The following is a 57,671-nucleotide window of genomic DNA, read 5'->3' as shown; positions in this document are numbered from 1 at the left end:
CTATGATGCCTTTAACGATGTTGAAACAGCCATCAGTCAAGAGCAAGCCTTGAAAGTGCGTTATGAGAAAACCTTAGAAGCACAAGAAAATGCAATTGCCGCAGAGCGTTTGTCTTTTGAGCAATATCAAAGTGGTTTAGTAACATACACGACAGTGCTTGATGCGCAAGATCGCTCTTTTAACGCGCAAAGCTCTGTTATCGAACTCAAAAACCAACTTATTAAAAATAGAATCAACTTACACATTGCCCTTGGCGGTGACTTTAGTGAAGCAAATAGCGAAGTAGCAGAGCAATAATCATGAATACTAAGACACGTAAAATATTAATTCCAGTTATTGTCATTGTAGTGACGGTATTACTCGTCATGTTTATTAAAGGTAACCCGCCGCAAGCAAATCGTTTTTCTTCACCACCGAAAGCGAAAGTAAATGTGGCTGTTAAAACTCTAACACCAGAAACTTATCAAGTAATGATTGATAGTTTTGGCACCGTAAAGCCACGTACGCAAAGTATGCTAGTCGCGCAGGCTTCAGGGCAAATTATCGAAATTAGTGAGCAATTTCGTGAAGGTGGCTTTTTCGAAAAAGGCGATGTGTTGTTGCAACTAGATGATAGAGATCACCGCGCCGAAGTAAAATCAGCACAAGCGACGTTATTAACCGCTGAGCAAAGCTTACTTGAAGAGCAAGCTCGTGGTCGTCAAGCAATTACTGATTGGGAGCGCTTAGGCAAGGGGGAACAAGCAAGTAGCCTGGTACTTCGTAAACCACAATTAGCAGCAGCCGAAGCCAGTGTGTTGTCTGCGCAAGCGACACTTGAAAAAGCGAAGCTTGATTTAGAGCGTACAAAGATCACTGCTCCATACGCGGGGCGAGTTTTAAGTCGCAGCGTAGACTTAGGGCAAGTGGTGAGTAATAACATGGAACTTGCTAGCATTTATGCGATTGATCGCGTTGAAATTCGCTTACCAATCAAAAATAAAGATTTGCCGTTCATTAACTTACCAGAGCAGTTTCGTGATGGCGCTAAAAATAGCGCCGGTTCACTCGTTAAATTCAGCTCAGATCTCGTTGGCAAACAGTATTGGCAAGGTCAAGTTATACGCACCGAAGGGGCTATAGATGAAAGTGCACAGCAGCTTTACGTGGTTGCACAAATTAACGATCCTTACCAAGCAACGTCAGCGAATCAATACCCAATCAAAATTGGTCAGTATATCAAAGCGCAAATTACCGGTAAGGCGATAGAGAGTGCCATTGTTATCCCAAACAGCGCAATTTACCAAGGCACGTACGTTTATGTTGAAGAGCAAGGTGTACTGCGTCGTAAAAATATCTCACTGGCTTGGCAAAACGCTAACCAAGCCGTTGTCGCTGATGGTTTGACTGCAGGCGATAACTTGGTGATTACACCGCTTGGTCAAGTGAGTTCTGGTACACAAGTTACCGTTATGGGTAGCGAAGAGTATCAAGCGACTAGAGCAAAAGCACAGCGCCCAAACAATCAACAGCCGCCTAAAGAGCAAGGAGCGCAATAATGATTGCTTGGTTTACAAAGAATCATGTTGCAGCAAACTTATTGCTGATCAGCATATTATTAGCGGGTTTATTTAGCGTTTCGACGCAAATACCACTTGAAGTATTTCCATCGTTTGAGTCTGACCGAATTAGTGTCAGTGTATCACTTCGAGGATCAACTCCTGAAGATGTTGAAAAAGCGGTATCAATTCGCATAGAAGAAGCGGTGCAAGATCTTGAGGGAGTTAAGCGTATCACTAGCCGCTCTTCTGAAGGCTCTTCTTCGGTAAGTATTGAAGTTGAGACTGGGTATGATCCAAGAGAGCTGTTAGCTGATATTAAAAGTCGGGTTGATGCAATTAACACCTTTCCGGTCGATGCTGAAAAACCGATTGTTTCGCTTGCTGAGTGGAAGCGCGAAGTAATCGCCGTGACTGTTTCAAGTATCTATGGTGAAAAAGAAACGCTTGAATACGCCGAGACTGTACGCGATGAGCTTCTACGTTTGCCTAGTGTAACTCAAGTTGAGTTAAGCGGAGTGCGTGATTACGAAATTGCCATTGAAGTAAGTCAAGATACTTTACGCCAATACGATTTACGCTTATCGGACATTTCTTCAGCAATTAGCAATTCAAGTACAGATGTTTCAGCTGGTAACTTAAAAACCGAAGGGGGAGATGTACTCATTCGTTCAAAAGGTCAAGCTTATCGCAAAGACGAATTTGCTAACATAGTGGTAAAAAACCAAGCTGATGGCACTATTATTCGTTTAGGTGACATAGCCCGTATTAGCGATGATTTTGAAGAAACCCCAGTGCGTACTCGATTTAATGGTAAACAAGCGGCGTTTATTGATGTGTATCGTATTGGCCCGCAAAGTGCGATTGAAGTTGCTGATGAGGTAAAAAACTATATTACTGAGCATCAAAGCCAACTACCGGAAGGGTTTGAGTTAAGTTATTGGGATGATGACTCAGAAGTTGTAAAAAGCCGAATAGCAACGCTAACTAGTAACGCAATTCAGGGCGGGATTTTAGTCCTTGCGCTACTCACCTTATTCTTGCGTCCTGCCATAGCATTTTGGGTATTTATTGGCATTCCTGTGTCGTTCATGGGCGCGTTTTTAATGATGCCAATATTTGGTATCACACTTAATGTAATCAGCTTATTTGGTTTTATTTTGGTGCTAGGTATTGTTGTTGACGATGCCATTGTGACCGGTGAAAACGTCTACACCCACCTAAAAACTGCAGAGAGTGGTGAGCAAGCCGCTATTCGTGGAACGCAAGAGGTGGCAACTCCGGTAACATTTGGTGTTCTCACGACTGTTGCGGCATTTTTACCTCTCGCTTTTATTGAAGGTGCTCGAGGCGCTATATTTGCACAAATTCCAGTAGTAGTTATTCCTGTTTTACTGTTCTCTTTGATTGAGTCTAAGTTTGTATTACCAGCACACTTAAAATACTTAAAGTTACGCCATGAAAAGGGCGAACCATCGAAACTAGAGCGCCTTCAACAGCGTTTTGCCGATGGCTTTGAACACGCAATAATGAAGTATTACCAACCATTATTGAATCTAGCTTTAAAGAATAAAATGGCTACGGTTAGCTTATTTGTTGGGATTTTTGTAATTATTGTTACCTTGATCACAAGTGGTTGGACTAAATTTACCTTTTTCCCACGTATTCCAAGTGAAACTGTACGTGCATCCGTAACTTTCCCTGCCGGAACACCGTTTGAAGTGACCAATAAATACGTCATTAAAATGTCAGACAAGGCAAAAGAATTACAAGATAAATACCGCGATGAAGAAGGTCAAAGTGTAATTCTAAATATTTTGGCAACCACAGGTGGCCGTGGTGGTTCGTCAAATACCGGTAGTGTTAGATTTGAGATTATGCCAGCAGAAAAGCGTGAATCAGATATAGGCTCACGGGAGCTTGCCAGCGAATGGCGTGATCTTATCGGTATTATACCGGGTGCAGAGAGTGTAACTTTCCGTGCTGAGTTTGGCCGAACATCTAGCCCGATTGATGTACAGCTAAGCGGTAGCTCAATCGACACTCTCGAAGCTGTTGCTGAAAAAGTTAAAGTACGTTTATCGACCTATCCAACAGTGTACGAAATTGCAGATAGCATGTCAGATGGTAAAGAAGAGTTGCAAATTGAGCTGACAGAGCAGGGGTTAGCGCTTGGATTAAATCGTGTTGATGTATCGCAACAAGTTCGCAATTCGTTCTTTGGAGCGCAAGTACAGCGCATTCAACGTGGGCGCGACGATGTGCGCGTAATGGTACGCTTACCGATTGAAGAGCGTCGCTCGGTTGCAGACTTAAAAGATATACTTATTAAAACACCTGCTGGTGGTACTGTGCCGCTTTCGCATGTGGCGACTTTAGTACCGGGGCAAAGCCCATCGTCTATTTATCGTATTGACCGCTATCGCACATTGAACGTAACAGCCGATGTTGAAAAATCAAATACCAATATGACGGTACTGCAAGCAGACTTAAAAACCTACTTAGATGAGCTAATGGTGCAATACCCAGGTGTTGATTACACACTAGAAGGTGAAGCCAAAGAGCAGCGAGAGTCATTTGGTTCATTGGCTTGGGGCCTCGTGTTTGTATTCTTTATTATTTATGCGTTATTAGCGATACCGTTTAAATCATATATGCAGCCATTAATTGTGATGAGTGTTATTCCGTTTGGCATGATAGGTGCGGTAATGGGTCACTGGGTAATGGGTATGGAGTTAACCATTATGAGCTTACTTGGCATGTTAGCCTTGATAGGCGTGGTAGTGAATGACTCTCTAGTACTGGTTGATTTTATCAATAAGAAGCGTGAAGAAGGCGGTGATTTACTGGAAACCGTTAAGCTTGCAGGGGCAGCACGTTTTCGCCCTGTTATGCTAACCAGTTTAACCACCTTTATTGGTTTAATGCCGCTGTTATTTGAAAAAGCAACGCAAGCACAATTCCTTATTCCAATGGCTGTAAGCCTTGGCTTTGGGATTATCTTCGCAACGCTTATCACCTTGCTATTAGTGCCAGTTAATTATCTATTAATGGAGCGCTTTCAGGGATGGTTTAAGTAGGGGGCGATAGGTTGAAAGCATGTGTGTTGGGTAGAGTGAAGTGAAACCCAACACACAGGAGCTATCAGCTTTCAGCCGTCAGCTATCAGAAAAACAAACAAGTTAGCGAGTTAGCAGGGGGAAAGAGTAAAGTTAACGAGTTTCGAGATGTAGGAGGCGTTTCAACGCCGAAAAAATGGAGATATTAGATATCAGTGGTTAGACGTTAGATTAGATTGTGCCCGCACATTGCTATGGCTAACCCCGATACTGTAGGCGTGAAATTTATTTCGCGCGATATTTCTTAAATAACGGGTTAGTCGAGGTCGAGCTTTAGCCCGTAGGTTGGGTAGAGCGAAGCGAAACCCAACACATAGGAAATATTAGATATTAGTCGTCAGAAGTCAGATAAAAATGAGTTAGCGAGTTAGCAAGGGGAAAGAGTAAAGTTAGTACCGTAGGCGTGAAATTTATTTCGCGCGAATAAGAGTAATAAGTTCTTGTATAAGAGAAAAACTAAGGGAAGTTATTGAAAACTTGAAACTTGAAACTTGAAACTTGAAACTTGAAACTTGAAACTTGAAACTTGAAACTTGAAACTTGAAACTTGAAACTTGTAACTAGATAGAAATGGTGTTCCCCAAGTATGCGGTGCCCGGTGTCAGTCCTGAAACCTTGAGGTTTCAGGGCGGGGATCTGCGGTTTACCGTAGGCTTCTCGGTACATGCCGAGCTTGCACAATAGTAGACGAACAGAAACCCTAACATAAAATTTATCGGCTCAGGGACTTAACCAAGCTCCTGCACCCTAGGGAACACCTTCAGTATATAAGACAAGTTTCAATCCTTAAACCATAGAAGTAAAAAAAGCGGATCGTTCGGGTAGTTTTTCCCCACCTTTAACTGCTTATTTACTTTTCAGATTGCTTTTTGACCTCAATCATACAATTAATTGGAGTTGCGATTTATCGAGTGGTAGCATGGCGTTACTTAGCCGAACAAAGAAAAAGTTATGAGCACGTTACCTGATTACCAACAAGCCCAATTGTTATTAGAAAAGAATGAAATTTTTGTCGCACCAGCTGAAGCCCATGGTGTGATCAGTGGTTTATTAGCCTGTGGCATCAATATCGAAGCCGACGAATACTTAGGTTTATTAAGCGATGTATTCAATGATGGCTTAGCCTTTAATAAAGATTTAAAAGCATTTTTTGCTGACGTGTATTCTCAGGTTGTTGCCAGCTTTAGCGATGAAGAATTTCAGTTTGACCTATTTTTACCAAGCGACGACGAAACGCTGATCGATTTAGCCAATGGCTTAGTATCTTGGGTATCGGGTTTTATGCTTGGTTTTGGTTTAAAACAAAAAGATTACGGCAAGTTATCTGCTGATGTGAAAGAAGTGATCAGCGATTTTAGTGAAATTACCCGCCTAGACACCATGTTTGAAGAGACCGAAGAAGACAGCCAAGCACTGCACGAAGTGATTGAGTATGTGCGTGTTTCTGCTCTGTTATGTTTTGCTGAGCTAGGTAAAGAACCAGCCGATAAAAACCCTAAGAAGACCCTTCACTAATCAAATTACAGAGGTTTAGCATGTCGTCTATTGCAATCGATAAAGCTGAATTTAAAGCCCGCCGCGAGCGCTTGCTTGCGATGATGGATAAAAATAGCGTGGCTATTATTCCTGCGGCAGGAGAAGTAACACGTAGCCGTGATACTGAATATGCATTTCGTCAAGACAGTGATTTTTTCTACCTAACAGGGTTTAACGAACCAGATGCAGTTTTAGTGCTTTGCCCGTCAAGCGATACACCAAGTACGCTTATTTGCCGTAACAAAGACAAACTAGCTGAAATTTGGCATGGCCGAAGAATTGGTTTCGAAAAAGCTAAATCTGAGTACTTATTCGACGCAACTTGCCCACTTAGTGAACTAGATGAACAATTATTAGATTTGGTGAACGGCCAGCAGATTTTATTTTATGCTCAAGGCACTTACGCAAATTTCGATGCAAAGGTTTGGGACTTATTAAACACACTTCGCGGCGCACCTAAAAAGGGCTATAAAGCCCCACATACTATTAAAGATATTCGTGGTTTAGTGCATGAAATGCGTTTGTTTAAATCTGACGCAGAATTAAACATTATGCGTACAGCTTGCGAAATTAGTGCGCAAGGCCATATTCGCGCTATGCAGTTTGCCAAACCTGGCGCAACTGAATACCAATTAGAAGCAGAGCTTCATCACCATTATGCAATGAATGGTGCTCGTCATCCTGCTTATGGCACGATTGTCGGCAGTGGCGACAACGCCAACATTTTGCACTACACACAAAATGACGCTGAGCTAAAAGATGGCGATTTAGTGTTAATTGACTCTGGCTGTGAGCTTGAAGGTTATGCGGCAGATATCACACGTACTTTCCCAATCAATGGCAAGTTTAGCGAACCACAAGCGGCGCTTTACAACATTGTATTAGCAGCTCAAGAAGCAGCATTCAGCCAAGTAAAGCCGGGCGGTAGTTTATCGAAAGCGAATGAACTGGCCTCAACGGTATTAACGCAAGGGCTTATTGATTTAGGCATTTTAACTGGTGAGCTTGATGAACTAATGGCAAACCAAGCCTGCAAAGCATTTTACATGCATGGCCTTGGTCACTGGCTAGGGTTAGACGTACACGATGTTGGCGAATATAAGCTTGATGAAAAAGAGCGCGTATTTGAGCCGGGCATGGTGCTCACTATCGAGCCGGGTTTATATATTAGCAAAGATGCAAAAGCGCCAGAGCAATATAAAGGCATCGGTATTCGTATCGAAGATAACTTACTTGTCACTCAAGATGGCCATGAAAACCTGACCATTTCGGTTCCTAAAACCGTTAGTGACATTGAAGCAGTGATGCAAGCAAACAAAGGCTAGGAGCAAGCGTGGCAAAGCAGTTTGATGTTGTCATTATCGGCGGTGGAATGGCGGGTGCAAGTTGTGCCCTAGGCCTAAAACAGAGCAATAAGCAGTTATCAATCGCTGTAATTGAAGCAAATGAAGTAAGCGCAGACTATCACCCAAGCTTTGATGATAGAAGCATTGCGCTGGCTCAGCAGTCTGTTCAGTACTTAAAATCAATCAATGCGTTTGATTGCCAAGCGCCATTTGCAGCAGCGATTAAAAAAGTAACTGTATCTGACCGTGGCCATTTTGGTAAAACACATATTGATTGCCAAGAATATGGTCATGATGCCCTTGGTTATGTGGTCGAAGTGAACCCATTTGGGCGCAGCCTTCATCAGCAACTTACGCGTACTGATGTTAGTTTGTTTTGCCCTGATACGGTTGCCAAGCTTGAATACCAAAGCGATTTTGCCAATATCACGCTAAGCTCGGGCGAGCAGTTAAGCGCAAAGCTTGTGGTGATTGCCGATGGTGCTCATTCGCAAAGCCGTAAACTAGCTAATATAGAGTTTAATACTCGCGCTTATCAGCAAGCGGCGATTATTGCTAACATCGAAGTGGCTGATGGTCATCATAATCATGCTTTTGAGCGTTTTACTGAGCACGGCCCAATGGCACTGTTGCCAATGAGTAATAACCGATACTCACTGGTGTGGTGTATGGAGCCTGAGCAAATTGAGCACACTATGACGCTTGAAGACGATGCCTTTTTAGCTGCGTTACAAAAAGCATTTGGTTACTGCGGCGGTTCATTTAGTAAAGTGGGTATGCGTGCAAGTTATCCGCTTGTCTATGGTAAAGCAGAATCACTGAGCAGCCACCGTACGGTATTAATTGGTAATGCAGGGCATGCTATTCACCCAATTGCAGGGCAGGGCTTTAATTTAGGCCTGCGTGATGTGCAACTACTGTGTGATATGGCAAATAGAGACGACCTTGGTGATTACGCCTTTACCCGTTATTACAGCCAAACTCGCAGTAAAGATATTACGACCGTGATGACACTCACAGACAGCCTAGTGCGTTTGTTCTCTAACTCAACACGGTTGCTCGCGCTTGGTCGCAGCATAGGCCTTTTCTCAATGGATTTATTCTCCTCGTTAAAAACCCCGCTGGCAAAACAGCTTATGGGTCAGGTTAAGCAAGGTAAACGGATATGAAACAAGCACAAGTTTGTATTGTCGGTGGTGGCTGTGTTGGTCTTACGCTAGCACTAGGTTTAGCAAAAGCAGATATCAGCGTTGTGGTGATTGACGCGAGTAAAAATCAAACCTTACCGGGTGATGATTACGCACTTCGCGTGAGCGCATTAAGCTTAGCTAGTCAGGGCTTATTCGAGTCTTTAAATGTATGGCCAGAGATCATTAAACAACGTGCTACACCGTATACCTCGATGGATGTACGTGATCAAGACAGCTTTGGCAAAATTCATTTTGATCATAACGATCTCGACTTACCGCAACTAGGTCATATCGTCGAAAACGACATTATTCGCTACGCTTTAATTGGCGAACTTGAAAAGCAAAGTAATGCTACCTTACTATTCGAAACTCGCTATCAGCAAATTCATCAAACTGACTCTGATGTGTTTATTACTCTTGAAAGCGGCGAGCCTGTGATTGCTAAACTATTAGTGGCGGCTGATGGGGCTAACTCGGCTATTCGCAAGCAGTTCAATATGCCAATTACCTTCAAAGATTATGACCATCACGCTATTGTTGCCACGGTTAAAACCGCTGATGAGCATAACAACACAGCGCGCCAAGTGTTTTTGCCAACCGGGCCGCTGGCGTTTTTACCCTTGCCAGATAAACATACGCACTCAATTGTTTGGTCAACAAGCCCTGAGCATTGCGACACACTTTTAGCGCTTGATGATAACAACTTTAATAAAGCGGTTATGGCAGCCATTGATGGCCAATGTGGTTTATGTGAAGTGCAAAGTGAGCGCATGGCGTTTCCACTTAAGATGCGTTATGCCCAGCAGTGGGTGTCGGGCAAAGTAGTATTAATGGGCGATGCAGCGCATACCATTCATCCATTAGCTGGTTTAGGTATGAACCTTGGCCTAAAAGACGCCGCTTATTTAATTGAGCTATTAAGTAATGAGCAAGGCGAGTTTGCAAGTGCACGCACGCTGCGTGATTATGAACGTACTCGTAAGCTTGATGCACAAAAACATATTGCCATGATGCAAGGCTTAAAAGAGCTATTTGCGGGCGCTAATCCACTGAAAAAGCTTGTACGTGGTGTTGGTTTAAGCCTTGTAGACAACCTAGGTCCAATTAAACATTTGTTTGCAAAAGAAGCAATTGGTAAATAACGCCTAACTAGTTGTTACTATTTAGTTTAAGCCGCAGCTAAGCAATTAGCTGCGGCTTTTTAGCACTTATATGAATGCAAAATGATAGCGCTGTCATTTTTGTTAGTGTATGATTAAATTTTTGTGATTGGTATGGAAATTAAACAGCTCTGTTGAGTTGTATACTAAATTCCAACCAAATAAAAATAATTAAACTAAGAGAACAATTATGGAAGCAACGGTTGAGTGTGACAACAACACAAAACAAAGCATCTGGCTGCCAATGGTATTGGCCGGCTCAATGTTTTTTATCTTAGGGTGTATAACGTGGCTTAATGGTGCAATTACACCATTTTTGCAGCAAATGCTTGAGCTTTCGCCGTTACAAGCTTCGTTTATCATCTCTTCTTTTTATATTGCGGTAACAGTCGCCGGTATCCCATCGGCTATGCTGATAAAGCGCGTTGGTTATAAGAATGGTATGGCAATTGGCTGTGCGATTATGGCTTTATCGGCGCTGATGTATATTCCTGCTGCGAAACTGCAAATGATCGAAATCTTTTTGTTCGCACAGTTAATGATAGGTGTTGGACAAACCGTGCTACAAACCGCTGTTAACCCATACGTGGTGAAAATGGGCTCTGAAAAATCAGCCGCTGTGCGCGTGTGTATCATGGGCTTATTAAACAAATTTGCGGGTGTTATCGTGCCTGTGATTTTTGCAGCTGTAGTAGTAAGCGGTGTTGTTGATGGTGCAGGTAAATTATCACAAGAGCAAAAAGACATTATGGCAAATAGCCTTATCATGCCTTATGTGTTGATTGCCGCTTTAATTATGTTATTTGCAGCATTTGCGAAATTCGCACCATTACCTGATTTAGTATTTGATGAAGATGAAACATCAAACGGCAAAGGTGAAATTAAAGAAACCCTAGCACACCCTCACTTAGTTTTAGGTGTAGTGGGGATTGCGCTATATGTTGCTGTTGAAGTTATTGCAGCAGATACCATTGGCTCGTACGCTTTACAAATTGGCGTTGCTGATTACTCAGTTATGACCTCTTACACCATGGCGTGTATGTTGATTGGTTACGCGATTGGTATTTTGACTATTCCACGCTTTATGAGCCAACAAACAGCGTTATTAATGTCGGGTATTGCCGGTATTATTACCGTGTTGTTAGTGGTGCTTGGCAGTAATGACTCGTTCATTATTTCAAACCTATTATTAGTGCCATTTGGTGGCCCACAATTACCAGACCCATTGTTATGCATTGCGTTATTAGGTTTTGCTAATGCCATGGTTTGGCCTGCAATTTGGCCACTGGCTTTAGCTGGCTTAGGTCGCTTAACAGGCACTGCATCAGGCTTATTGATCATGGGTATTGCTGGTGGTGCACTCGGCCCATTATTAATCGGTTTAGGAAACGTAGCAGGCCTAGGCGCACAAGGCGCTTACATTGTTATGATCCCTAGTTATGTATTCATTTTATTTTACGCCTTAAAAGGCCATAAGATGAGAAGCTGGAAGTAATCCAGTAGATTATTTTCAAGTTAGGCAAAGCCGCGGTACGCCCATCACCGCGGCTTTTTTGTGTGTAAAAGTTAGCGAGTTTTGAGTTAGCAAGGGGAAAGGGACGAGATACGAGGTGGAGGAGGCGTTTTAACGTCGAAAAAAGAGATATTAGATATCAGTGGTTAGAAATTAGATTGGATTGTGCCAGCACATAGTTAAATTGAAATGCTCATCCGTAGGCGTGAAATTTATTTCGCGCGATGCTTATTTAACCACAAAAGCAACACGTAGGTCGGGCTTTAGCCCGTCAATTTTAACTATTATGTGTCGCTATAAATGACGACTTACAGTGCTTGATTCATTAACTCGTAGGTTGGGAAGAGCGGAGCGAAACCCAACGTTTCACTTTTTTTTGCACAAAGAGAAAACAATGAGAAGTGAATGAGTAACCCAATAAAACTAATAATTACTTTCCTCTAAAGCGTAGTGTCTCTTTTCCTCTTTGTGAGTATTACTTTTTCTATGAAGCGCAGCGTCTCTATAGCTCTTTGTGAGTATTCATTGAATTACGCGATATAAAATCGCGGTTACAATCTTGCTAACTCACACCCACAAAAAAGCCGTGGGATTTTCATCACACGGCTTTTGATATTTCGCTAAGCGTTTTATTAGAACGAGTAGCTGTAACCTAGTTGTAGGGTACGTGGTTTACCTGGTTGAATACCGCCGTTTGCACGGTTTGCAACGTAGGTTTTGTCAAACAGGTTGTCTACTGTTAGATATACTTTTTGTTTGTCGTCGATGAGGTATTTAGCCGCTAAATCCCATACAACGCGGCTGTCGATTGCATTGCGACCTGAGTCTGTTAAATCTGCGTGTGCATCAGATACATAACGCATTTGCGTATCGAATACGAAGCTTGAGAACTCAGCACCCACTGAAAGCGCTAATTGGTTTTCAGGCACGTATGGCATTGCATCGCCTTTTTCTACGCTACCCCAAAGATCCGATTCAAACGCGTTGTCGAACTCAGAATCAGTGTAAGTGTAAGTTAAGCGAATTGGGAACGAAGCTGCATTAGTAGCAAATACTTTACCTGCACTTAGCTCAAAGCCAGACACAGATACTTCACCGTAGTTGTATTGGTCGCCAATGTTGTCATCGCTACAACCTACAGCCGCAGTACAGTTACCGTGCATGTTTGTGTAGTCAGAGTTAAAGTAAATTACTTCACCTTGAATGCCCGCGTAATCGTAACGACCACCTAGCTCAATGTTAACACTCTCTTCTTCTTCTTGATCCGCATTACCTGGGGCTGCTGGTGCGTAACCTTTTTGAATACCAGCAAGAAGCGTTAGGTTATCGCTTACAGTGTAAGTAGCACCTAGTGATGGTACTAAGATCTCAGTGTCGTTGCTGATATCTTTTGTTAAGCCATTTTCACGGTTTGGATCAGACTTAGCCCATTCAACACGTTTGATTGTGATGTCTTCGTAGCGAAGACCTGCGCTAATGACCAATGCATCAAGTGACCACTCATCTTGAATGAATAGGGTCGTTGCTTCTGCGCTATCTAAACGGTTGCTGTTTGAACCTGGAACGCCTTTTTCTGTAAGCGTCATTGATAGGTCTTGGTTAAGCGTGTACTTGTCTTCCCATTGGAAACGATCCATTTCATCTTCATGGTAACGTGCACCCACAGTGATGTAGTGGTTGCCCGCAGGGATATGGAATTCAGTTTGTAAGCCTTTCGCTTGGTAATCACGGTTATTCGCTTTTACGCCAACACCTTCAATACCTTCGCTCGTTGGGTTTGCTTCAAACTCGCTGTATTGCTCAAGGTAGCTGCTGCTTACTTTGCTTGCTTTATACCAGTTACGGTGGAAATCGTTTAGGTAAGCTGTAGCAAGTAGCTCATAACCTTTACCAAAGCGGTATGCATAGTTGATTTGGTATGCATTGTGTTGTGTGTTCATTTCATCGTTTTGTGATGCCGCATAACGACGGTAAGGGTTTGCTTGGTAATCAGCGTCAGTTAAACCCATGTACGTTTCGTCAGAGCGCTCGTCTGAGTACTTTAATTTCATTTCTAGGCTGTGTGCTTCGTTATCACCAAAGTCAAAGCCAAACTTTAATAAGAAATCATTCTTTTCAAAGCCTGTGTTGTCGCTACCTACAGGTAAATCTTTAAAGCCATCTGCACCGTAAGTAAATACTTCTACAAGGCCCGCAGCATTGTTTTTCTTTTTACCGAAATAAGCATGACCTTTGTAGAAACCGTCGCTACCAAGCTCGGCGTTAAGTAAACCTTTAGACCCTTCAGTTGGTAAGCTACGAGAAACTAAGTTTAAAACACCGCCTGTTGTACGCGGGCCATACTTTACAGAAGCTGCACCTTTAAGTACTTCGATAGACTCCATACGACCCATAGTAGGGAAGTAGTAAGCAGAAGGCGCTGAGTAAGGTGCTGGTGCTACAAGTACACCATCTTCCATTACTGAGATTTTGTCGTTACGACCTGTACCCGTACCACGCATACCGATGTTAGGGCGAAGGCCGTAGCCGTCTTCTTCTTGTACATATACACCCGGTACAGCACTTAAAACACGTGAGATATCAGTATATTCAAACTTTTCTAGTTCTTGCTCATCAATAAAAGTAGCAGAGCCAGGAATATCGTTAATTGCAGATGCAGAGCCAATTACAGTGATTTGCTCGAAGTTCTTCTCTTCTTTAGTTACATCTTTTGCAAAAGCATTAGCGCTTAAAGATAAAGCGACCGCAGTCGAAAGCGTAGAAACAATAAACTTAGGTGTCATTGTGTGTCCTGTATATGTTTAGATTTTTTTAATCGGCGCAATTAAAACATGTAAAATAATGCGAATCAATCCTATTTGTAATAAAACAGGTCTGAACTGTAAGTTTATGAAATCAATCAAATATAATGAATATAGTAGTATTGTAATACTAGCCTGAGGTTTTGAGTGGTGTTAAGTAAAACTTAACAGGTCGGAGCCATCAGCTCGTAGGTTGGGTAGAGCGAAGCGAAACCCAACGTTTGGAGCCATCAGCTATCAGCTATCAGATTAAAAGTTAGCGAGTTAGCAAGTTAGCGAGAGTAAAGGGGAAAGTTTGCGAGATGCGAGTTGTAGGAGGCGTTTTAACGCCGAAAAAATGGAGATATTAGATATCATTGGTTAGAAGTTAGATTGTGCCTGCACATAGTTAAATTGAAATGCTCATCCGTAGGCGTGAAATTTATTTCGCGCGATGAACATAAGAGCTATCAGCTTTCAGCCGTCAGCTATCAGATTGAAAAGTTAGCAAGTTAGAAAGAGTAAAGAGGAAAGGTACGAGTTCCGAGGAACGAGATGCGAGTTGTAGGAGGCGTTTTAACGCCGAAAAAAGTCGATTTGGTAGGGAGCCCTCTTTACGAATCTAAAACTAGCACCTAGCACCGTAGGCGTGAAATTTATTTCGCGCGATGATCTATTTAAAACGTGTCATGTAAACAGAACGACTACATATTTCATTTACTACGCGATATAAAATCGCTGCTACAATCTCGCTAACTCGCTAACTCAAACCTACGTCAAACGCAAGGCGATGAACTCGGCGAGTTTGTCTACGGCGGTGCCGGGGTCGTCGGTGCGTTTAATTAAACTAATACCGATTTGACCAAGCTCGGGGAGGTCTTTGGTTTGCAGTTGGTAGTTAAGCTCATTCGGTACGGTGCTTTTTGAGAGTACCGTAATGCCTAAGCCTTCTTTTAATGCTGCTGTTAGGCCGGTTAAGTCGGCATTACTGTAAGCAATGCGGTATTTAATACCCGCACTTTGTAGTGCCTCGATTGCGCGGCGACGATATATACATCCCTCAGGGGCGGTTACAAGGGTTACCACATCGTTCTGTGCAAGGTTTAAATCACCCACCCATACTAGTTGGTCTTGCATAAAAATAGGGAACTTAGCTGATTCGAGCTCTTCGTTTAATGCCAATACTAAATCGAATTGATCTTGGCGCGAGACCGACAATAAATGTTTACTCAAACGAGAGCGCACTTCGAGCGATACGTCAGGATAGAGGGCCACGAAGTCACCTATGATCGAAGGTAAAATACGTGCGGCAAATTCACTGGGGATCCCCAAGCGCACTTTACCGGTCACGTTTTCGCTGGTGAACTGCTGCAAAATGGCATCATTTTGTTGCAGCATTTGCTTAGCTAATGGCATAAGCAATTCGCCGTATTGATTAAGCACTTGGCGCTGGCCTTGCTTTTTAAACAGCTTATGGCCCAGCATATCTTCAAGGCGCTTTATTTGTAAGCTCACAGCCGGTTGCGATAGCCCTAATAATTCACCCGCTTTGGCAAATCCGCCAACTTCAACAACAGTGACTAAAGTACGTAAACTATCGGTAGAAATGTTTTTCATTAAAAAATTCTATTTATAGGGCTATGTATATAAGCATTATTTATCAATTGATAAATAATTACAATTTGTTGTTGCCAGCACGGCGCAATATACTTCAAGCATTAACGATTGATAGGTGTCACATATGACTTTTACGCCAATAATGTTTGCTCGCCACAGCCAAGCTGAAACCCCAGCAGACAACGTGCTACAAGCTAATAGCGATACTGCCATTATGGATTTTAGTGGCACTGAAGCAATCCCATTTTTAACGGCTATTTTAGGTCTTGATATTAATAAGCTAACCGCCAGCGGTTTAGGCTTACGTAGTTCATTAGACGATGACCTAACAAGCAGCTACGCTTATGCCCTGTATTACTTTAACGAAACTGCATTTCGTTTTGTATTAGGTAAAGATGCCAGCGTGCAATTACAGTCGCTTATTAATGAGCAACAACTACGTTACGACATTGATTACGTAATGCGTGACGATTTAAGCGCGCTAACCCTAAGTGGTGAGCAAGCGTTTGATGCCTTGGTCGACAGCTTTAAGCTAACGCCGGGGCTGCGTTTATCAGACATGCGCAGCTGCTATGGTGCACAAAGCGGTGAGGTATTTATTACCGCCATAGATAACCAAGCAACACAGCAATTTCAGCTGGTGGCGCGCCAAGCTGAGCTTGATAAATGGCGAACGCACTTACAGCAGCTCGGCTTTGATTTAGCCTTAGCCAACGTTGCTTAAAAGATAAAATTTTTAAAACAGCTACGCACTTGGGTGTTTAGCTGTTTTTTAGTTACAAAATCGCAATTTGGGTGTGACAACTGTGCAACTAATGTATAATCGCCGCCCATGTTATTCCCCCTCATTAAATTGAGGCCACGCCCCACAACTTGTGGGTTAATTTAAAAGTGAAGGAATATTATGACTTCTAAAACAGTTTTACATGCTAAGCACCTTGAAGCTGGCGCAAAAATGGTTGATTTCCACGGCTGGGAAATGCCAATCAACTACGGCTCACAAATCGAAGAGCATAATGCGGTTCGCACAGATGCAGGTATGTTTGACGTATCTCACATGACTATTGTCGATATTCAAGGCGAGCAAGCACAAGCGTTCTTACGTAAGCTAGTTGCAAACGACGTTGCTAAGTTAACTGTACCGGGTAAAGCACTTTACACAGGTATGCTTAACGAAGAAGGCGGCGTAATCGACGACCTAATCATCTACTTCTTCTCAGAAACGAACTACCGTTTAGTAGTTAACTCAGCAACACGTGAAAAAGATTTAGCGCATTTAGCTAAATTTTCGGCTGATTTCGCCGTAACGGTTACTGAGCGTCCTGAGTTTGCAATGATTGCCGTTCAAGGCCCTAATGCACGTGCTAAAACAGCAACAGTACTTAACGCAGAGCAACAAGCTGCTGTTGAAGGTATGAAGCCTTTCTTTGGTGTGCAAGCAGGTGATTTATTTATTGCGACAACAGGCTATACTGGCGAAGATGGTTATGAAATCGTAGTGCCTAACGATCAAGCTGCTGATTTATGGCAACAACTTCTAGACGCAGGCGTAGCGCCAGCGGGTCTAGGTGCACGTGATACGTTACGTCTTGAAGCGGGTATGAACCTTTACGGCCTAGATATGGACGAAAGTGTTTCTCCACTTGCTGCAAACATGGCGTGGACAATCGCATGGGAGCCAGAAGATCGTAAGTTTATCGGTCGTGAAGTATTAGAGCAGCAACGCGCTGATAAGAGCACAGACAAACTAGTTGGTTTAGTGCTTGAAGAAAAAGGCGTATTGCGTAGCGGTTTAAAAGTCATCGTTGAAGGTGGTGAAGGGGTGATTACCTCTGGTACATTCTCACCAACCCTTGGTCACAGTGTTGCGCTAGCACGCGTTCCGCGTTCAACTGGCGAAACAGCCCAAGTAGAGATGCGTAAAAAACTGGTTAACGTTAAGGTTGTTAAACCTTGCTTTGTACGTAACGGCAAATCAGTTATCTAAACTATAAAAAATTTGGTGTTATCACCCAATATAAACCAAAGGAACAAAAAGATGAGCAATATCCCAAGCGAATTAAAATATGCTACTTCACACGAGTGGGTTCGCGACGAAGGTGACGGTACGTTTACTGTAGGTATCACTGAGCACGCACAAGAACTTCTTGGCGACATGGTATTCGTTGAATTACCAGAAGTTGGTGATGAAGTTGACGCGGGTGAAGACTGCGCAGTAGCTGAGTCTGTAAAAGCAGCATCAGACATCTACGCACCAATCGGCGGTGAAATCGTTGCAATCAACGAAGAGCTTGAAGATTCGCCTGAAACAGTAAATAACGACCCGTACACTGACGGTTGGTTATTCCGTATCAAAGCATCTGACACATCAGAGCTTGATAACCTGTTAGACGCTGAAGGCTACGCTAACACAATCGACGAAGACTAATTAATTAGTCACGCCGACTAAAAGCCCCAGAGATACCCAAACCACTTGAATATACAAAATTCAGTGGGAATTTAAATTGCTTTTGGCAAGGCGACTGATTGAAGATCTAGTGGGCTAAATCGAAATCAGTTAACGCAGAATAAAGCAATTTAAAACCCACCGTTCCGGGGCGTGTGAGCAATATCACTTCATCGTTATATTGATTTAAAAGGGAATGCCATTCCTGCATCAATATGCCTTGAATTGAAAATGCTCACATCGCCCTGAATAAAGTATTATCAAGCGGTTTGGGTATCCAGTTGGGGCTTTTATGATTTTATAGCTTACTTTTCCATACGCTGTAAGTTACTGAATCAACCTGTTTTTAAGTTATTGCCAGTTACCCATTGGCAGTAACCACTTTTTTTTGGATCATAGGAATCTGGACAAATGTCAAACGCCAAATCTCTTGAACAATTAGAGCAAAAGCAAGATTTTATTCGCCGTCACATTGGGCCAAGCCCAGCGCAAGTAAGCGACATGCTGAGCGCTCTTGGAGTATCGAGTGTTGAAGAGCTGATCGGTCAAACGGTACCTGCAAGCATTCGCTTAGAGCAAGGTTTATCAATTGGCGAAAGCCGCACTGAAGTTGAAACACTAAGCTACTTAAAATCAGTAGCAAGCAAAAACAAAGTGTTCAAATCATACATCGGTCAAGGCTACCACCCAACTCACGTACCACACGTAATTTTACGTAACGTACTTGAGAACCCAGGCTGGTACACTGCGTATACACCATACCAACCAGAGATTGCACAAGGTCGTTTAGAATCATTATTAAACTTCCAGACTATGACCCTAGACCTAACTGGTCTTGATTTAGCAAGCGCGTCATTACTTGACGAGTCAACGGCTGCTGCAGAAGCAATGGGCCTTGCAAAGCGTGTTGCTAAAGCTAAAAAAGCTAACATCTTCTTCATTGCTGATGACGTACACACGCAAACTATCGACGTTGTTGCTACACGTGCAGACCAGTTTGGTTTTGAAGTAGTTGTTGGTCCTGCAAGCGAAGCGGCTAATCATGAGATTTTTGGTGCATTATTCCAATACCCATCAACAACCGGTGAAATCACTGACGTAACTGACCTAATCGCACAAGTACAAGACAAAAAAGCGATTGCCTGTGTTGCTGCAGACATCATGAGCTTATTAATGCTTAAAGCACCAGGTAAACTAGGTGCAGACGTAGTACTTGGTTCAGCACAGCGTTTTGGTGTACCTATGGGTTACGGTGGTCCACACGCTGCATTCTTCGCAACACGTGACAAGTACAAGCGTTCACTACCAGGTCGTATTATCGGTGTTTCTAAAGACCGTTTAGGTAACGATGCACTACGTATGGCAATGCAAACACGTGAACAACACATTCGTCGTGAAAAAGCCAACTCAAACATCTGTACAGCGCAAGTACTACTAGCGAACATGGCAGCGTTCTACGCGGTTTACCACGGTCCACAAGGCCTTAAAACTATCGCTGAGCGTATCCACCGTTTTGCAGACATCTTAGCGGCAGGCTTAAAAGCGAAAGGTGTAAACCTTAAGCACGACACATGGTTCGATACACTGACTGTTGTTGCAGATAACAAAGACGAAATCGTTGCACGTGCAGTAGAGCACGGTGTTAACTTTGCGTCTAACCGCGCAGGTGAATATTCAATTTCTGTATCAGAAACAACAACCCGTGCAGACGTAGCTGAGTTATTCGACATCATCTTAGGTGAAGATCACGGCCTAAGCGTTGATGCACTTGCAAACGAAATCGAAGTAAACGGCAGCAACTCAATTCCTGCAAGCCTAGTACGCGATGACGAAATTTTAACGCACCCTAACTTCAACTCGTACCACAGCGAGACTGAAATGTTGCGTTACATCAAGCGCCTAGAGAACAAAGACTTAGCGCTTAACCACTCAATGATCTCATTAGGTTCATGTACAATGAAACTTAATGCGACAGCTGAGATGATCCCAATCACTTGGCCTGAGTTTGCAAACTTACACCCATTCTGCCCACTTGATCAGGCAGCGGGTTACCAAATCATGATGACAGAGTTACATGATTGGTTAGTAAACATCACAGGTTACGATGCAGTTTCACTACAACCTAACTCAGGTGCACAAGGTGAATACGCAGGCTTAATCGCGATTCGTAAATACCACGAGTCACGCGGTGAAGGTCACCGTAACGTATGTTTGATCCCAAGTTCAGCGCACGGTACAAACCCAGCGTCTGCACAAATGGCAAGCATGAAAATCGTGGTTGTTGACTGTGATAAAAACGGTAACGTTGATATGGCAGACCTTAAAGCGAAAGCCGAAGAGGTATCTGAAAACCTATCTTGTATCATGATCACTTACCCATCTACACACGGTGTTTACGAAGAAACAATTCGTGAAATCTGTGACATCGTGCACCAGCACGGCGGTCAAGTGTACATGGACGGCGCAAATATGAACGCGCAAGTAGGTGTTACAAGCCCAGGTTCAATCGGTTCTGACGTATCGCACCTTAACCTACACAAAACATTCTGTATTCCACACGGTGGTGGTGGTCCAGGTGTTGGCCCTATCGGTGTTAAATCTCACCTAGCGCCATTTATGCCTAACCACAGCGTAATTAATGTTGCTGGCACAAACATCGGTAACGGTGCGGTTTCTGCTGCTCCTTACGGCTCAGCAGCTATTTTACCAATCTCGTGGGCATACATTGCCATGATGGGCTCTGAAGGCTTAAAACAAGCAACAGAAATGGCTATCGTGAACGCTAACTACTTATCTGAGAAGCTAAGCGAGCACTACCCAATTTTATACCGTGGCCGTAACAACCGCGTTGCGCACGAGTGTATTGTTGACCTACGCCCAATCAAAGAGCAAACAGGCGTTACAGAAATGGACGTAGCTAAACGTCTACAAGATTACGGCTTCCATTCACCAACTATGTCATTCCCAGTAGCTGGCACGCTAATGATTGAGCCAACTGAGTCTGAGTCTAAAGTTGAGATCGACCGTTTCATCGAAGCAATGGTGTCAATCAAGTCAGAAATCGACCGTATCGCATCTGGCGAATGGTCAATTGAAAACAACCCGCTAGTGTTTGCACCACACACACAAGCAGACGTACTAGGCAATGAGTGGGATCGTGCATACGACCGTTTCTACGCAGCATTCCCTGTACCAAGCGTAGCAAAAGACAAATTCTGGCCTACAGTAACCCGTATAGATGACGTATACGGCGACCGTAACCTAGTTTGTTCATGCCCAGCGGTTGAGACATACCGTGACTAAGGTTTGATTAATGTCGATGCTTAATTAAGTTTGTGAACGTTTTAATATAGTTTGTGACTTAGAATTAAGTTTGTGACAAAACTAAGAATTTAAAAGGTGAGCCTAGTGCTCACCTTTTTTGTTTGTGAAATATTCATATTATCTCATGTCAAAAATTATCGATCTTAAATTTTTTGACTAACTTTTCCTTGTCTATATCAATATCAATTTCATTGATGTTATTTAGGTCACTTGTTAATTCTTCTAATGTAAACGTATTTTCTTTTTCTCCTTTTCCATAACCTTTATTAAGTTTGGAGATGGCTAAGATTATTTGCTTATTAGAAAAAGCCTTTGAGCTTGAGCTATCCAGTAACATTCTCATTGAGTCTAAACTCATTGCATGTTGCCCCGGTTCATCAAAAATTATCAAACCGGGATGAGTTTGAGATATATTTAAAAGAGATAGATAAAACGCCCATTCCGATCTTATAAAGTCACTAGCGGAAGACGCAAGCCTTATTGGTTGATCTGTTTTTGTTGTTGAATTGAAAATACTAGGCATCGCCTTGTAAGGATCTTTATCTTTAATATTCACTTTGTAAATATCATTACTTGTGTAGTGGAACTTAGTTAGGTAATTTCTAAATTGTTTTTGGAAACTTTCTAGTTTTATTTTATCACTTTTAAAAGTTGTATTAATGTCTTTGATTTCTGAAGAAATGTCTAAAATGTTTTTATTGATTAGAAACATATCTTCCTTGAATTTATCGAATTCAAGCATTAATGATTCAAGTCTTTTAACTTCTGTTGATAGTATTATCTCTGAATAAATCTTCTCTCTAGAATTAACCAACAGCGCATTCGAATTCAAATCTCTATCAATACTATTTAATTGAGTTTTAATCTCAAAAATTAAATTTGAGTAGTAATTTTTTTCTTTGATGAAGTCTTCTTCAAAATCAGCAGAACTGGTGAGGTATGAATTGACCATTGAAATTTTACTATCTATAAAATTTATAGAATTTTCAAAGTGTGCATCAGTTATATTATGGCTTGAAATGTCGATTCTTAATGTTGTATCGCATAGCGGACAACTATCAGCAGCAGCAAGCTCTTGAACAACCGAATCTACTTTTTTGGCACCTACAATATTCTGGCGTTCTTCCTTTAGTTTAGCTAGATAAGATTTGTAACTATCTAGTTTTACCTTTTCTGAAGTGTACTCTCGTTCTAAAGTAGACTTAATCCTGTTTAACTTTAATAGTCTAAGTTTTAGTTCTTTTCGTTTAGTATTTAGCTTATCAAGGTCTTTTCGTTTTTCAGATGAACGATTCTCATTTTTCAGTGAAGTAAGTTCTTTCCGTTTATTTTCGAATATTTTCTTTATATCTTCCCATGCTCCATCATTGTTGATCTTCAGTTGAATCTTCTTTGGTGCATTTACACCCATTTTAAAATATTTTTTAGTCAATCCGTCTATTTTATATGAAAGTTGAAAGTCAAATCTTTCGAACTTCTCAACTCTATTGCCCCACTGTTCTATTAATATATTTTTCTTTGTTGTGAGCTTATCTTTTTCTAAATCATTTTCTAAACATTCTAGTTGCAGTAGGTATTCAACAAGCTTTCGTTTAGGATCTTTGATGTTGAATGACGGCATTTGCGAAAAAAAATCAGACCAACCTTTTGTTTGTTCTACGAAGCAAGCAGAAAACAAGTTTTGTAAATATATAGTGTGTTTACCTGTTTCTTTCTCGGTCGGTAGAGAGATATTAATAAAGTTCTCTAACCATCGGTAAAAACCCTTTTGATGGTCGTGGTCTGATACCGAGTGAAGAAAATAGTCTTGAACTTTGTCATTTTCTGTTATTGAAATTCTATTTTTACTTCTATTTTCTTCTGAATAAGCTATGCGTTCGAGTTTTGCTACATCACCTTTTTCGTTTTCAATTGTTAACGTAATAATTGATTCAATGATATTGAAAGATTTGTCAGCAATTGTGAACTCACTAGTGATACACTTATCTAAAAGGCTGTTTTTGCTGCCCATTCCAAGCAATTGTTCCATACCAAGGTTGTAGTATATGCAGGAAAGAACGCTCGATTTACCAGTGGAATTCTGTCCCTTAATTATATTCAAACCCTTTTTGAGTTCATACCTGAAACCGTATGGCTCCAAAGAGTTTCTTACATAAATTTTGGAGGATATTTCATTTATTATTAACATTAGAAAACAATCCTTGATTTTTCGAAGTTTGAGGTTGAAATATTTTTACAAAGCTCAGCAATTTTATTATTTAGACTGTGAAAACTTTCTATTTCTAGAATATTCTTAAGGGAAGACTCACCCTTTTCAGATAGTGAAAATCTAACCTTATTATTTATATTGCTCTGAAGAATAATGCTATTTTGACTCAAGAGAATTAACTTTCTTTTCAGCTCGTTATCAACTTTCCAAGGAGGAATAGTAAACTTAGGTAATCCATTATATGAGCGATTACAAATGGCTAAATCGAAAAGAAAGTGCAATTTATCCATATGAATATACCGAGCTGAGCCAGATGTGGAATGATGAATTAGCATTAGAACTAGTACAACTTGATAGTTATCAAGTTCCCTTAAATTGATAAAGCTTTGAAAAGGTTTTTTTTCTATATGAATAGTCATTTTTTTGTGAACCTTAAGTGACAAACTGCCATCCATGTTGCAACGTTGTGATGGGCTATTTTTTTACGGTCTGTTGCACTAAAGGCAAATTCAGACAAATCTTCTTTGATGACTTCTAAGTGATTGTCACCTACCTTTTTATAATGTTTGAGCGCTTCACTAGCATTAGTTACATGCTCATGCATACAGTCACGTTCTGCTGTTGTAATTACCTCTTTGTATGCTTCCGCGAGCATTGAATCAGTTTCAATGTTGTTTTTGACAATTTCGTCACCGATCATTATTTTTTCAAGTTCGATAGGGATATATTTTTCATAATACTCTCCATGAATTACTTTGAGTTTATCCACTAAGTTCTTATAGTATCCCTTATTTTCTGGTAATTCTTTCCACTGGTTTACCCATTCTGAAAATCTCTCTTTCTTTAACAATTCCTTGTTATAATTAATTAATTTATGATTTCCATCAAAATTATTACTATCTAGCATTTCTAAATTATCAATAATTTCGACTAAAGGCGTAATACTTCGTATGGCAAGTAAACTACCTACACCTTTGTTTGGAACTCTTGTCAAAACTCCATGAATAATGGCTTCCCCGTCATTCGAATTTAATATGATAGGGCTTCCTGAGATTCCCTCCATAGCGGCAGCTCCATGTTCGTCTTCATCAAAGTTATTGAATGAATTATTTGGAGCTTTGTACATGTATTCGTTATCTTTTATGGTGTCACTGTAGCTCAGAGGTTCAAGAAAGTAAGCGTCCTTCAAGAGAGAAGCTTTAATAAAGGTTAAAGAGGTTAATCTTGAATTAGTAATTGTATTTGATAGAGAAAATGAGCTGAATTGCTTTGCATCTTCCCAAATACGAAATAGAGCTAAATCATTAGCTTCTGCAAATTCTTGTGTTGATAGCAGCTCAAACTCTTTAATTGGGATATTTTGTAATGTTTTCAGTGAAAGTTGTTTTTTCTTATTAAAGGACTTCCCAAAAACGACATGACCTGCTGTTATGCAAAATAACTTTTCTTCTATTGCTAACAGTAATCCACAACCCACGTGAATTTCATTTTCCTCAAATAATATAAAGTTGGTTTTGATTTTATTCTTTAGTTGAGTCATTGTATTTCCAGCGATTGGGAATGAATTAAATTAATAGCAAAACCGTTAGGTACGTTTTTCATTTCAATCCTGTCGGCTACTTTTTTGTAGTTGAATATAATGTCGCAGCTCTCATGTCCTTTCTTAATGCATGATTCAACTATTTTTGAAATTGTTGAAGGTGATGGGTGTCCGTAATTTCTTGGACCATTTGTTGAAATAATAAATCTAGTACAGTCAATTTTATCAAGTAGTCTTAAAGTGGTGTTAAATTTACTTCCATGATGCGATATTTTGACACAATCAAATTTCGTAGTGTCTTTTAAGTTATTGCAGATAGAATCTGGATGCGAATCGGATAAAAAAAGTATTCTTCTACCCATATATGACAATATGAAAGAGATGGAACTAGCATTGACTATATCGTTCTCTAAGGATTTTTTGTGCTCTTCATGTTTAACGGAAAAATCAACTATTATCGGCTCTGACGAAACCAAGTCTTCGCTTTTATCTAAGTTGGTATGAAATTGAATTTCTTTCCAGTTGTTAGATAGTGCCGCTGCTAATTCTTTTGTTGGGTTTAAAATTTCAAATTTTACATCTTGTATTTCTAGAATATCGTCTGTGTTTGCTCCGTGTATTTTAAATCCATTTGCATTTAGTATGTCGCTTAGCCGATCACCATCATCATATGACACCATATCTTGGACTGATGCCTTTACATTAATTAAGTCTGGATGATTCATAAAAACAGGAACTTCTTTAGAGATCAATTGCTTATGGTTTGAGAAGAGTTTAACTAAACCTCCGATATGATCTCTATCGACATGGGTTATGAAAATGCCTTTTAATTCTTTATCTGTCTGTTGTAGATACTTCTTTAAATGTTTACTTGTACTTTTTGTACCTCCATCAATTATGAACGCACTTAATCCGCATTCAACAATAAATGAATCTCCTGTTTTACCCTCTAAAAGTATTAATTTTAAGCTTTCTTCCATGTTGCTAAATCCCGATTCCTATGGATGAAAATAAAAGTGCAAATTTATCAAGAGATTACAGTGTTTTATAATTTAAGTCCATTTATGCAGTATCAGAAACTAATTATGTACGTTCTAATGGAGTCACTACTTTTTCATGTTATTGGATTAGTTACTGAATTAATGAAGTGCCCTGTTTGTGATCAAATTGAATCGCATGATCTGCTCTGGCGAGAATCCATTACGTAATAACTCAAAGTCACGAAAATCTATCGCTGCATCTGTTCCAGCACCCTGAAGTACATAGATACTACCGCTGTGTGTTTCAATAATACCCCTGTTAAGATCACACTTTTCGATCCGAGAGGTGGTGACATAATCATGTTGAGCAAACCTACAAGTTTGGTCATCTAGTACAAAGCCATATAAAACTTTACCCACGAACGTATTATCGTCATTTTTATCATAGCGGTCATACACGGAAACAATAATCCAATCGTAAACGGTCGTTGTTGCCATAATAAGCTCGCTCTAGTGTTGGTTTTCGTAAATCCTAGCTCAGTATTTTTTAAAAATATAGGCAAAAGCATGGACGTAATATGGATTATTTGCATTTAGATAATTTCATATCTTTGCTCTGCTTTTTAATTTCAAACACGAATCGAAAAAAATCATAAAAATTTTTATGAGTGGGTTTCTAGTTTATTTTGTTCTGAGTTGCCTCTAATAAATAATTTATATAAAAATATATGTAAATCAAATCCTATTAAAACAATAGGTTAGTGAGTTGTAAAATAATAAACACTAAAATAAATATATAATTTAGCATTTATTAATTATCTTAAAAAACAATGTGTTATGTCATTTGTGTTCTTGATTTTTGTGTTTGTGTGTTCTATTTGTTTTAAGTGATTAAAAACCTAAGGTGAAATCATGAATACACTCAAACTAAGCGAACATTCTTTTTCTAGTCTTAAGCAATTATGCCGAAGCGTTATCACTCACTCTCAACTTAACGTAAAAATGTTACCTCAGTGCTTAGATACTGACATGATCTCGAAAGACACTCTGTTTGATAAAATGCAAAGTGTTATCACCTTAAACCAAATCGATAGCATTTTAGTGCCATACAATTCCGTTTCAAGGGTATTAACAACTCCGCTATATGGGATTTTGAAAGATTTAAACTTAACCATTCTCTATGAAGAAAAAACTGAGGATGGAAACACCTACATCACTACTTTAGACCGTCATATTCCAGTGGTTCTTAATGAAATAACTATTGCTGGACGCATCTATCAGGTAAGACATGGTTTCAATAATCGCTGGGTAAAGTAAATGAAACAGCGAATTATTACAGAAGAGATAGTTAAAAGTATCGACAAGTGGAACGCTGAGTTGGAAAGGCGTGGGCGCCACCATCCTTGGGTAACCGTTAAAGATGTTAACAAGGTTGGTCGTCGTCACTTGCACAGATGCCCGAAGCAAAAACGTGAGATACACCTGTTAAGTGATGGTGAAAAGCGAGCTTATAAAGTTTTAGTTTGGCGACCAGATACCTTGTTAGTCAAAGAGCAAGTCCCGTTGGATCTTAACGAAACACTAGATATTGCGAATGAGCTTGGATTTTTGCATTCGGGAGATTACAAAACTAAAGCTGCACACGTTATGTCCACTGATTTTTATACTGAGCATGTTATTTTTAATAGCGGAGAACTAGTAAAACGGGCATACAATTTTAAGTATTGGAATCAGCTTTGGACAATTGATGACAACGGTAGGCTTAAAAAAAAGCATTACCGAGTATGGCAGAAAATTGAAATTGAGAAGATTTATTGGAAGCGTAGAGGAATAAAACTCTTTCTCATATCAGAGCGAGAAGCAACGAAGTTGATATGTTGGAACCTTGATTGGTTTGCTACTGAAGCTAATGCCATTGTATCTGACAGCGAAAAACTAGAGTTTAGCCAAGCCTTTTATGACTCTTGGTATGAAAATAAATTTCTTAACTGTGTAGACCACATTATTAATGCTGGAAACCAACTTTCGTTAGACTTTAAGCGCAGTCAAACCGTGTTTAAGCAAGCTGCGCTTCACCGCATACTAAAGCTAGATTTAACTCAGCGTATTTTCCTTCGTGAGCCTTTGAAGGTACTGCCATGATCCATGTGAACATGCATATCTTCAATAAACCTTTAAATGTCTCGTTGCGCGTTTGCGCAATCAATATAAGAGACTCACTTGCTGCTGTTGCAGATATGACATGGGCTAAAGAAAATGCTAATGCGAGAAAGCCTAAAATTTACAAATTTGACGACCTTTATAAGCTTGCAGAACAAAGTGGTTATGAAGTTGAAGACTATAAATTGCCTGTGGAAATGGGGTACTCAGAAGACAGACTAATAAGAGAAAAAAAGCAACATTGGATAAAGAAACGAGATGCCCGATTTGAAGTCGTTGAGTCTTTAGTTAGCACGACAAATATAGAGCTATATCTGTTTGGTGATGGTATCGGCATTCAAATACGTGAGTTGATCAACTCAACAGGTCCATATAAAACTGCTGGGGCTTACTACAATATCATCAATCGTTATATTGTATGGGGCTGTAATAAAAATGCCTTACTCCCTGTGGGGTTAAAGAACGTTGGTAGTAACTATTTTTGGCCTGAAGAACACGGTCCTGAAAATGTTAAACGAGGTTGCGGAAAATCAGACAATTCAAAAACAGATTCAAAATCACGTGGAGTTACAAAGCAAGACAAACGTAATTTTTTAACCACTATAAAATTACTAAAAAAAGAGAAGATCAAACTAACACCCGCCAATTTTGATATTGGTTACCGAAAATACTTTGAAAAAATCACCGAGTATATTGAAACACCTTATGGAACTCGTAAACACGTATCAACGGTAGACGAAGAAGATCAACTTTCTGAATCTCAACTTAGTTACCACTTCAACTTATCACTTTCGATGAAAGACAAGCTTAAGAATTGGCACGGTCATGTCACATACGAAAAAGACTATGCTGATAGACAGGGGATTTCACGAGACGGAGTAATCGGCCCGTCATTTCGATATGAAATAGATGCAACCGTTTTAGATATCTACGTTCGTTACCCCTACGATACTACGGGGCGTTTCTCTATGGGGCGGCCTGTCCTTTATCTTGTTATTGATGTCTACTCAACTGTCGTGGTGGGAATGTACATTGGCTTTCACGGCCCTGATTGGACCGGAGCAAGCGAAGCAATGATCAATGCCTTTTCAAATAAAGTTGAGTTTGCTGCACGATACAGTATTGAACTGAAGGACGAAGATTGGCCATGTCATCATATTTGTTATGAGCTAACCGTTGACAATGGAGTTGAGTATTCTTTAGGTCATATGTCGGGCGTCTTAAAAAGTAGCGTTGCAGCCATTGAAACCGTTAATTATGTTGCTGTTTTCAGAGGCGACTGTAAAGGGATTGTAGAACGTAAGTTTGGCGTAATTGCCAATGAAGTTGTTAAGCATGAACCCGGAAACCTAAAGGATTTCAAGCGCGAAGATATACACCCAAGCAATGAGTCCCTATGGGATATCAAATCTTTATATGCCGCCATTATCTTAGAAATCAAATATCACAACAATAATGCTGACAGACTTCACTTGCATGACTTTCGCATGGCATCTGAGCTTCATGGGATCACTCCGCTAGATATTTGGAAGTCCAATATTGATGAAGAAATGAATGGTGGTCGTCCAACTGTTCCAGAACGAATGTCTGATTATATTTGGCCGTTTATGGCTGAGATAGTAGTCACTGTTCGAGGAGATGGTGTTTATTATAAGCGCGAAGCATACCACTCAGACTATGCTAAACAAGCGAATTGGTACACCAAAGCCAAACTTGAAGGCGCATTCCCAGCAACGTTTAGACGAACATTAGCGTCTGCATCATTCATTATCTATCAAACTACAGATGGGGAATATGTTCTTTTTTTCTTAAAGTCTTCTACTAATAAACCCCACCGCTTTAGCAACCAACCTTGGGAGGTGGTCGAGCATCGTAAGAGTCAAGAAAAGTCAATAAGGAACCGTCTTAAAGTAATGCAACGTCTTGAGAAACTAAAAAAAGACTCCGAAGTTGATGATTTAAGAGACTTAAATCTTAAGCAAATTGAAGAAGCACTGAAAACAACGACTAAGGCTCCACAGAAAGGTGTAAAGGAGCGCAGGGCGGAACAAGGTGAGATAGACAAATTAAATATTGCAATCCAGATAGCCGAGCAATTCAGTGGTGGTATTACTGAGTTTATTGCAAATGACAGTATGGACGAGGATGATTATGAGTTTTGAGAAATTTGCACCTAAAAGGGTGGATGCTAATTATCTGACACATGACGATAAAACCCTAAACAATAACCCCCTAACAGAAGCATTGCGAGTTATTGAAGATGAAAGCGAGATATTAAAACAGCTTACCTATATACCTGAAATGCAGCCTAACTTTTGGCAATTGAATAACATCTACAAGAAAACACAATTGAGTCAATTGCTTGAAATATTTGTACCTCACTCAACTTTAACTCCCTTTTTATATTATGAATTTATTGAACAAATACTATGCAACTACAAGCACAGAAATCCTTTTTCAGCTAACCAAAATAGATTAACAATGACTATTGCAGAGAAAGTGAAAGAGGAAGATTATTTGCCTGTTTTATCAAATATTCCCGGTATTACAACTGCTCAGTCTAGTCTTATTTCAGGAGCTTCTGGCGTAGGAAAAACATTAACTATTCGCAATATATTATCGTTGATCCCACAGGTCATTGACCATACAGAGTATCAAGGTAAGCCATTCAAGAAGCCCCAAATAGTTTGGTTGAGCTTTGATTGCCCGGCAACAGCGTCACCAAAGGCGTTAGCGCTTTCTTTTTTTAGAGCTTTAGATGCTGCGTTGGGCGAGCCTAAATATGCTCCCAAATATCAAAATAGAGATCGCATTGGCGTTGAACATCTTTATGGCGTAATGCAACAACTTGCAACGAAATACCATATCGGTCTTATTCATTTCGATGAGCTTCAGTTTTTCTTAAAATTTATTAAATCGTCGAATTCTCCTAACTTACAGATTATTGAAAGTTTGTTTAATAAATTGGGAATCCCAGTATTTTTGAGTTGTACCCCAGAGGGGACTGTGCTTTTTGATCCGATTGAGGATGAGCCAAATGAAATGCCAAAAATACAAACGCTTAGAAGAATGATTAGTGAGCGAGAGGATCACTTTTCCCCATATAGGATGGGAAGCAAGGAATTCGATAAACTCTTTGAGGCATTTTATCAAACAAGTATATGTATAAATGGCATAAAGCCTAGTGACGAGTTTAAAGCGTATTTTCATTACTTAACTGGTGGTTTGCAATCGATAATCACGCGTCTTGCGCGGCTCCATATAAAGAAAATGATAATTCGTGCAGCCAATGACAAGCATAATGTTGAACGCATAGATGATAGAGCCGTATTGGATGATATATTCAAAAGACAGTTTCATCGCTGGGGACCAGCATTAAAGCACTTACGCAAAAACAATCTAGTTGCATTTGAAAACTCAATACCCACGAAAGCCAATGGGCGACCAGATTACAATGATGATCAAGAACATCCCTCAAGCCAAGCTAATGAAGTTTCGGATAAAAAGCCTGTACGTGCCCCATCAATAAAAGGTACTGAGCAAAGTATAGATATTGATGAAGATGATGACATAAACATTGGGGGAGATCTTTTAAATGACTAATGAAATGTTATCCTTTTTCCCTCTCCCTGCACCCGGAGAACATATATTTAGTATTCTTGCTCGATATCATTATATGATTTTATCCTCACAGGATATGCAATTAACGATTCGAAATGTTTTTGGTGGCAGCAGGCAGATCAATCTAAAAGCAGCATGGAGACCAGAATTTGACAAGCTATGGTCATTTTATGGAGGCATTCTTGATCGTAAAGAGCTATTAACGTGGCACACCCCTTACTATTTTGACGCTAAATTTTTATTTACAGAACAATGTAATAACATCGAAAATAGAAAACTAGACCAAGCTTTAAGTTTTAACGGCACTACAAACATAACGCATTCTAAATATTGGCGCTGGTGTGAAATGTGTGTCGAAGACGATTATGACACACAAGGATTTCGGTACTGGCATACACAGCATCAAATTCCGTCTATGTTGATGTGTGCCAAACATAATTTTCCTTTATCGGGATTGTGCGCTCATTGTGGCTATTTCACTGCCAGTCTAGTCAAAATCCAACTGTCACCAAAAGGTAATGCCTGCCCCCGCTGTAGTATGAGAATCGAACCATCTCGTACTTCATTAAGCGATGAACAACATTGGCTCGAATGTTTTTCAAAAAATCTACTGGATTCAAAACGGTTAGGCTGTCGTGCAACTGTTGCCTCTATTCTTCGCTATGCATTAAATTGCCCAATGACTGAAAGTAGTCTTACAAAGGTTGATAGAACTCAGCTTAGACAAGCGCAGGACTATTTAAATCATTGGGTAGATAAAGGTGCGTACAAACCATATTTTTGCCTTGTGGATCATCAAGGTGGGAGACCGCCAAATCCATACTCGTTAAATCTCATTCACTTGATGTATCGAGACGGAAATTACCATCCTATTTGCTATTTAGCTGCGTTGACAGCTTTCTGTAGTAAAGAGGAAATATCACAGGCTTTGCTATGACTGCCTTTGCATGGGAGCAGATTTTTCCTGACGAAACATTATGCAGTTTCTTGTCACGACAAGTTATGGCGTCAGGGTTTCCTTCATGCCGAGTAGCGCAGCAATCTTTGTGGGGGAATCATAACTTACAGTTAAACACTAATTTTCCTAGTTTAATACCGTGGATTTCTGGCAACTTTGGCATACACCCAGTTGAGCTATTAGACAACCATACATGCCTAAACTACTTCAAGCCATATCTAGGTCAAACCAAATACGAGTTGGTAAAACAGGCATTGCTAACTGGTGATGTTGAGTTCGTACAAAAGTGGTTGGGAATAACATCAAACCGGGTGAAAGAGAGTGGAAGCCTGTACTATTGCCCTGAGTGTGTAAATGACGATTTGGAACAATATGGTGTGGCATATTGGCATCGGAAACATCAACTTTATGGATTGGTAACCTGCCCAGTACATGCTAAAGAGTTGTTGAAGATACAGGTCACGCGAAGAGAAGTATCGTTACCTCCACAACGGCATAATGAGATATTTGATGAAGGTGAGTTGCATCACAATCACTTTTCGAGTTTTAGCTATTGGGCACTTACTCAATCAGATATTGATATGTTTGATTATGAAAGGCTCACAAACTGTTATCGCATTGAGCTATTTAACAAAGAGTTTGCTTGCAAAAGCCTTAGGATTAGGCAGAAGTGTCTAAGAGAAGATTTGCAGGGGTATTATGCCGCAGAATTGAACCATGCTGCATGGCAAACGTTATTCGCAACCAACAAAACCTATCCTTATCCGTGCCAGCTTTTTTATAATTACCATGATTGCCACTTTCATCCAGCAAAACACTTAGCTTTGATGGCATATCTATTTTCTACACCAGATTCATTTCTATCAAAATATTACAGCGCCAACGAAGATTTAGAGGCACACTTTAACTCAAATACTTCAATTCGAGAGCGCAAAAACGATACCTTAAAAAGTAAGTTGATTTTGAGCCTGTTTAGCCAAGGCAAAAGTCTTCGCAACATTGCCAAGCAAGTAAAACTTAGTGTGACTGCCGTGAAATCAAAGGTTGTTGCTGGTGGCGGAAAAGTGAAAAGCCGCGCATCAAAAATTTTTGACAATGACCGCAGAGCGATATTGCACAAACTCATGATGGGCACCCCAACAAAGGATATTGCAAAAGGACTAAACTTAAGTACAGGCGCTATTGAACAAGTGTTGACCCAACACCCAGAACTTGTTGAACAGCGTAAGCACTTTCGTTTTAGAGCAAAACTAGTACATCACCGTAAATCGTTGTCCCTAGCAATGAAGAAGTTTCCTAGATACACACGCAATCAACTTAAAAACAAATTTAACGCCAGTTACATGTGGCTTTTTAAGCATGACAAAAACTGGCTGTATCGACATCTACCAACCCGCAAGCAATACAAAAAACCGGAGAAATAAAATGACCGATGAAAAAAGCGAATTTAATGTTAAAGGCATTCCTAAAGAGTTAACCATTGACAATGGTCCTAGCTTTCCCTTTTTAAGAGGAGATTACAAAAGTAAAGAAGAGCGAGTGGCAGTGCGAGAGAAAATGAAGCAAATGCAAGTACCTCACGAAGCTAGATTAAAGGAATGAAGTAAATTGGTAGTTGATTGGAAAGCAGATATATAAGTGGTAATCTGTTTTCTCTATTAAAACGATAATAATAAAGGGATTTGCATGGAATTACTCATATTTATCGCTGTTTGTTATGTTCTATACAAAGTATTTGGCAGTACAAAGCCAAAACCTAAACCTAAACATGAAGTTAAAGTAACCAATAGAAACCCAAAAGTAGTTCATACCAGTAATTCTAATCGCCATTTTGATGATGAAGAAGGCGAAGACGAACTAGTTACTTTCACGATTTCTTACGGTCATGAAGAAGAAAAGAGTAAAAATAGAACCCCCGGAAAATGGATTTCCGGCAATGAATCTATCAATCTTAACGGGGTTCAGTTACGCGGCAACTTTTACTATGGCGGTACATTAAAAGCTCTTGATAATGAGCGAAGCTATTTTAGCAATCAGGAAACTGAAGCATCACTAGTAGATGACTCTCTTAAAATTACTCCAGCAGATTTCTCTTATACAGATCAAAGTTTGGCTTATTGGCCTAAATTTATTTCCTTATCACCGAAAGCAAGAGGGGCTTACTTAAATTGGTTAGCTAGTGATAGAAATCACCCCGATGCTCCTATTGGTTATGTTTTTATTTATTTTTATGGTATTGAACGTCGAGTCATTCACGATGCAAATAGTAAGCAGGTTTTAGATAGCGAATATTTAGGACTGTTTGAAGAAGTGAGTCGTTTGAAAGAGGTTTACGGAGAGAGTCGATCATTTTTCAATTATGCAACTCGTTTAATTGAGTTCATGTGCCTACAACGCCCTGATGTTTGCAAGATTGATGCTGAAAGTTTTTCCTTCGCAAATGATTCACTATTGTTTAAATTTGAATTATCTAAAGTTGTGGCATCAGGACAACCAATTTCCCCACAACTGGCCTTGTCTTGGATTAAATTTTATCCAGAATATAGGTTTAGAACTCCTGCGAGAAGATGCGCAAAAGAATTTGCAGCTCTATTTAAAACTAGATATGCGGAAAAATATGGAAACGGCTTTGTTGTCAAGCCCAACAAAACAAAGCTAAATATCAGTTATTGGCCTGCCAGTAGCACGTTAAGTAGTGTGCAAATTAATCAAGACGACCTCCCCGATCCAAGCATGTTGAAAGGCCCAACCAATAAATTGATAGCCATCGCAGATGTGTGTACAGAAGAACTAGAACAATACAGCCGTTACCTTGGGAAAAAGGATACATCAAGAAATGACATAGCAGCATTACTTTTATTGCCAGACCAATTAATTAGTAGCAGTTCTTCGTCAGCATTAGCTAGTTTTAAAACTTGGGCAAACGATGCAATTCAGCATAATTCTGGCTTGGTATCGTTGAGTGACTTCTGGAAGATGACAGGTGAAAGTCTTCCTGAAAAGTTGAACAAAAAAGAAATGGAATTAATCCAAAACCTTGCCAGTAAGTCAGGATTTGGCTTTGCTCCTGATCCTCGTTATCACTACGCTAAACCCACACTTGATGGAAATTTGGTTTTATTTAGTGAAGGGCATGGAGACTACTTTGAGCCATCCAAGTCTTTTAACGAAGTAGCGATGGCTCTTAGACTAGGAGCTATGGTCGCGACAATCGATTCTCATGTGGATGAACATGAATTAACAGTGTTGCACCGCCTCATAGAACACGATTCAAAACTTTCGCCAACTGAGAAAAAGTCACTCAAAGCCTATGTTACTTGGCGACTAAATGCTCCAGCGAATATGAACGGATTGAAAACTAGACTGGAGAAGTTGGATGAAAAAGCTAAATCTTTAGTCAGCCATATTTTGGTTACTGTCGCTTTGGCAGATGGAAAAATTGATCCTACCGAGATCAAACAACTGGAAAAACTCTACGCTGCATTGGGTCTAGATAAATCACTTGTTACGAGTGATATTCATAATATTTCGTCAAGGAAATCTCTAGTTTCAACTCAAAAAGAATCAACACAAAGCCACGTTGAATCTTTTGCTCTTGATGAAGAGCTACTTGCTTTACATGAATCTGAAACTAGTGATGTACAAAGTATGTTAAGTGCAATATTTGTCGAGGATGACCCTTTAGTTGAAGAGAATAGTGTCGTAGAACCTGTTCAAGCTCAATCTAAAACAGGACTTGATAATAAGCATGAAAATCTCTACCAAGAACTTGCAACAAAAGATGTATGGGCTAGAAATGATGTTATTGAGTTATGTCGTAAGCTTGAGCTTATGCTTGATGGGGCTATAGAGACGATTAATGATTGGTCATATGAGGCAGTTGAAGCCCCTGTATTAGATGATGACGATGACATATATGTAGACTTAGAAATAGTCGAAGAATTAAAGGGATAATAATATGGTTTCAAAGCGTATTAGATCAAAAGAGCGAGATGCAATCATTCAATCATTGAAATCTGGCGTCACTCCTAAAATTGGCATTCAGCATATTCAAGTAGGTCGCTCAAAAGAGTTAGAAGCCCTTTACAGTGACATCGAAAAGATTTGTGATGGAGGCTCTGCTTTTAGATTAATTATAGGCGAATATGGTTCAGGTAAAACGTTCTTTTTAAGTGTTGTACGTTCAATTGCACTTGAGAAAAAGTTAGTAACTGTAAATGCTGACTTATCTCCCGACAGACGAATCCATGCATCAGCAGGGCAAGCTAGAAATTTATATTCTGAATTAATGCGTAACCTTTCAACTCGCAACAAGCCAGATGGAAATGCACTTACTAGCGTTGTTGAAAAGTTTATTACAGAGGCGGTAAAAGAAGCTGATGCTAAACAAGATAAAGTTTCAAATGTAATCCATAGTAGATTGGCATTGCTGTCTGAGCTAGTAGGAGGTTACGATTTCGCCAAAGTGATAGAAGCATACTGGAGAGGTCATGAGTATGACGACGAGCAGCTCAAAGCGAATGCAATTCGATGGCTAAGAGCCGAGTACTCCACAAAAACTGATGCTAGAAAGGATTTAGATGTTAGGACGATTATTTCAGATGCAACTTTTTATGACTCACTAAAACTTATGAGTCTATTTGTGCGTCAAGCAGGTTATGAAGGATTACTCGTTAACCTAGATGAAATGGTTAACTTGTATAAGTTGAATAGCACACAAGCTCGAACATCAAATTATGAACAAATATTAAGAATCCTGAACGACTGCCTGCAAGGAAGTGCTGAGCATTTGGGTTTCTTGTTGGGCGGGACACCTGAATTTTTATTAGACCCTAGAAAGGGATTATACAGTTATGAGGCTCTGCAATCTCGTTTAGCTGAAAACACTTTTGCTCAAAAAGCTGGTGTTATTGACTACTCCTCTCCCGCACTTCATTTAGCAAGCTTAACGCCAGAAGAGCTGTATATTCTCCTTAAGAATTTGCGCCACGTATATGCAAGTGGAGAGGTTGAAAAGTACCTTGTTCCTGATGATGCGTTGAAATCATTCTTGCATCATTGCAGTCAGACAATTGGTGATGCTTATTTTAGAACTCCAAGAAATACCATTAAAGCGTTTTTAGATATGCTAGCAGTAATGGATCAAAATCCAAATATACAGTGGTCTGATTTAGTTAAGAAGTTAACCGTCGAGGAAGAAAAACCAAGCGATCTAGATATTGAATTTCATGATGAGAGCGATGCAAAATCAGATGACTTGGCTAACTTTTCTTTATGATTGAAGCATACAAATTACTTGATCACAGAGTACAGAAGTGGCTTTTCAAACAAGGTTGGTCGGATTTAAGAGAAATTCAAAAGAAGGCTGTATCGCCAATTCTCGCAGGTAAATCTGATGTTCTGATCAGCGCTTCTACAGCGGCAGGTAAAACAGAAGCATTCTTTTTACCTGCTTGCAGCGCAATCGCTGATGACATCGATGGTTTCGGCATTTTGTATATCAGTCCTTTAAAAGCGCTAATTAACGATCAATATAGGCGACTTGAAAGTCTTTGCGATTTACTAGATATGTCAGTAGTTCCTTGGCATGGGGATAGCTCACAATCCCTGAAAAATAAAGCTAAAAAGAACCCTAGAGGCGTTTTATTAATAACACCAGAGTCTTTAGAATCTTTATTAATTAGAGACCCTAAGTGGGTAAAGAGTGCTTTTAGTAGTTTAAAATATATTGTCATTGACGAATTTCATGCTTTTATCGGCTCTGAAAGGGGTCATCAGTTGTTATCTCTCTTAAATAGAGTAGAGCACTTATTGGGAAGATATAGTAATCCGGTGCCAAGAGTGGCACTTAGTGCTACTTTAGGGGCGTTGGAAAAAGTCCCTCCCTTGCTTCGCCCTAATGGAGCGTTGCCTTGTGAATTGATTACAGATGAAAAGCATAAATCTCAACTAAGCATTAAAGTTCACGGCTATATAGAGTCAATAACTACTGAAGAAGATGACCAGCGTTATTCAGCAGAATACCAAATCTGCCAAAAGCTATTTAAACTGTGTCGGGGAGACTCGCATTTAGTATTCGCCAATAGCAGAAAGCGAACAGAAAGCATCGCGGTGCAGCTTAGTGATTTTTGTGAACAACAACTAGTACCTAATGAATTTTTTCCTCATCACGGGTCACTGGCTAAAGAAAGTAGGGAAGAGCTAGAAGCTCGCCTTCAAAAAGAAACGCTTCCAACTACCGCGATTTGTACAATGACACTTGAATTGGGTATTGATATAGGAAAGGTGAACTCAGTTGTTCAGGTTACAGCACCTCATTCAGTGTCAAGTTTAAGACAGAGAATGGGTCGTTCAGGTAGACGGGGTTCTCCCGCAGTTCTGCGTATGTTGATTGCTGAAAATGAATTAAATGAAAACTCTAATATTGTTGATTGCCTGCGATTAGAGCTAATTCAGTCATTAGCAATGATTAGATTATTGATAAGTAGCAAGTGGTTTGAACCTGCTGACAATCAATTAATGCACTTTTCTACTTTGCTTCATCAAGTACTAGCTTTAGTAGCCCAATGGGGAGGAATCAGGGCAGATCAACTATTTGAACTCCTTTGTAAGAATGGTCCATTTCAACATACAACAATTTCGCATTTCAAATCTTTGTTACAACATATGGGAAGCCAAGAATTATTAACACAAATCTCTAGCGGTGAACTTGTATTGGGGATTAAAGGTGAACGCTTAGTAGATCATTATTCGTTCTATGCCGTATTTAAAACGCCAGAAGAATATCGAATTATAGTCGGCAACAAAACTTTAGGAACATTGCCAATAGACTCTTTGGTATTGGAAGGTCAACATATTGTATTTAGCGGGCGTAGGTGGAAAGTTGCAGATGTCGATACCGAAAAGAAAACAATTCATGTTGAGAAAACCAAAGGCGGAAAACCACCCAAGTTTGGCGGGGAAGGCATGTCTATTCATAACCGTGTACGACAAGAAATGTTGCAAATCCTCACTGAAGGAGATTATAGAATTTCAGTTGGTGAACATAAAGTCGATTTTATAGATCCTCAGGCTAAAGTTCTTTTTGACGAGGCGGTTGACTATTTCCAGCAAACTAATTTAGCTGAAATTTGTGTTTTACAGCATGGTAAAACCACATGCATTTTTACTTGGATGGGCGACAAAGTAATTAATACTTTGGTGGCGCTGTTGAACAAACATGGTTTTGAAGTAGGTGCATTTGGCGGAGTGATTGAAGTTGAAAAGTCTAATGCGGAAGAGGTAAAACAATTTTTGTCCATGTTAAATGCTAAGGCATTACCTAGTGAGTCTGATTTAGCAGCTTCAGTTGTAGAAAAAAATATCGAAAAGTTTGATGAGTTTTTACCAAATGACTTATTGAACATTGGCTACGGTAGTAGAGCATTTGATATAGCTGATACGAAAAGCTGGTTGATTAATAATTGTTGAAGACTATCGAAGAAGTAAATAATGCTAAGTGATTTCTAGACCCAATGTGACAGTAGCTTTTTAGCGAATGGAGCTACGGGAAGTAGAAGATAAATATATTATTTAAGTGGATTCTAAAATTACTTAGAACAGGGAAAAATGAACTATTTATACAGAGGTACAAGCCATTTTTTTGAAGATGGTATTTATCAAAATGAAAATTTAAATAGGCCTAGGCAGCCGAAAACTACGCCTAACTATATCCATACAGCTGCTGATACTTGGTTTAAAGAAAAATTAGGTATTTGCGCTAGAAGCCAAACCATATTTTGTACTCCATGTAGAGAGCATGCGGCAAGTCATTTCGAGGCTGGTGGCTCTCTTCTAGAGATAAGCTTAGAGGGGGAAAATAATGCGTTGATCTATTGTGCAGATGTAAACGATTTTTTGGATCTTATTCCGAAAGAAGCATTTGATAGGGATAGTGGCGTTAAGTTTGATATTGCGGAAAGGCTTGACGGTCTTAAGTACGAATTGGTGAAAAACGTCGATGAAATACCTTCTAACTTTACTGGAGAAGTTATGTTGTTTTGTGAGAAATATAAGGTCAAGAACGTTGGCTGATAATAACTATGAACTATTGTCGTCTTTAGGGTTACTCACAATTGACGGTTATGAATTTTTAGAATCTTTAGGAGGAGGCTCTGCGTTAAGCAGTGTTTACGTAAAAAGTAATAATAAAATTGTCGTTAAATTTCTAATTTCTCCAAGAAATAAAGTTGAGTTAGAGCGGTTTAAACTTGAGTATTCAGTACTCAAGGATAATAAGTTTAATATGGACTTTGGTGATAACCCATCAAGAGAGCCAAAGTACTTCAGAGGACCAGAAAGCAGCTACCCTCTTCCTAAGATAGCACTTGATTTGAAAGAGTATCATTCTGGCATGGTTTTTTGTTTTGGTTATAAATATGAAGAAGGGTCATTGTTGTCAGATATTTCAACAAAAGACTACTCAATTAAAGAAAAATATGAGTTTCTTCATCGAATTGCATCTGGTTTAAGTTACTTTAGTCAAACAGGATATACACATAGAGACCTTCACCCAAGTAATATTTTACTGTTAGATGACTTTGAGATGCCTAAGTATGACCGTGACAGAACCGAAAATGATCCAAGAGTTAAATTTTTAGATCTAGGTAATTGTCAATCCGATGACCTTGAAAATGCCTATATTTACGGCATTGAACGAGATGTTGATGAGCAGTTAGTTTTTCATGATAACAATAAGCGTTTATTGACTTCATTTGTTTCTATGCCTCCAGACTTTTTGGAACATGGTTCAGCGACAAAAAATTATGATACTTGGGCTTTTGGCATTTTTGCTTATAACGTGTTTTTTGGAGAAATGCCTTTTGAGTTAAACGACATAAAAGATGTAACTGAATTACGACAGCTATCAGGATTACCTTCCAACGTAAAAAGTAGACTAAATGAACTTGATGATGGGCCTCGGTTGATAATGCAGCACCTATTGTCGTGGAGAGGTGAAAATCGGCCTGAAATTCACAGCATTGTAAGGTTATTTAGTTGGCTGATATATAGAAGTGAAGAGTTTACTGATATTGCGTTTATCAAGAGGGTAATTCACGAACATGGTTTTGACCCATATCATGATCCAAGGGATGACTATTATTAGCAAAACTACTCACAAACTTTATTAAATTTTGAAGGGAAAGAGTCGATTCAGTTATGGGGATGTTCACAAACTATATTCGGTTTTCGTCTTTAAAAAGCTCTTATAAATCAAATACCCGATTCACAAACTTTATTAGAGTACGACAATTAAATTCAAATGCCAAAAAGCCGTTGCAGCAATGTAACGGCTTTTTTGTGTTTTGGAGAAAGTTAGCGAGGGGAAAGTTAGCGAGAGTAAAGGGGGAAGGGAGCTATCAGCTTGTAGGTTGGGTAGAGCGGAGCGAAACCCAACAAGTTAGCGAGTTGCGAGGGGAAAGATACGAGTTTCGAGGAACGAGTTGTAGGAGGCGTTTTAACGCTGAAAAAGAGTTATTAGATATCAGTGATTAGAAGTTAGATTAAGAATACAAGTTAGCGAGGGTAAAGGGGAAAGAGTAAAGGAGCTTTAAGCTATAAGTTTTGAGTCAGATTGTGCTTTCACACAACCAAGGCTAAACCCGATGCCGTAGGCGTGGAATTTATTTCGCGCGAAGAAGTTAGAGAAAAGTCAAATAGCAATACCTGACCCTATGTGTTTTCCTAGATACTTCGGTTTTACTGTTTAATAGCGAGCCTCCGCGTCATTATATGAACTCTATTCGCGGCCGCGAATTGATAAAGCAAGCAGTTAATAAACTAAAATATAGCTACATAGCGTAATAGACAATTTAACTTTAGATGCCCGAAGTGTAGATACTAATAGGTAAGAATTTCGAAATCTCACTTGTTGATAAATACTGTGAAGCATTAGGAGATTGAGGTAGGCAGAAATTATGCTTTGTACGAGGGGAGACTGGCAGTATTGTCTCGGATTAAATACCATGACTTATCTAGATTTCGTTTAAGAGTTTTCTGGTAATCATAAGGTATTAATTTTTAGTCTAAAATTTAGTGCAATTTCTTTAAAAGTTGTATATTGTTTTTGTAAGGACACAACCTGACCAGCCCAAAGGTTAGGATATACCCAAGGAATTAAGGGGAGTTTTGAACATGGCAGATACGAAGTTAGCCCAAAGGTTAGCCGAATTGTTGAGCATGTTGAATGCAGGGGAGTTACTAAGCCCTTCACATCTAAGCGTTTATTTTAATGTTTCAGCTCGTACTCTGAGAAGAGATATCTATGAGCGACTTTCTTTCCTTGATATTCAATGCACTCCAACAGGTGAGTGGTTTTTAGAAAGGTCATCACCGAGTAAGCTCAATCACAAAGCGATAGCCCTTTTTGCAGAGAAAAGTGGAGTTCGTGAACTTTTTCCTTTTTTTACCAATGAGCTATTAGATTCCTTAATTGGAAATTCTAAGGATGAAGTGTATTTAATTAAAACTAATGATTATGAGTATCATGACACTTCAGCGATTAGCACTAAATTTCAACAACTAGAAAGTGCAATAAGAAACAACAGGAGAATTAGCTTCTCTTATAAAGGGAAGAACTATTCAGATATAGAGCCATATAATTTAGTCCATTTTGACGGTTTTTGGTATTTGGCTGGAACGGATAGCGGTACTTTAAAGTCGTTTCACATCTCATTAATGAAAACAATTTGGCCTAATAATACTGGTCATTTCATTAAAGCTCCCAACATACAAACAAAAATAAAAACCTCTAAAACGATTTGGTTTGGTGGAGAGCAAGTAAAGGTCTTACTTAGCGCTTCTGCCGAAGTGGCTCATTATCTTCTTCGGAAAAAGTCATTCCCAAATCAGCATTTAGAATCAACATCTTCTAATGGAAGTATTTTTTTCTCAGTAATTGTAGCGAATCAAAAGCAGTTATTTCCTCTTATTATGAAATGGCTTCCACACGTACAGATCATCGAGCCTATAGACTTAAGGCATAAACTCAACAACCAACTTTTAAACTACTTGAATAATCAAAAGGATATTTATGGACATTAATCTTAATTTAGTTTTTTTTGCGACTTTAGGAGTTGCCTTAATTTGTATTTTGTCAACTTACATAATACATAGTCGAATTTTAAAGTCAGAGGAAGCAACTGCAAAAAAAGTTGATGAGTCAACAAATCAACTCAGAGATGGCCTTCAAGAGCTAACGGATTTGGTTAAAGAAAAGTTAGTTGCTCTTGAGCAGAGCTCTGTTGATAGTAGTAATGCACAAAAGCAAGTTACAAGAGAAAAAGCTACAGAACTTGAAAATCTCATTACTCGTTTTCATTCTGATTTGACGACAGCACAGAAAGAACAAGTGGGTATGGTTGTTGAGTCAGCGCAGCGAACTGAAGCTTTGATTAAAGACACTAAGTCTGAAATGACACAAGAATTGAATAGAGGCTTTGAAACTTCATTGAAATGTGAAGAGCAAAATCAAAGTACTCTTTTAAGTAATTTAAATAATGTAGAGACGAGTATTACTAAATTATTGAGTGAACAAACTAAAGAACAACGCAAAATAGCATTTGATACGAACCAAAAACAGCTATCGAACTTCGAAAATTTAAGTTCAATTTTGCAATCTATACGAGTAGATAACCTTATTGAGTTAACAAATGAGTTAGCAAAGCATAAAGACTTAACTGTTGAATCAGAAGATTTTGTAAAAAAATTAGGTGATTGCAAGGTATTGACTATTGAGGATAAATTCACTGGTCAAATTACAAATGTTTTTTATGAAAATGGAATAAAAAGAAGTACGGATACATTTTCTGGCGAGCACTTAAAGTATCAAATGTATTTTGATGATGCCGGAAAACCTCAAAAAGGTGTTGAGTTTGATCTCGATGGAAACGTTATATTTGAATATTTATACGATGGTGCTGGAGAAGTGCAATCTAGAGTCGAGCACGTTCGTAACGAGCACGGTACTGTCGAAAAAGTAGAAAAAAGCTATTAGGAGTATTTGAGTGTATTTATCTGAATTAAACATTGGTGAGAAGAAAAACTTTTTAGAGCTAGCCAAATTTTCAATGGGCTTAAATGGGGAGCATAAAGAGGAGGAACAAGAAGTTTTTGCTTCGTTCCTTAATGAGTGTGATTTAAGTGGTTTTAAGGTTCAGAAACAAGACAATATTGATTCTGTAATTAAAGTACTTGGTAAATCGTCTATAAAATCGAAAAGAATAATCATTATTGAACTATTCGGTATCCTTTTAGCGGATGGTGATTTCTGCGAAGAAGAAGAAAAATTTATGGCTAAGTTAGCTAATACTTTTGAAATCGAGGCGTATGAATATAAGCGCTATCAACGATGGGTTGAAGCGATGAATGATATTGTTAGTGAGGGCTATAACCTGATTTTTAAGGGAGAAGAAAATGGGGTGGCTTAGTAGAGCGAAAAGTTGGGTTGCAAGTAAATGTAATTCTCTAAAAAGTACTGCATCTAGCATAGTAGATAAAGTTAAAGAAACCTGCTCAAAGGTTTGGAATGCATTCACTGGTAAGCATTATACTGACGAAGCTGAAGCAATCCATGATGAAATTAATGAACGATATGATAAAGCGAGAGCTAATTATCAAGAGGCTGTTCAACAGATTAGCCAAGAAATACAAGAAAAAGTCTCAAAAATTAATTTAAATAAAAAAGAAATTTATGAAAAGCAATTTGAACGCTTTAAATCTATTGCTAATCGTATTCACAATGTAACGGTAAAAGGCTTACCTTTCGAAGACTTTTTTGACGGCTCAATCTATGAGTTAAATAAGAACCAAGAGATCAGAAGTAAAGAGAATTTGATTCTAATTGATTTCGATCAAATGGGTTTTTTAGAGACTGCTGGAATGATTTTAACTTTGGGCTTTTTTTCAAGAAAAAAGGCAAAAGAATCACTTGAGCGAGTCAAACAAGAGCGCGAGAGAGTATTTGAAGAAATCGAAAAAATGAAAGCTCAACAAACAAAGTTAGAAGTTGTATCTGAATCAATTGATAACGTAGTTAATTATTTTGAACAACTTATTAAAAACTACTCATCTTTATTAGATCGTTTTGAGTTTGGGATCCAGTCTCAACGTGTAAAACAGTCGTCTGATGCTAGTAACGTTTTTAGTTTGAAATTAGATTTTAAATTACTACCTATTGTACATTTAGAAGAGTTCCAAGCATTGTTTAATTTATCGATAGTTCTAAAACAAATGGCTAATTTAGGGTACTTAAGTTCAGAAGGCGAGGTGATCGTCAAGGATGTTGAAGCTTCTGAATTGTTATTTCAAAAAGTAACAGAAGCTAAATTGTCTGCTTAATTTAAAAGGGAAATTATGAGTAATAGCACTAAAAAATATGAGCAAATAAGTCTCTCTAGTGAAGATGTTGCATCAAAACTAAATGGAGCCTCTCCGTTACAAGCCAGTCGTATTTTGATTGATATGGAGTTATTTGAACAGCGCTCATCATTAGACGTTATAGATAATGTATACAAGGACTTTGAATCAAATCAGAATGTAGTAGATGAGTTAGTTACTCCTTTAGGGTTAAGTGTACTTGATAGTGTTATTACTCACAAAGATCTAAAGCTGGATAGAACGGGGCTAACTGCTTCTAGACTTTGGGAAGATATTAATTGCTTTGAATATAAAAATATTCACGCAAGTAGCCATGCATTAAGCACTAAACAACAACTTAAAGGGAGTCGAAAAGTTACACCGGGCAAACGTGGTAATGTACAGAAACATAAATTAGAAGCTCATAAAGTAAAAAATACAAGAAGAGATGGAACTATAAAAAATGACTTGGATGGCAAGAAGTTATATCGTCAAGGACAAGGTTCTTCTACTTTAAATACTGTAAATACTGAGCATTTACAATCATCAGAAAGCTTTCATCGCCAATTTGGTGGAAATATACTTTTAACAAAGGAAAATGGTAAAACGATTGTTAATAGCGACGAGAATTTAGCTAGTATTTCTGAACGTCAAAATAAGATGAAGCTTGATGGAACATTTGCAAATATCAAAGAAAAAAAGGAACAATTATTATCAAAAAAGAAAACAACTAAATTGTCAAAAAGCGAACAAGAGCAGTTAGATCGTATTAATGAGTCCTTTACTGGGAGTAGCCTTGAAGCAGGTGTTGCTATGGAAAAAGAGGCTGCTAAGAGCAATTTTAAAGCAGCTCAAGATGCTGCATTTAATAATATAAAAGATAATACAGCTGAAATTGCTACGCAAGCTTCAACAAAAGCAGGTGAGCAAACAGGCCATCAAGCACTCGGACATGCTGTATTATTGATGTTAAAACCGATTTTTTATGAATTCAATGACTCTTTTAAAAACGGGATTGATGCAGGCGTTGGTGAAGATTCCGCTCTTGAAGGTTTAAAAGTTAGACTTAAACGAGTTATGCAGTATATACGTACGGAAATAGTTCCTACCTTAACAAAAGCACTAAAAGATTTTTTTGATAATTTTTGCAAGGTTATAATAGATAGTATTATTGGCTTAGCTACTGGTATTTTTAAATCAATATTGACTATATTGATAGAAGGTTTTTCGGCTTTAGTTGGAGCATTAAAAATATTAAGCAAATCATCTAATGAAATGAGTGGAGCTCAGAAAGCTGATGCTATTTTGAAGCTTTTCTCTGCTACAGTAGTGACGTTTGTAGTGTTTTACTTTGAGTCGTCAATCCTTCCTGCTATTCCAATTCCATTTTTGCAGGATATAGCTTTGGCATTACTATCTGGTATAGCTTCCTCATTGGTTGTATATGTACTAGATAAAGCTGATATCTTCTCTACTAAATCAGAACTACGAACAAAACGCATTAAAGAGATTTTTGAAATGCGAGTTCAGCAAATCAAAGAAAATACAGATGCTTTTGAAACCGCTAGTTTACAAAAGCTTGCTGAAGACAAACTTAGATTTAAGGCTTTATCTGATAGCTTGAGTCAATCAATTCAAGATAAGAAAGACCCTAATGACGCTGTATTAAAAATAGCTGATTTTTTGAAGGTTGAATTATCAGTAAAATCTACAGATGATTTTTTAAATATGTTGAAAACACAGGATTCCTTGGAAATAGCTTAGTTTAGTGTTTTGATTCCCAAACTATAATAACTACCATGTGATTGGGGGTATTAAATTGTATAAATATTCCCAATCTAAAACTAAAAACTCTGCTATGAAAAATGTGGTCTAAAAAACTGCATTTTCCCAAACTATAACAACTCTGATCATGATTAAACTCAAATGCCAAAAAGCCGTTGCAGCAATGTAACGGCTTTTTTGTTGGAGAATGTTAGCGAGAGTAAAGGGGAAAGTTGCGAGGAACGAGTTGTAGGAGGTGTTTTAACGCCGAAAAAAGAGTTATTAGATATTAGTCGTTAGAAGGCAGATTAAAAATGTAGATCTCGAATAAAGAATGCAACTATCGGAATTAAGTTTGCAACTCAAATAAAGTTTGCAACCGATAGTTGAATTCTGAGGCCAGTAAAATAAAAAAGCGAACCAGAGATGGTTCGCTTTTGTTTATTTAGTCCATGAATTCGATAGCTTTTCAGCTTGTTCTAAAACGAGCTCTACGGCCTCAACAGCTTTATCAGGTGGATATTTGTAACGCTGCAATGTACGCCGCACGAGTATTTTTAATTTAGCTCGAACACTGTCACGAACTTGCCAGTCAACCGTGGTCGATTTTCTGAGTTTGTCAGTAATTTCGACGGCAATTTTTTTAAGGATTTCATCTCCAAGTTCACGTACAGCGCTTTCATTGTTGGCTAGGGCATCATAAAACGCGATTTCATCTGGATTTAACCCCAGTTCAGCCTCGCGCATCATTTCTTCCTGAAACTCTTTCGCCATTTGAATCAGTTCTTCTATAACCTGAGCCGTTTCAATGGCGCGGTTATTGTACTTTCTAAGCGTTTCTTGCAAGCGGTCTGCGAACTTCTTCTCCTGCACCACATTATTACGTGTTTTCGCTTTAATGTCGTCCTTGAGTAGTTTCTCAAGTAACTCAATAGCAAGGTTGCGCTCTGGCATTTGTCGTACGTCTTCTAAAAACTCGTCCGATAGTAAGCCAATATTGGGTTTATCTAAGCCACAAAGTGCGAACACGTCAGCAACACCTTCAGCGATCACTGCGTTATCTAGAATCTGTTTCAGTGCAGAGTTCTTTTCTTCCTGAGTGCGCTTTTTATCTACGCTAGTAAATTTGCTGATAGCGGCCTTAATGGCTGAGTAAAAGGCGATTTCTTTCCTTAACTCTTTAGCCTCATCCAATGTGCTGCATAGTGAGTAGGACTTTGTCGCCGCCAACACTAAATCTAAGAAACGCTTTTTACCATCCTCTAGGCCGAGAATATAGTTGGCGGCAGGCACCAATAGTTTATGCGCTTGTGTTTCATAGCCCGATATGTCTAACCCATCAGACTTTGGTGTTTTACCGAACATGCCACGGATAGCATCAATTTTTTCTAAAAGAATAGAAAACGCTTCTTCTGCATTGAGTGTTGGCTCGCCTTTACCTTTAGAGTCTGTATAGGTTTTTAATGCTTGCTTAAGTTCATTGGCTATACCGATGTAATCAACAACTAGACCGCCTGGCTTATTTTTGAACACGCGGTTAACCCGAGCAATTGCCTGCATCAGGTTATGGCCTTTCATCGGCTTATCGATATACATGGTGTGACAACAAGGCGCATCAAACCCGGTTAGCCACATATCCCTTACAATGACGAGTTTCAGTGGATCGTTAATATCTTTAAAGCGCTTTTCTAAGCGTTTTTTCGTTTGTTTATTATAGATATGAGGTTGCAGAAGTGGCTTGTCCGAAGCCGACCCAGTCATAACAATCTTAATGGCCCCTTTTTCCGGGTCATCCGAATGCCATTCTGGGCGCAGTGCAACAATTTCATTATAGAGATGCGCACAAATATCACGGCTCATGGCAACGATCATGGCTTTACCATCCATGGTGGCATTGCGCGTTTCAAAGTGCTCGATCAAGTCAGCCGCAACTTGGCTTAATCTGGGTGTAGCACCAACCAGCTTTTCAAGTCGGCTCCATTCCCCTTTGGTTTTTTCACGGTTGCTGACGTCCTCTTCGTCCTCGACCACTTCATCAACTTGATCTGACAACTCAGCAATATCAGCGTGGTTCAAATCAAGCTTTGCCAAGCGTGACTCGTAATAAATAGGAACAGTTGCGCCATCATCTACAGCATCTTGAATGTCGTAGATGGACACATACCCACCAAATACAGCGCGGGTGTCTTTGTCTTCTTGTGAAATGGGTGTACCAGTAAAGCCTATAAAAGAAGCAAACGGCAGCGCATCGCGCATATGCTTGGCGTAACCAAACTTATATTGGCCATCGGCACTCAGCGTCGCTTTAAGACCATACTGGCTGCGGTGTGCTTCATCCGAGATAACAACAATATTGTGTCGGTCATTGAGTATTGGATGATGTTTTTCGTCGTCAAGCAGGGCAAACTTTTGTACTGTGGTAAAAATGATACCGCCGGACTCTCTTTCAGCTAATAGCTGCCTTAATGCATCTCGGTCAGATGCTTGAACAGGTGTTTGCTTTAAAAGCTCTACTGCGTTGCAGAACGTGGCATAGAGCTGCCCATCTAGATCATTGCGGTCGGTAACAACAATCAACGTTGGGTTATTCATGGCCTTTTGCTGAAGCAACATACCAGCATAGCAACACATTGAAATACTTTTTCCGCTGCCTTGTGTATGCCAAACCACACCGGCTTTTTTACTACCAGGTACAACCTCATCAGCATAGGTTGCCCGCTTCTCGCTTATACCATCGATTTGCTGCGCCGCAATAACCGTGGCCTTTACCGCTTCACGCACGGCATGAAACTGGTGATAACCAGCAATCTTTTTAATGATTGTCTCACCGTCTGTTTCGAACAATACAAAAAATCGTATGTAATCCAGCAGCAACTCACGATCAAAAAAACCGCGAACCATGGTTTCTAGCTGCCACTCCAGTAGCGGTTTATCGTTTTCATTCTTAATAGTGCGCCAAGGCATAAAACGCTCTTGGTTAGCAGTTAGAGAGCCTACCCGAGCGGTGTAACCATCACTGACGACTAACGCCTCATTGAAGATGAAAAGGTCTGAGACTTCATCTTTATAGGTTTGAAGCTGATTAAAGGCATCCCAAATATCGGCGTTTTCATCGCTTGGGCTTTTCAGCTCAAGCACAGCAATCGGTAAGCCATTAATAAAGCAAATCACATCAGGCCTACGTGGCTGTTTAGTGCCAGTAATCGTGAACTGATTGACGACTGAAAAGGTGTTGTTGTTTAGTTTATCGAAATCAATGATAAACGCATGGTCTGCAATTGGTTCACCATCGTCTTTTTTGTATTCAACCGGCACACCTTCCAATAACAACCGATGAAATGCGCGGTTGTTGGTGATTAAATCCAAACTTTCAGGTTTTAAAACAATCGCTTTAAACTGCTCGTAGCAATGCTCAACCTGTGCAGTAGGAAGGTGTTTATTGATCGTTTCAAATGCGGCTCTAAGTTGACCATCCAATACCGCTTGCGCGTAATCATTACGAAGTGGGTTGTCGCTATCTGGGGCAATATCAGGGCCATGCAAAACATCCCAACCACCTTCTTGGAACCAGCTTAAGCAGAGGTTTTCTAATTGCTCTTCATTCATTGGTCAATCCCTCCACCAACTACATCTAAAATATTTTCAACGATGGTATCTCTCGCATTCACGGGGTAACCATATTTGCGCAATAACACTCGGGTAGTATTTTTCATTTCAGCTTGCACAGTTTCACGAGCTTGCCAGTCCACAACCATGGATTTTGATAAATACTTATTCAACTCATCGGCAATTAACTGAATACGGTTAGGCTCCACTTCTTGGCTTTCGGGCGTGGATTTCAGTAACTCGAGAATGGAACCAACATTTTGACTCAGTGGCAGTGTCGCTTGCGCTGGTTGTTCAGTGTCTTCAGTTGCAGATTCATGTGCAGGCTCAGCGTACTGTTTCTGCAAGGCCTTATCACGTTCAATCTCCGCCATAAATATATTGCAATAGTCCGCTGCGCCAATTAAATCCGGAAATAAGCTAGCGTGATGAACATTCATACGCCTAAGGTGTTTTAAGCACTCTTGCTGTTCTTCGTTTTTGATATACACCTTGCAAATATACGGAGCAATATGAAAGGCTTCTTGTTTGCTCAGTTTCCTTTCGTCTACTTCTTTATTTTCACCTTCACCAGAATAGCTTGATTGAATATTTTCTAGTTCACTTGCTAGGTAATCTGTTAACTTGTTTTCAATCGTGGCGTCATAAGGCGAAAAAGTAAAAAGCCCGGCTTGGCTAACCAAGCGGCCGTGATCGTCTTTTTTCGGCTCAAATACGCGAATATCAGGGCAAAGCTCATCATCCGATATAAAGCTTTTATTTAAGATATACACAGCACGGTAAGGATTGTCTTTTTCGTCTGTTTGATCCTCTTTGGCGAAAGCAAAAAACAAAGCTACATAAGGTGAGTAAGTCCAATCGAGCAACGGCGTCATTAAACCGTGATGCTGACCGATTGACCATAGTTCATCATGCTCACGTTCATTTTCATCATCGAGCAATGAGTGGTCTGCAATACGACCTCTAATGGCCTTACGGAACATGTCTAGCTGCTGTTTAGCAACCTCCTCTGTTACAATGCCATTTTCTGTAACACGCGCGAGTGTTGGCGTCATTTCCCAATCAAAGCGGCGGTGACCGCGAAAAATAGATTGCTCGTCAACACGATTAAAAAACGGGCTTTCCAGCAAAGAAGAAAAGTCGCGCCAATGCTCGATTCTGGTTACTGGGATACGACCACTTACGTGGTCAGCCGTAATTTCGAAACTTTGGCTTGGATTTTCACTATTCCAGAGGGGGATTTCATCCCAATAAGCAGTTGACGTTGTCATGCAATAACCTCACTTGTTAAATCGATTTCGCCGGAAAGCAATTTAGGAAGTAGGGTGTCACGTAGGTCTTCAAGAACTGTATTTTGTGCATTATTTTTCGCTGCCATATCGACTAGATTACTAGCTACAGCACTGTACTTTTCTAGAAGTTCTAGTGGTGGGGTCAAAATCTTGACCTTTCGAAGCTCAGCTTGCTTAATGCCTAATGCAGTTGTACCAGAAGCTCGACCTTCCATATCTGCCTTTGCTTTTGTTGTTTGGAGCCAGTTAAACAAATATTCTGGACTACAAACATCACTGTTAGCTCTGAGACCGTATAGTCTTTGGCTTAAGCAAAAATCTTCTGAGCCATCAAAGAAGTATAGTTCGCCCATAGGCGCTTCAGAAGTCATGATGATGTCACCTTTGATAAGCGGCTCTTTCATCCATTTCTTGTATGTAGCTTCATCGATAAAACGAATTGTGTCTGGGCGAACAATCTTTTTGGATTTAATGTTTTTTGCAGATATCGCTGGGTAACCTTTCTCAACCCAATCACTACCTAACTTCTTAGGTGTTTTGCCACGATGATCGATAATCATAGATGTGTGGCTGTCCAGTGTTCCGACTTTCCACCCTTCAGGAATCAATCCCAACTCAGACTCAACGAGCTTTTCGGGGAATAGCGAGGCAGCCTCAGCTAGCTTTCTAAATGCCTCGGGGTTACTGGCATTTAAACTGTTCAGTTCATCAAGAGTTTTGGTAGAAATCACACGCATGGCAGCGAGCTCTGCATCATCAGCGCTACCACCCGTTGCCAAAGTTTCAATCTTGGCTTTGACGGGATCAAAATCGACAAACCAGCTTTTGAATAGAGCTTGAGCGATTTGCTCTAGGGTTTGGTTGGTTTGAGTGTTGAGCTCGATCTTTTCTGTTAACCCGCTGAAAATAAGTCCTATTTTTTTGCGTTCTTCTTTAGGAGGCCAAGGTAAAGGAATTTTCCGTATATTTTTCATCGGAACTGTTGGCTGACCACTTCCGACCTTAAAGCTATCAAGCAAGTTAGCAAAAACTTTACTTCTTAAGTAAACATATAGGAAATAGGCATCATCATCTTCATTGGCTCTGAGTCGACAAACATTTGGAGCTAAGTGATATGTGTCATTGTTGTCTATCAATGCAGTATCACCTAATTTTGATCCCGTATAAGTTAGTAGCAAGTCATTTTGAAACAGTTTTGAACGAGGAAGCTCCTCAGAAACGGTTCTTGCAATTCGTTTTACATTGGAAAGATCAAGTTGACCATCCACCACATTCAGAGAGCGCAATGCAATAATTTCACCGTCTTCGATATATTTTATATGTTTGGTGAACTCATAACCCGCCAGCTTTGTAACATCTGCGACATCACCTAATTCAGCTACTTCCCAATGTGTAGGTATATTCCCTAAATCTGGATGAGATTGCATTTTCATATGGTATACCCTAACTCAGCCAGATTATCCTTAATCGCCTTTTCTAATCGGTCTGACTCTTCAAACTGGGATTTTAATTGCGCGGTTAATCGCTGCATTTTTTCTGCAAATGGTTCACTATCTTCCTCTGCCTCAGTTGCACCGACATATCGCCCGGGCGTTAGTACATAATCATGCTTTTGCATGTCTTCTAGTTTGGCGCTAAAGCAAAAGCCTTTTTCGTCCTGATAGTCAGTACCCGTTTGCCAAGCGTGAAAAACATCGGCTATTTTGGCAATATCATCATTAGTAAAATCGCGCAGAACGCGGTCTTTCATAAAACCGAGGTTACGCGCATCAATAAACAGGGTTTCACCACGGCGATCACGTTTGCCTTTCTGTGTTGGCGACGTACCGCCTTTTTTGTTTTTGGTTAAAAACCAAATACAGGCAGGAATTTGCGTATTTGTGAATAGCTGCCCAGGTAAAGCCACCATACATTCGACAAGATCAGCCTCGATAAGCGCTTTACGGATCTCGCCTTCGTTGTTGGTATTGGAACTCATAGAACCATTAGCGAGTAGTAAGCCCATTGAGCCGTTATCGTTAAGGTGGTGCAGCATGTGTTGTATCCAGCCGTAGTTGGCATTACCTTGCGGCGGTGTGCCATATTTCCAGCGGATATCACCCTCTAATTTAGCGTGCCACCAGTCTTTGATATTAAACGGCGGGTTGGCCATCACAAAGTCAGCACGCAGGTCGGGGTGTTGATCATCTAAGAAGGTATCGGCATTCTTTTTACCAAAGTTAAAGTCGATTCCGCGAATGGCCATATTCATGGCGGCTAGCTTCCAAGTCGTCGGGTTGCTTTCTTGGCCATAAACAGAAATATGTTTGCGCTGCTCTGCTGCGTTGTAATGTTTATCAGCGGCATGAGCTTCGATGAACTTATCATTGCTCACAAAGAAGCCTCCGGCCCCCATTGCCGGATCATAGACTCGGCCTTGATAAGGCTGGAGCATTTCAACGATCAGTGTAACTATGCTTTTTGGGGTGTAATACTGACCACCTTGTTTACCTTCTGCTAAGGCGAATTGCCCTAGGAAGTATTCATAAACGTGGCCCAAAATATCTTTGCTGTGTAAATCGAGTTTTTGGCCGTTGTATTCAGGATTGCGGAAGCTGGTGTCAGAGAATTTATTGATAAGTTCAATTAAGTTATGGTTGTCGACTTCGTATCTTGAAATGTCAGGCAATACGTTTTTTAGTTTTTCGTTTGCCAGCTTACCATCAATTTTGTACGTTTCGATGGCGTCGAGCGCATTGTCGAGTAGCTTGGAAATTGACGTAAGCTTAAAGCTTTGACCATTTTCGAGCTCAACCTCTGAACCCATTGGTAAAGCTGCTGTACTTTTTAAAAATCCCCAACGAGATTGCTTTGGCACCCAGAATACGTTTTTTTCTTGGTAGTATTCGTGCAGCTCTAACTCTGAGTTTACTGCTTCGTTGTATTCTTCGTCCGAGTCATAATCTTCACGAGGCATGTAATAAATATTGTCATCGCTATCGTCCTGAGTAAACAACTGCCTTAACTCTTGTTGGCGCTCCTCGAAAGCATCAGATACATATTTCAAAAAAATGATACCTAGTACAACATGCTTATAGTTAGCGGCATCAAGGTTATTACGCAATTTATCAGCTGCTGACCAAAGTTTAATGTCTAGTTCTTTTAAAAATTGCTGTTCTGCATTATTCATGTGTGGTCTCGTTATTAATTCTCAAAAAATTCTTCGTCTATTTTCTTCAGGTGCAATACCTGCTCGTCTCGACTGCCGATGTTGTATCGCAGCATGAGCTTGGCTAATTCAGTGCCATTGATAAGTACAATGCGAGTACCTAAGTTTTGTGCTGTTTCGATAGCTGATGTGGTGAAATCCGAGGTAGTAATAAAAATACCTTTCTGCGCTTTTTTAAGATTTAGCGCTCCAAAGAAGTCTCGGATGTCACCAGCACTTACGTTATTGCCTTCGGCATAACGTTTGGCTTGGATATAGATTTGATCAACTCCTAGTGGATCTTGGTCAATTACTCCATCTACACCATTGTCACCGGTTTTACCAAGTGCGTGAGCAGCACCTTCGCCTGTACCGCCATATCCCATGGCGACTAGAAGCTCAATTAATAGGTCTTCAAAAAAAGCTGGGGTGACTTTACGGGTTCTATCGATGATATCTTGAGCAAGTGCATCGTTAATCTTTTTGTAGGCAGCTCTTAGCGCTTCATCAGGGGTAATGTCTTTGTCTGACTCTACATCAATGCTAGGGGCATCTGATTCATTTGTCTTTTGCTTAAATGCGACAAATTCATCAAATTGCTTTAGATAGTCATTGTCTATTTCAACGCTGGGATCTTGCAAAGCGGATATACCACGAGCGGTGATCACAAAATGTGCTCGTCGTGTGGTTTCAAGCAAGCCTGCTTTAGTTAGGTAAGTCCTAGCCCAACCAACACGGTTATCAAGAATTGATTGTTTGCCGCTTGGCAGTGTCTCTTCACGTTCAGCTTCAGATAGACAGAACTTATCAGCTAACTGATTTATCACATCGCGTAACCTAACTTCTTTGCCATCAGCTTGATGAGCAATTTCGAGAAAGGGTCGCATGAATTCTTGATAACTAGGGATCATAAAACGTCCTTATTTTTGTTTTTGTTCTTCAATCCACTTTTCTAAATCGGTCCGCTTAAAGCGCCAACTTCCGCCTACTTTAAAACCAGGAAGTTTGCCTTCACTTGCAAGTCTATATGCCGTCTTTAATTTAGCTTTAGGTAGGTGGCGATCTCTTGAATGGTCAAACTATCATCGACCACGTTTAATCTCTGTATTTGAACAAATTGATAGTATGAGAAAATGGAGCCGTAAGCAATTGATCGCGACTGATCTTAATCGGCTTTTTTGCTGGTTTTATGATTTATGAAATAGGAATTAGCTCTTTCTTTTGTATACCAACCCATAACCAACACTATGCTGCTAGCACCTAGCACCTAGTACTTCATCACACAAGTTCTGACTAGTTGAGGGCACCATAAGCCCTCTCAAGTTTTTCACGAGCTGATTCAACATTAAATAGCCAGTTTATACTTGTTCTTTCTTTATTCCTGCTCCA

General features: G+C 39.8%; 41 protein-coding genes, 1 other RNA gene and 1 pseudogene (1 of these 43 running past the window's edge). 29 read left to right on the top strand and 14 right to left on the bottom strand.

Annotated features, from left to right (window positions below; genetic code table 11):
- The 3 genes in view from NFU46_RS19575 to NFU46_RS19565 are tightly spaced (at most 2 nt apart) and all read left to right on the top strand, a layout consistent with a single transcriptional unit that may run on beyond the window.
- Positions 1-298, top strand: the end of a protein-coding gene (locus NFU46_RS19575; RefSeq protein ID WP_251604224.1) for an efflux transporter outer membrane subunit. 1,109 nt of this gene lie to the left of the window's left edge; only the last 298 of its 1,407 coding nucleotides appear in the window; its start codon lies off the left edge, out of view; the stop codon is at positions 296-298.
- 2 nt (positions 299-300) lie between these two features.
- Positions 301-1,539: an efflux RND transporter periplasmic adaptor subunit gene (locus NFU46_RS19570; RefSeq protein WP_251604222.1), complete on the top strand. Its 1,239-nt coding sequence runs from the start codon at positions 301-303 to the stop codon at positions 1,537-1,539.
- The gene (locus NFU46_RS19565; protein WP_251604219.1) at positions 1,539-4,619 is read left to right on the top strand and encodes an efflux RND transporter permease subunit; all 3,081 of its coding nucleotides are present in this window, start codon (positions 1,539-1,541) and stop codon (positions 4,617-4,619) included. The genes NFU46_RS19570 and NFU46_RS19565 overlap by 1 nt, the downstream gene beginning before the upstream one ends.
- Positions 4,620-5,231: 612 nt before the next feature.
- Here the strand turns inward: NFU46_RS19565 and ssrS are convergent.
- Positions 5,232-5,415: non-coding RNA, 6S RNA (gene ssrS / locus NFU46_RS19560), on the bottom strand.
- Positions 5,416-5,609: 194 nt separating this feature from the next.
- Here ssrS and NFU46_RS19555 point away from each other — a divergent pair.
- The 5 genes from NFU46_RS19555 (at position 5,610) to nagP (ending at position 11,385) form a co-directional block, all read left to right on the top strand.
- Positions 5,610-6,173, top strand: a complete 564-nt coding sequence (locus NFU46_RS19555) for a UPF0149 family protein (RefSeq protein ID WP_054551315.1) — start codon at positions 5,610-5,612, stop codon at positions 6,171-6,173.
- A 20-nt stretch (positions 6,174-6,193) separates the two neighbouring features.
- Positions 6,194-7,519, top strand: coding sequence for a Xaa-Pro aminopeptidase (pepP, locus tag NFU46_RS19550; RefSeq protein ID WP_251604216.1), 1,326 nt, complete (start codon positions 6,194-6,196; stop codon positions 7,517-7,519).
- Between the two features lie 8 nt (positions 7,520-7,527).
- Positions 7,528-8,709 (top strand): 2-octaprenyl-6-methoxyphenyl hydroxylase, encoded by a 1,182-nt coding sequence (gene ubiH, locus NFU46_RS19545; RefSeq protein ID WP_251604212.1) that lies wholly within the window; start codon positions 7,528-7,530, stop codon positions 8,707-8,709.
- Positions 8,706-9,872 carry an FAD-dependent monooxygenase gene (locus NFU46_RS19540; protein WP_251604209.1) on the top strand — a complete coding sequence of 389 codons (1,167 nt, stop codon included), beginning with the start codon at positions 8,706-8,708 and terminating at the stop codon, positions 9,870-9,872. Before ubiH ends, NFU46_RS19540 begins: the two co-directional genes overlap by 4 nt.
- 208 nt (positions 9,873-10,080) lie before the next feature.
- Positions 10,081-11,385: an N-acetylglucosamine MFS transporter NagP gene (nagP, locus tag NFU46_RS19535; protein WP_055198117.1), complete on the top strand. Its 1,305-nt coding sequence runs from the start codon at positions 10,081-10,083 to the stop codon at positions 11,383-11,385.
- Positions 11,386-12,035: 650 nt separating this feature from the next.
- Here the strand turns inward: nagP and NFU46_RS19530 are convergent.
- Positions 12,036-14,186, bottom strand: a complete 2,151-nt coding sequence (locus tag NFU46_RS19530; protein ID WP_251604206.1) for a TonB-dependent receptor domain-containing protein — start codon at positions 14,184-14,186, stop codon at positions 12,036-12,038.
- A 768-nt stretch (positions 14,187-14,954) separates the two neighbouring features.
- Positions 14,955-15,800 (bottom strand): LysR family transcriptional regulator, encoded by an 846-nt coding sequence (locus NFU46_RS19525; RefSeq protein ID WP_175080839.1) that lies wholly within the window; start codon positions 15,798-15,800, stop codon positions 14,955-14,957.
- 124 nt (positions 15,801-15,924) lie between these two features.
- Here NFU46_RS19525 and NFU46_RS19520 point away from each other — a divergent pair, with 124 nt between their 5' ends.
- The 4 genes from NFU46_RS19520 (at position 15,925) to gcvP (ending at position 21,549) form a co-directional block, all read left to right on the top strand.
- A complete protein-coding gene (locus NFU46_RS19520; RefSeq protein WP_251604203.1) occupies positions 15,925-16,524 on the top strand; it encodes a hypothetical protein in 600 nt (199 codons plus the stop codon).
- Positions 16,525-16,704: 180 nt separating this feature from the next.
- Positions 16,705-17,787, top strand: a complete 1,083-nt coding sequence (gene gcvT, locus NFU46_RS19515) for a glycine cleavage system aminomethyltransferase GcvT (protein ID WP_251604200.1) — start codon at positions 16,705-16,707, stop codon at positions 17,785-17,787.
- A 51-nt stretch (positions 17,788-17,838) separates the two neighbouring features.
- Positions 17,839-18,228, top strand: coding sequence for a glycine cleavage system protein GcvH (gcvH, locus tag NFU46_RS19510; RefSeq protein ID WP_054551324.1), 390 nt, complete (start codon positions 17,839-17,841; stop codon positions 18,226-18,228).
- A 429-nt stretch (positions 18,229-18,657) separates the two neighbouring features.
- Positions 18,658-21,549, top strand: a complete 2,892-nt coding sequence (gene gcvP / locus NFU46_RS19505) for an aminomethyl-transferring glycine dehydrogenase (protein WP_054551325.1) — start codon at positions 18,658-18,660, stop codon at positions 21,547-21,549.
- 148 nt (positions 21,550-21,697) lie between these two features.
- On the opposite strand, the gene NFU46_RS19500 is transcribed toward gcvP, so the two are convergent.
- From NFU46_RS19500 to NFU46_RS19480, 5 genes are all read right to left on the bottom strand, one after another.
- A complete protein-coding gene (locus NFU46_RS19500; protein WP_251604197.1) occupies positions 21,698-23,758 on the bottom strand; it encodes a hypothetical protein in 2,061 nt (686 codons plus the stop codon).
- On the bottom strand, positions 23,758-24,198 hold the full coding sequence (locus NFU46_RS19495; RefSeq protein WP_251604194.1) for a hypothetical protein: 441 nt from the start codon (positions 24,196-24,198) through the stop codon (positions 23,758-23,760). The genes NFU46_RS19500 and NFU46_RS19495 overlap by 1 nt, the downstream gene beginning before the upstream one ends.
- Positions 24,195-25,319, bottom strand: coding sequence for a hypothetical protein (locus NFU46_RS19490; RefSeq protein ID WP_251604191.1), 1,125 nt, complete (start codon positions 25,317-25,319; stop codon positions 24,195-24,197). Before NFU46_RS19490 ends, NFU46_RS19495 begins: the two co-directional genes overlap by 4 nt.
- Entirely contained in the window at positions 25,316-26,299 is a 984-nt protein-coding gene (locus tag NFU46_RS19485) for a ComEC/Rec2 family competence protein (RefSeq protein ID WP_251604188.1), read from the bottom strand. The genes NFU46_RS19490 and NFU46_RS19485 overlap by 4 nt, the downstream gene beginning before the upstream one ends.
- A gap of 159 nt (positions 26,300-26,458) precedes the next feature.
- On the bottom strand, positions 26,459-26,797 hold the full coding sequence (locus NFU46_RS19480) for a hypothetical protein (RefSeq protein WP_251604185.1): 339 nt from the start codon (positions 26,795-26,797) through the stop codon (positions 26,459-26,461).
- A gap of 414 nt (positions 26,798-27,211) precedes the next feature.
- Here NFU46_RS19480 and NFU46_RS19475 point away from each other — a divergent pair, with 414 nt between their 5' ends.
- The 17 genes from NFU46_RS19475 to NFU46_RS19395 all read left to right on the top strand — a co-directional run bounded on the left by NFU46_RS19475 (position 27,212) and on the right by NFU46_RS19395 (position 48,197).
- Complete coding sequence (locus tag NFU46_RS19475; protein ID WP_251604182.1) at positions 27,212-27,616, top strand: hypothetical protein; 405 nt, start codon at positions 27,212-27,214, stop codon at positions 27,614-27,616.
- Positions 27,617-28,441 carry a TnsA endonuclease N-terminal domain-containing protein gene (locus NFU46_RS19470; RefSeq protein ID WP_251604179.1) on the top strand — a complete coding sequence of 275 codons (825 nt, stop codon included), beginning with the start codon at positions 27,617-27,619 and terminating at the stop codon, positions 28,439-28,441.
- Complete coding sequence (locus tag NFU46_RS19465) at positions 28,438-30,621, top strand: hypothetical protein (RefSeq protein ID WP_251604176.1); 2,184 nt, start codon at positions 28,438-28,440, stop codon at positions 30,619-30,621. Before NFU46_RS19470 ends, NFU46_RS19465 begins: the two co-directional genes overlap by 4 nt.
- Positions 30,611-32,062 (top strand): ATP-binding protein, encoded by a 1,452-nt coding sequence (locus NFU46_RS19460; protein ID WP_251604174.1) that lies wholly within the window; start codon positions 30,611-30,613, stop codon positions 32,060-32,062. The genes NFU46_RS19465 and NFU46_RS19460 overlap by 11 nt, the downstream gene beginning before the upstream one ends.
- Positions 32,055-33,017, top strand: a complete 963-nt coding sequence (locus NFU46_RS19455) for a TniQ family protein (RefSeq protein WP_251604171.1) — start codon at positions 32,055-32,057, stop codon at positions 33,015-33,017. Before NFU46_RS19460 ends, NFU46_RS19455 begins: the two co-directional genes overlap by 8 nt.
- Positions 33,014-34,462: a TnsD family transposase gene (locus tag NFU46_RS19450; protein ID WP_251604168.1), complete on the top strand. Its 1,449-nt coding sequence runs from the start codon at positions 33,014-33,016 to the stop codon at positions 34,460-34,462. The genes NFU46_RS19455 and NFU46_RS19450 overlap by 4 nt, the downstream gene beginning before the upstream one ends.
- A gap of 1 nt (position 34,463) precedes the next feature.
- Positions 34,464-34,640, top strand: coding sequence for a hypothetical protein (locus tag NFU46_RS19445; protein WP_251604165.1), 177 nt, complete (start codon positions 34,464-34,466; stop codon positions 34,638-34,640).
- An 84-nt stretch (positions 34,641-34,724) separates the two neighbouring features.
- On the top strand, positions 34,725-36,992 hold the full coding sequence (locus NFU46_RS19440) for a TerB N-terminal domain-containing protein (RefSeq protein WP_251604163.1): 2,268 nt from the start codon (positions 34,725-34,727) through the stop codon (positions 36,990-36,992).
- A gap of 4 nt (positions 36,993-36,996) precedes the next feature.
- Complete coding sequence (locus NFU46_RS19435) at positions 36,997-38,316, top strand: ATP-binding protein (protein WP_251604160.1); 1,320 nt, start codon at positions 36,997-36,999, stop codon at positions 38,314-38,316.
- On the top strand, positions 38,313-40,508 hold the full coding sequence (locus NFU46_RS19430; RefSeq protein ID WP_251604157.1) for a DEAD/DEAH box helicase: 2,196 nt from the start codon (positions 38,313-38,315) through the stop codon (positions 40,506-40,508). Before NFU46_RS19435 ends, NFU46_RS19430 begins: the two co-directional genes overlap by 4 nt.
- A gap of 138 nt (positions 40,509-40,646) precedes the next feature.
- Positions 40,647-41,111, top strand: coding sequence for a hypothetical protein (locus NFU46_RS19425; RefSeq protein ID WP_251604154.1), 465 nt, complete (start codon positions 40,647-40,649; stop codon positions 41,109-41,111).
- A complete protein-coding gene (locus tag NFU46_RS19420) occupies positions 41,104-42,183 on the top strand; it encodes a protein kinase domain-containing protein (protein ID WP_251604150.1) in 1,080 nt (359 codons plus the stop codon). The genes NFU46_RS19425 and NFU46_RS19420 overlap by 8 nt, the downstream gene beginning before the upstream one ends.
- Before the next feature lie 1,028 nt (positions 42,184-43,211).
- Complete coding sequence (locus NFU46_RS19415) at positions 43,212-44,120, top strand: YafY family protein (protein WP_175078627.1); 909 nt, start codon at positions 43,212-43,214, stop codon at positions 44,118-44,120.
- A complete protein-coding gene (locus NFU46_RS19410) occupies positions 44,110-45,072 on the top strand; it encodes a hypothetical protein (RefSeq protein ID WP_175078626.1) in 963 nt (320 codons plus the stop codon). The genes NFU46_RS19415 and NFU46_RS19410 overlap by 11 nt, the downstream gene beginning before the upstream one ends.
- A 10-nt stretch (positions 45,073-45,082) precedes the next feature.
- Positions 45,083-45,505, top strand: a complete 423-nt coding sequence (locus NFU46_RS19405; protein ID WP_175078625.1) for a TerB family tellurite resistance protein — start codon at positions 45,083-45,085, stop codon at positions 45,503-45,505.
- Positions 45,492-46,415, top strand: a complete 924-nt coding sequence (locus NFU46_RS19400) for a DNA repair protein (protein WP_175078624.1) — start codon at positions 45,492-45,494, stop codon at positions 46,413-46,415. Before NFU46_RS19405 ends, NFU46_RS19400 begins: the two co-directional genes overlap by 14 nt.
- Positions 46,416-46,430: 15 nt before the next feature.
- Positions 46,431-48,197, top strand: a complete 1,767-nt coding sequence (locus NFU46_RS19395; protein ID WP_175078623.1) for a hypothetical protein — start codon at positions 46,431-46,433, stop codon at positions 48,195-48,197.
- A 441-nt stretch (positions 48,198-48,638) separates the two neighbouring features.
- On the opposite strand, the gene NFU46_RS19390 is transcribed toward NFU46_RS19395, so the two are convergent.
- The 6 genes and pseudogenes from NFU46_RS19390 to NFU46_RS19365 all read right to left on the bottom strand — a co-directional run bounded on the left by NFU46_RS19390 (position 48,639) and on the right by NFU46_RS19365 (position 57,375).
- Positions 48,639-51,803: a type I restriction endonuclease subunit R gene (locus NFU46_RS19390; RefSeq protein ID WP_251604147.1), complete on the bottom strand. Its 3,165-nt coding sequence runs from the start codon at positions 51,801-51,803 to the stop codon at positions 48,639-48,641.
- On the bottom strand, positions 51,800-53,074 hold the full coding sequence (locus NFU46_RS19385) for an FRG domain-containing protein (protein WP_251604144.1): 1,275 nt from the start codon (positions 53,072-53,074) through the stop codon (positions 51,800-51,802). The genes NFU46_RS19390 and NFU46_RS19385 overlap by 4 nt, the downstream gene beginning before the upstream one ends.
- Positions 53,071-54,528, bottom strand: a complete 1,458-nt coding sequence (locus tag NFU46_RS19380; protein WP_251604141.1) for a restriction endonuclease subunit S — start codon at positions 54,526-54,528, stop codon at positions 53,071-53,073. The genes NFU46_RS19385 and NFU46_RS19380 overlap by 4 nt, the downstream gene beginning before the upstream one ends.
- Positions 54,525-56,264 carry a class I SAM-dependent DNA methyltransferase gene (locus NFU46_RS19375; protein ID WP_251604138.1) on the bottom strand — a complete coding sequence of 580 codons (1,740 nt, stop codon included), beginning with the start codon at positions 56,262-56,264 and terminating at the stop codon, positions 54,525-54,527. The genes NFU46_RS19380 and NFU46_RS19375 overlap by 4 nt, the downstream gene beginning before the upstream one ends.
- A 14-nt stretch (positions 56,265-56,278) precedes the next feature.
- The gene (locus NFU46_RS19370) at positions 56,279-57,193 is read right to left on the bottom strand and encodes a restriction endonuclease (protein WP_251604135.1); all 915 of its coding nucleotides are present in this window, start codon (positions 57,191-57,193) and stop codon (positions 56,279-56,281) included.
- A gap of 9 nt (positions 57,194-57,202) precedes the next feature.
- Positions 57,203-57,375: pseudogene (locus NFU46_RS19365) on the bottom strand (helix-turn-helix domain-containing protein).
- Between the last annotated feature and the right edge of the window lie 296 nt (positions 57,376-57,671).

Origin of the sequence: Pseudoalteromonas sp. NCCP-2140 (assembly GCF_023708065.1) — a bacterium.
Taxonomy (GTDB): domain Bacteria; phylum Pseudomonadota; class Gammaproteobacteria; order Enterobacterales; family Alteromonadaceae; genus Pseudoalteromonas.
Note: the sequence above shows the minus strand (reverse complement) of the source record. Positions and strands in the feature narration are given on the sequence as shown.

Bases quoted from the DNA above. Each gene is read 5' to 3' on its own strand.
- NFU46_RS19570 (WP_251604222.1), top strand. From the start codon at position 301: ATGAATACTAAGACACGTAAAATATTAATTCCAGTTATTGTCATTGTA.
- NFU46_RS19565 (WP_251604219.1), top strand. From the start codon at position 1,539: ATGATTGCTTGGTTTACAAAGAATCATGTTGCAGCAAACTTATTGCTG.
- NFU46_RS19555 (WP_054551315.1), top strand. From the start codon at position 5,610: ATGAGCACGTTACCTGATTACCAACAAGCCCAATTGTTATTAGAAAAG.
- pepP (WP_251604216.1), top strand. From the start codon at position 6,194: ATGTCGTCTATTGCAATCGATAAAGCTGAATTTAAAGCCCGCCGCGAG.
- NFU46_RS19540 (WP_251604209.1), top strand. From the start codon at position 8,706: ATGAAACAAGCACAAGTTTGTATTGTCGGTGGTGGCTGTGTTGGTCTT.
- nagP (WP_055198117.1), top strand. From the start codon at position 10,081: ATGGAAGCAACGGTTGAGTGTGACAACAACACAAAACAAAGCATCTGG.
- NFU46_RS19530 (WP_251604206.1), bottom strand. From the start codon at position 14,186: ATGACACCTAAGTTTATTGTTTCTACGCTTTCGACTGCGGTCGCTTTA.
- NFU46_RS19525 (WP_175080839.1), bottom strand. From the start codon at position 15,800: ATGAAAAACATTTCTACCGATAGTTTACGTACTTTAGTCACTGTTGTT.
- NFU46_RS19520 (WP_251604203.1), top strand. From the start codon at position 15,925: ATGACTTTTACGCCAATAATGTTTGCTCGCCACAGCCAAGCTGAAACC.
- gcvT (WP_251604200.1), top strand. From the start codon at position 16,705: ATGACTTCTAAAACAGTTTTACATGCTAAGCACCTTGAAGCTGGCGCA.
- gcvH (WP_054551324.1), top strand. From the start codon at position 17,839: ATGAGCAATATCCCAAGCGAATTAAAATATGCTACTTCACACGAGTGG.
- gcvP (WP_054551325.1), top strand. From the start codon at position 18,658: ATGTCAAACGCCAAATCTCTTGAACAATTAGAGCAAAAGCAAGATTTT.
- NFU46_RS19500 (WP_251604197.1), bottom strand. From the start codon at position 23,758: ATGTTAATAATAAATGAAATATCCTCCAAAATTTATGTAAGAAACTCT.
- NFU46_RS19495 (WP_251604194.1), bottom strand. From the start codon at position 24,198: ATGACTATTCATATAGAAAAAAAACCTTTTCAAAGCTTTATCAATTTA.
- NFU46_RS19490 (WP_251604191.1), bottom strand. From the start codon at position 25,319: ATGACTCAACTAAAGAATAAAATCAAAACCAACTTTATATTATTTGAG.
- NFU46_RS19485 (WP_251604188.1), bottom strand. From the start codon at position 26,299: ATGGAAGAAAGCTTAAAATTAATACTTTTAGAGGGTAAAACAGGAGAT.
- NFU46_RS19480 (WP_251604185.1), bottom strand. From the start codon at position 26,797: ATGGCAACAACGACCGTTTACGATTGGATTATTGTTTCCGTGTATGAC.
- NFU46_RS19475 (WP_251604182.1), top strand. From the start codon at position 27,212: ATGAATACACTCAAACTAAGCGAACATTCTTTTTCTAGTCTTAAGCAA.
- NFU46_RS19470 (WP_251604179.1), top strand. From the start codon at position 27,617: ATGAAACAGCGAATTATTACAGAAGAGATAGTTAAAAGTATCGACAAG.
- NFU46_RS19465 (WP_251604176.1), top strand. From the start codon at position 28,438: ATGATCCATGTGAACATGCATATCTTCAATAAACCTTTAAATGTCTCG.
- NFU46_RS19460 (WP_251604174.1), top strand. From the start codon at position 30,611: ATGAGTTTTGAGAAATTTGCACCTAAAAGGGTGGATGCTAATTATCTG.
- NFU46_RS19455 (WP_251604171.1), top strand. From the start codon at position 32,055: ATGACTAATGAAATGTTATCCTTTTTCCCTCTCCCTGCACCCGGAGAA.
- NFU46_RS19450 (WP_251604168.1), top strand. From the start codon at position 33,014: ATGACTGCCTTTGCATGGGAGCAGATTTTTCCTGACGAAACATTATGC.
- NFU46_RS19445 (WP_251604165.1), top strand. From the start codon at position 34,464: ATGACCGATGAAAAAAGCGAATTTAATGTTAAAGGCATTCCTAAAGAG.
- NFU46_RS19440 (WP_251604163.1), top strand. From the start codon at position 34,725: ATGGAATTACTCATATTTATCGCTGTTTGTTATGTTCTATACAAAGTA.
- NFU46_RS19435 (WP_251604160.1), top strand. From the start codon at position 36,997: ATGGTTTCAAAGCGTATTAGATCAAAAGAGCGAGATGCAATCATTCAA.
- NFU46_RS19430 (WP_251604157.1), top strand. From the start codon at position 38,313: ATGATTGAAGCATACAAATTACTTGATCACAGAGTACAGAAGTGGCTT.
- NFU46_RS19425 (WP_251604154.1), top strand. From the start codon at position 40,647: ATGAACTATTTATACAGAGGTACAAGCCATTTTTTTGAAGATGGTATT.
- NFU46_RS19415 (WP_175078627.1), top strand. From the start codon at position 43,212: ATGGCAGATACGAAGTTAGCCCAAAGGTTAGCCGAATTGTTGAGCATG.
- NFU46_RS19410 (WP_175078626.1), top strand. From the start codon at position 44,110: ATGGACATTAATCTTAATTTAGTTTTTTTTGCGACTTTAGGAGTTGCC.
- NFU46_RS19400 (WP_175078624.1), top strand. From the start codon at position 45,492: ATGGGGTGGCTTAGTAGAGCGAAAAGTTGGGTTGCAAGTAAATGTAAT.
- NFU46_RS19395 (WP_175078623.1), top strand. From the start codon at position 46,431: ATGAGTAATAGCACTAAAAAATATGAGCAAATAAGTCTCTCTAGTGAA.
- NFU46_RS19390 (WP_251604147.1), bottom strand. From the start codon at position 51,803: ATGAATGAAGAGCAATTAGAAAACCTCTGCTTAAGCTGGTTCCAAGAA.
- NFU46_RS19385 (WP_251604144.1), bottom strand. From the start codon at position 53,074: ATGACAACGTCAACTGCTTATTGGGATGAAATCCCCCTCTGGAATAGT.
- NFU46_RS19380 (WP_251604141.1), bottom strand. From the start codon at position 54,528: ATGAAAATGCAATCTCATCCAGATTTAGGGAATATACCTACACATTGG.
- NFU46_RS19375 (WP_251604138.1), bottom strand. From the start codon at position 56,264: ATGAATAATGCAGAACAGCAATTTTTAAAAGAACTAGACATTAAACTT.
- NFU46_RS19370 (WP_251604135.1), bottom strand. From the start codon at position 57,193: ATGATCCCTAGTTATCAAGAATTCATGCGACCCTTTCTCGAAATTGCT.